Annotated in this window: 52 protein-coding genes and 3 tRNA genes (2 of these 55 cut by a window edge); 45 read left to right on the top strand and 10 right to left on the bottom strand. The window is 66.3% G+C overall.

The genetic code is table 11. The features are described 5' to 3' along the window. Positions 1 to 360: the 3' portion of a DUF3025 domain-containing protein gene (locus AC5P8Y_RS01885; protein ID WP_049403598.1), read on the top strand. Its footprint begins 477 nt before the window's first position; only the last 360 of its 837 coding nucleotides appear in the window; the start codon falls outside the window, past its left edge; the stop codon is at positions 358 to 360. A gap of 157 nt (positions 361 to 517) precedes the next feature. Here the strand turns inward: AC5P8Y_RS01885 and greB are convergent, their stop codons facing one another. Further along, positions 518 to 1024, bottom strand: coding sequence for a transcription elongation factor GreB (gene greB, locus AC5P8Y_RS01880; protein ID WP_012480898.1), 507 nt, complete (start codon positions 1022 to 1024; stop codon positions 518 to 520). A gap of 78 nt (positions 1025 to 1102) precedes the next feature. Beyond that, a complete protein-coding gene (locus AC5P8Y_RS01875) occupies positions 1103 to 2608 on the bottom strand; it encodes a helicase HerA-like domain-containing protein (protein WP_049403599.1) in 1506 nt (501 codons plus the stop codon). Between the two features lie 121 nt (positions 2609 to 2729). Here AC5P8Y_RS01875 and AC5P8Y_RS01870 point away from each other — a divergent pair, with 121 nt between their 5' ends. Together AC5P8Y_RS01870 and AC5P8Y_RS01865 are read left to right on the top strand one after the other, a co-directional pair. Then, entirely contained in the window at positions 2730 to 4334 is a 1605-nt protein-coding gene (locus AC5P8Y_RS01870; RefSeq protein WP_049403600.1) for a transglycosylase SLT domain-containing protein, read from the top strand. Between the two features lie 21 nt (positions 4335 to 4355). Continuing rightward, a complete protein-coding gene (locus AC5P8Y_RS01865; RefSeq protein WP_005410490.1) occupies positions 4356 to 4703 on the top strand; it encodes a ribonuclease E inhibitor RraB in 348 nt (115 codons plus the stop codon). Between the two features lie 91 nt (positions 4704 to 4794). On the opposite strand, the gene asd is transcribed toward AC5P8Y_RS01865, so the two are convergent. After that, on the bottom strand, positions 4795 to 5637 hold the full coding sequence (asd, locus tag AC5P8Y_RS01860) for an archaetidylserine decarboxylase (RefSeq protein ID WP_033834535.1): 843 nt from the start codon (positions 5635 to 5637) through the stop codon (positions 4795 to 4797). Further along, the gene (locus AC5P8Y_RS01855; protein WP_005410488.1) at positions 5634 to 6284 is read right to left on the bottom strand and encodes an SCO family protein; all 651 of its coding nucleotides are present in this window, start codon (positions 6282 to 6284) and stop codon (positions 5634 to 5636) included. Before AC5P8Y_RS01855 ends, asd begins: the two co-directional genes overlap by 4 nt. Positions 6285 to 6407: 123 nt before the next feature. Between AC5P8Y_RS01855 and prmB the strand changes: the two genes are divergently transcribed. The 8 genes from prmB (at position 6408) to AC5P8Y_RS01815 (ending at position 14643) form a co-directional block, all read left to right on the top strand. Beyond that, positions 6408 to 7337, top strand: a complete 930-nt coding sequence (gene prmB, locus AC5P8Y_RS01850; RefSeq protein WP_005410487.1) for a 50S ribosomal protein L3 N(5)-glutamine methyltransferase — start codon at positions 6408 to 6410, stop codon at positions 7335 to 7337. Then, positions 7334 to 8437: a chorismate synthase gene (gene aroC, locus AC5P8Y_RS01845; protein ID WP_033834534.1), complete on the top strand. Its 1104-nt coding sequence runs from the start codon at positions 7334 to 7336 to the stop codon at positions 8435 to 8437. The genes prmB and aroC overlap by 4 nt, the downstream gene beginning before the upstream one ends. Next, a complete protein-coding gene (locus tag AC5P8Y_RS01840) occupies positions 8430 to 9467 on the top strand; it encodes a 2-hydroxyacid dehydrogenase (protein ID WP_033834533.1) in 1038 nt (345 codons plus the stop codon). Before aroC ends, AC5P8Y_RS01840 begins: the two co-directional genes overlap by 8 nt. Before the next feature lie 91 nt (positions 9468 to 9558). After that, positions 9559 to 10587: an aspartate-semialdehyde dehydrogenase gene (locus AC5P8Y_RS01835; protein WP_005410484.1), complete on the top strand. Its 1029-nt coding sequence runs from the start codon at positions 9559 to 9561 to the stop codon at positions 10585 to 10587. A gap of 150 nt (positions 10588 to 10737) precedes the next feature. Next, entirely contained in the window at positions 10738 to 12798 is a 2061-nt protein-coding gene (locus tag AC5P8Y_RS01830) for a FimV/HubP family polar landmark protein (RefSeq protein ID WP_495201831.1), read from the top strand. Between the two features lie 26 nt (positions 12799 to 12824). Continuing rightward, entirely contained in the window at positions 12825 to 13187 is a 363-nt protein-coding gene (locus AC5P8Y_RS01825) for a VOC family protein (protein WP_005410482.1), read from the top strand. A gap of 32 nt (positions 13188 to 13219) precedes the next feature. After that, a complete protein-coding gene (gene truA / locus AC5P8Y_RS01820) occupies positions 13220 to 13990 on the top strand; it encodes a tRNA pseudouridine(38-40) synthase TruA (protein WP_012480891.1) in 771 nt (256 codons plus the stop codon). Then, the gene (locus AC5P8Y_RS01815; RefSeq protein ID WP_005410480.1) at positions 13987 to 14643 is read left to right on the top strand and encodes a phosphoribosylanthranilate isomerase; all 657 of its coding nucleotides are present in this window, start codon (positions 13987 to 13989) and stop codon (positions 14641 to 14643) included. The genes truA and AC5P8Y_RS01815 overlap by 4 nt, the downstream gene beginning before the upstream one ends. Positions 14644 to 14666: 23 nt before the next feature. Here the strand turns inward: AC5P8Y_RS01815 and AC5P8Y_RS01810 are convergent, their stop codons facing one another. Continuing rightward, positions 14667 to 15554, bottom strand: a complete 888-nt coding sequence (locus AC5P8Y_RS01810; RefSeq protein ID WP_033834847.1) for a LysR family transcriptional regulator — start codon at positions 15552 to 15554, stop codon at positions 14667 to 14669. A gap of 96 nt (positions 15555 to 15650) precedes the next feature. On the opposite strand from AC5P8Y_RS01810, the gene trpB reads away from it, so the two are divergent. From trpB to glmM, 5 genes are all read left to right on the top strand, one after another. After that, positions 15651 to 16868, top strand: coding sequence for a tryptophan synthase subunit beta (gene trpB, locus AC5P8Y_RS01805; RefSeq protein WP_005410476.1), 1218 nt, complete (start codon positions 15651 to 15653; stop codon positions 16866 to 16868). After that, entirely contained in the window at positions 16865 to 17545 is a 681-nt protein-coding gene (locus AC5P8Y_RS01800; protein ID WP_033834846.1) for a hypothetical protein, read from the top strand. The genes trpB and AC5P8Y_RS01800 overlap by 4 nt, the downstream gene beginning before the upstream one ends. A 1-nt stretch (position 17546) precedes the next feature. After that, positions 17547 to 18356 carry a tryptophan synthase subunit alpha gene (gene trpA / locus AC5P8Y_RS01795; protein WP_049397010.1) on the top strand — a complete coding sequence of 270 codons (810 nt, stop codon included), beginning with the start codon at positions 17547 to 17549 and terminating at the stop codon, positions 18354 to 18356. Between the two features lie 351 nt (positions 18357 to 18707). Next, positions 18708 to 19583 (top strand): acetyl-CoA carboxylase, carboxyltransferase subunit beta, encoded by an 876-nt coding sequence (gene accD / locus AC5P8Y_RS01790; RefSeq protein ID WP_033834844.1) that lies wholly within the window; start codon positions 18708 to 18710, stop codon positions 19581 to 19583. Further along, the gene (gene glmM / locus AC5P8Y_RS01785; protein WP_049403603.1) at positions 19583 to 20944 is read left to right on the top strand and encodes a phosphoglucosamine mutase; all 1362 of its coding nucleotides are present in this window, start codon (positions 19583 to 19585) and stop codon (positions 20942 to 20944) included. The genes accD and glmM overlap by 1 nt, the downstream gene beginning before the upstream one ends. Positions 20945 to 21112: 168 nt before the next feature. Here glmM and galE read toward each other — a convergent pair whose 3' ends face one another. The 4 genes from galE to AC5P8Y_RS01765 all read right to left on the bottom strand — a co-directional run bounded on the left by galE (position 21113) and on the right by AC5P8Y_RS01765 (position 26116). Further along, entirely contained in the window at positions 21113 to 22153 is a 1041-nt protein-coding gene (gene galE, locus AC5P8Y_RS01780; RefSeq protein ID WP_033834842.1) for a UDP-glucose 4-epimerase GalE, read from the bottom strand. Positions 22154 to 22221: 68 nt separating this feature from the next. Next, positions 22222 to 23079, bottom strand: coding sequence for a polysaccharide deacetylase family protein (locus tag AC5P8Y_RS01775; RefSeq protein ID WP_005410470.1), 858 nt, complete (start codon positions 23077 to 23079; stop codon positions 22222 to 22224). Continuing rightward, on the bottom strand, positions 23072 to 24217 hold the full coding sequence (locus AC5P8Y_RS01770) for a glycosyltransferase family 4 protein (protein WP_049403604.1): 1146 nt from the start codon (positions 24215 to 24217) through the stop codon (positions 23072 to 23074). Before AC5P8Y_RS01770 ends, AC5P8Y_RS01775 begins: the two co-directional genes overlap by 8 nt. An 18-nt stretch (positions 24218 to 24235) precedes the next feature. Next, positions 24236 to 26116 carry a DUF3413 domain-containing protein gene (locus AC5P8Y_RS01765; protein ID WP_111188163.1) on the bottom strand — a complete coding sequence of 627 codons (1881 nt, stop codon included), beginning with the start codon at positions 26114 to 26116 and terminating at the stop codon, positions 24236 to 24238. Positions 26117 to 26269: 153 nt separating this feature from the next. Between AC5P8Y_RS01765 and AC5P8Y_RS01760 the strand changes: the two genes are divergently transcribed. The 29 genes from AC5P8Y_RS01760 to AC5P8Y_RS01620 all read left to right on the top strand — a co-directional run bounded on the left by AC5P8Y_RS01760 (position 26270) and on the right by AC5P8Y_RS01620 (position 56162). Next, complete coding sequence (locus tag AC5P8Y_RS01760; RefSeq protein WP_005410467.1) at positions 26270 to 27247, top strand: isopenicillin N synthase family dioxygenase; 978 nt, start codon at positions 26270 to 26272, stop codon at positions 27245 to 27247. 780 nt (positions 27248 to 28027) lie between these two features. After that, entirely contained in the window at positions 28028 to 28783 is a 756-nt protein-coding gene (gene tpiA / locus AC5P8Y_RS01755) for a triose-phosphate isomerase (RefSeq protein ID WP_033835605.1), read from the top strand. Between the two features lie 31 nt (positions 28784 to 28814). Continuing rightward, positions 28815 to 29252 carry a preprotein translocase subunit SecG gene (gene secG / locus AC5P8Y_RS01750; RefSeq protein WP_005410465.1) on the top strand — a complete coding sequence of 146 codons (438 nt, stop codon included), beginning with the start codon at positions 28815 to 28817 and terminating at the stop codon, positions 29250 to 29252. Positions 29253 to 29303: 51 nt separating this feature from the next. Then, positions 29304 to 29388: transfer RNA gene (locus tag AC5P8Y_RS01745), tRNA-Leu, on the top strand. A 111-nt stretch (positions 29389 to 29499) separates the two neighbouring features. Beyond that, complete coding sequence (locus tag AC5P8Y_RS01740) at positions 29500 to 29856, top strand: NADH-quinone oxidoreductase subunit A (RefSeq protein WP_005414075.1); 357 nt, start codon at positions 29500 to 29502, stop codon at positions 29854 to 29856. Beyond that, a complete protein-coding gene (locus AC5P8Y_RS01735; RefSeq protein WP_005410463.1) occupies positions 29847 to 30401 on the top strand; it encodes a NuoB/complex I 20 kDa subunit family protein in 555 nt (184 codons plus the stop codon). The genes AC5P8Y_RS01740 and AC5P8Y_RS01735 overlap by 10 nt, the downstream gene beginning before the upstream one ends. 33 nt (positions 30402 to 30434) lie before the next feature. Further along, positions 30435 to 31184 carry an NADH-quinone oxidoreductase subunit C gene (locus AC5P8Y_RS01730; protein WP_049432096.1) on the top strand — a complete coding sequence of 250 codons (750 nt, stop codon included), beginning with the start codon at positions 30435 to 30437 and terminating at the stop codon, positions 31182 to 31184. Further along, positions 31181 to 32488 carry an NADH-quinone oxidoreductase subunit D gene (locus tag AC5P8Y_RS01725; protein WP_033835604.1) on the top strand — a complete coding sequence of 436 codons (1308 nt, stop codon included), beginning with the start codon at positions 31181 to 31183 and terminating at the stop codon, positions 32486 to 32488. Before AC5P8Y_RS01730 ends, AC5P8Y_RS01725 begins: the two co-directional genes overlap by 4 nt. 97 nt (positions 32489 to 32585) lie before the next feature. Next, on the top strand, positions 32586 to 33113 hold the full coding sequence (gene nuoE, locus AC5P8Y_RS01720) for an NADH-quinone oxidoreductase subunit NuoE (protein WP_005410460.1): 528 nt from the start codon (positions 32586 to 32588) through the stop codon (positions 33111 to 33113). A 4-nt stretch (positions 33114 to 33117) separates the two neighbouring features. Then, the gene (gene nuoF / locus AC5P8Y_RS01715) at positions 33118 to 34458 is read left to right on the top strand and encodes an NADH-quinone oxidoreductase subunit NuoF (protein ID WP_010486436.1); all 1341 of its coding nucleotides are present in this window, start codon (positions 33118 to 33120) and stop codon (positions 34456 to 34458) included. Next, a complete protein-coding gene (nuoG, locus tag AC5P8Y_RS01710; RefSeq protein WP_049453191.1) occupies positions 34455 to 36689 on the top strand; it encodes an NADH-quinone oxidoreductase subunit NuoG in 2235 nt (744 codons plus the stop codon). The genes nuoF and nuoG overlap by 4 nt, the downstream gene beginning before the upstream one ends. After that, a complete protein-coding gene (gene nuoH / locus AC5P8Y_RS01705) occupies positions 36686 to 37780 on the top strand; it encodes an NADH-quinone oxidoreductase subunit NuoH (protein WP_005417931.1) in 1095 nt (364 codons plus the stop codon). Before nuoG ends, nuoH begins: the two co-directional genes overlap by 4 nt. 3 nt (positions 37781 to 37783) lie before the next feature. Further along, entirely contained in the window at positions 37784 to 38272 is a 489-nt protein-coding gene (gene nuoI / locus AC5P8Y_RS01700) for an NADH-quinone oxidoreductase subunit NuoI (protein ID WP_005410456.1), read from the top strand. 9 nt (positions 38273 to 38281) lie between these two features. After that, positions 38282 to 38938 (top strand): NADH-quinone oxidoreductase subunit J, encoded by a 657-nt coding sequence (locus tag AC5P8Y_RS01695; protein ID WP_033835602.1) that lies wholly within the window; start codon positions 38282 to 38284, stop codon positions 38936 to 38938. Next, complete coding sequence (gene nuoK / locus AC5P8Y_RS01690) at positions 38935 to 39240, top strand: NADH-quinone oxidoreductase subunit NuoK (RefSeq protein WP_005410454.1); 306 nt, start codon at positions 38935 to 38937, stop codon at positions 39238 to 39240. Before AC5P8Y_RS01695 ends, nuoK begins: the two co-directional genes overlap by 4 nt. Positions 39241 to 39247: 7 nt before the next feature. Continuing rightward, entirely contained in the window at positions 39248 to 41401 is a 2154-nt protein-coding gene (nuoL, locus tag AC5P8Y_RS01685) for an NADH-quinone oxidoreductase subunit L (RefSeq protein ID WP_111188520.1), read from the top strand. 23 nt (positions 41402 to 41424) lie between these two features. Next, positions 41425 to 42933, top strand: a complete 1509-nt coding sequence (locus AC5P8Y_RS01680; protein ID WP_033835600.1) for an NADH-quinone oxidoreductase subunit M — start codon at positions 41425 to 41427, stop codon at positions 42931 to 42933. 15 nt (positions 42934 to 42948) lie between these two features. After that, positions 42949 to 44409, top strand: coding sequence for an NADH-quinone oxidoreductase subunit NuoN (gene nuoN, locus AC5P8Y_RS01675; protein ID WP_495201830.1), 1461 nt, complete (start codon positions 42949 to 42951; stop codon positions 44407 to 44409). A 129-nt stretch (positions 44410 to 44538) separates the two neighbouring features. Next, positions 44539 to 44615, top strand: a tRNA-Met gene (locus tag AC5P8Y_RS01670). Positions 44616 to 44697: 82 nt separating this feature from the next. Further along, positions 44698 to 44774, top strand: a tRNA-Met gene (locus tag AC5P8Y_RS01665). Between the two features lie 366 nt (positions 44775 to 45140). After that, entirely contained in the window at positions 45141 to 45731 is a 591-nt protein-coding gene (gene rimP / locus AC5P8Y_RS01660) for a ribosome maturation factor RimP (protein ID WP_005410450.1), read from the top strand. 4 nt (positions 45732 to 45735) lie between these two features. Then, positions 45736 to 47247, top strand: a complete 1512-nt coding sequence (gene nusA / locus AC5P8Y_RS01655; RefSeq protein WP_005410449.1) for a transcription termination factor NusA — start codon at positions 45736 to 45738, stop codon at positions 47245 to 47247. Between the two features lie 92 nt (positions 47248 to 47339). After that, positions 47340 to 49985: a translation initiation factor IF-2 gene (gene infB, locus AC5P8Y_RS01650; protein ID WP_049402312.1), complete on the top strand. Its 2646-nt coding sequence runs from the start codon at positions 47340 to 47342 to the stop codon at positions 49983 to 49985. 124 nt (positions 49986 to 50109) lie between these two features. Continuing rightward, on the top strand, positions 50110 to 50493 hold the full coding sequence (gene rbfA, locus AC5P8Y_RS01645; RefSeq protein WP_005410447.1) for a 30S ribosome-binding factor RbfA: 384 nt from the start codon (positions 50110 to 50112) through the stop codon (positions 50491 to 50493). Between the two features lie 107 nt (positions 50494 to 50600). Next, the gene (gene truB, locus AC5P8Y_RS01640; protein WP_111188519.1) at positions 50601 to 51509 is read left to right on the top strand and encodes a tRNA pseudouridine(55) synthase TruB; all 909 of its coding nucleotides are present in this window, start codon (positions 50601 to 50603) and stop codon (positions 51507 to 51509) included. A 171-nt stretch (positions 51510 to 51680) separates the two neighbouring features. Continuing rightward, the gene (rpsO, locus tag AC5P8Y_RS01635) at positions 51681 to 51941 is read left to right on the top strand and encodes a 30S ribosomal protein S15 (RefSeq protein WP_005410445.1); all 261 of its coding nucleotides are present in this window, start codon (positions 51681 to 51683) and stop codon (positions 51939 to 51941) included. A 151-nt stretch (positions 51942 to 52092) separates the two neighbouring features. Further along, positions 52093 to 54201, top strand: coding sequence for a polyribonucleotide nucleotidyltransferase (gene pnp / locus AC5P8Y_RS01630; protein ID WP_033835143.1), 2109 nt, complete (start codon positions 52093 to 52095; stop codon positions 54199 to 54201). 287 nt (positions 54202 to 54488) lie between these two features. Next, positions 54489 to 55679, top strand: a complete 1191-nt coding sequence (locus AC5P8Y_RS01625) for a glycoside hydrolase family 18 protein (RefSeq protein ID WP_049402313.1) — start codon at positions 54489 to 54491, stop codon at positions 55677 to 55679. Between the two features lie 90 nt (positions 55680 to 55769). Beyond that, positions 55770 to 56162, top strand: coding sequence for a VOC family protein (locus AC5P8Y_RS01620; RefSeq protein WP_005410442.1), 393 nt, complete (start codon positions 55770 to 55772; stop codon positions 56160 to 56162). A 129-nt stretch (positions 56163 to 56291) separates the two neighbouring features. On the opposite strand, the gene AC5P8Y_RS01615 is transcribed toward AC5P8Y_RS01620, so the two are convergent. Then, positions 56292 to 56754 carry the end of a PepSY-associated TM helix domain-containing protein gene (locus AC5P8Y_RS01615; protein ID WP_049402314.1) on the bottom strand. Its footprint extends 1097 nt past the window's final position, so only the last 463 of its 1560 coding nucleotides appear in the window; its start codon lies off the right edge, out of view — the gene reads right to left on this strand; it ends in the stop codon at positions 56292 to 56294.

The following is a 56754-nucleotide window of genomic DNA, read 5'->3' as shown; positions in this document are numbered from 1 at the left end:
TGGGACCGGCATGACTGGCCTGCATTGTTCGAGCCGTCATGCTGGCAGAGCGGTGACATCGCCATCGCTGTGGTGTTCGGGCATGCGCTGATGGAGCAGGCACTGCTGCCGGGGCGATTGCTGGTCGGCAAGTGCGTGGTGGTGCACGGCGAAGTCGATGATGCCTGCGTTGACGCAGTGACCGCGGCCATCGCCGAGGGCAGGGCAGTGACCGATCCCCTGCAGTTGCGTCCGCTGCCGCTGGCGGGAATCCCGGGCTGGCACCAAGGACAGGATGCCGCCTTCTATGCAGATGCCGCGTACTTCCGCCCGCTGCGGGCCGGCCGCCAGTACCCGCCGCCGTTGCACGGATCTATGTAGAGTCGACTGTCAGTCGACTGCTCTTCGTTCCGAGGTCGTGAACGCCCGACAGAAGGCTTCGGCGAGTCATCAACCGCGATGAGGAGCGCGGTGCGTTTACCGTCCGGCTGCGGAGGTTTGTGCCGCGCTTGGCGCGGTAGTCGACTGACAGTCGACGCTACAGCGGTTCGTATTCCACGCTGATCACCGCGAAGGTGAACTGGCCGCCGGGCAGTTCCACCGAAAATTCATCATCCAGCCGCTTCTTCAGCAGCGCACGCGCCAGGGGGGAATCGATGCTGATCCAACCCAGCCCAGCATCGGTCTCATCCGGCCCGACAATGCGATAGCGGCTGGTCTCACCGCTGTCCACGTTCTCCAGTTCCACCCATGCGCCAAAGAACACCGCCAGCGGATCGGTCGGCGTGGTATCGACCACGCGTAGCGATTCCAACCGCTTGGTCAGGTAGCGCACACGACGGTCGATCTCGCCCAGCTGCTTCTTGCGATAGGTGTACTCGGCGTTTTCCGAACGGTCGCCTTCCGCAGCGGCCGCGGCCAGTGCCTTCACCACCTCGGGGCGGCGCACACGCCATAGGTCATCCAGTTCGGCCTTCAGCCGGGCGTGGCCGGAGGCGGTGATCAGGGCGGTACTCTTTTCTGCAGGGGGACGCCAACGCGACATGTGGTGCGACTTCTTTTCAGGGGAACGATGGGGTCGGATCCTTTTGCAGGAAAGGGATCCGACCCCAGTAGTTGCAGATCAGCGCTTGCCGCCGAAGATGCCACCCAGGATGCCACGCACGATCTGGTTGCCCAGCTTGGTGCCGACGGTGCGCGTGGTCTGCTTGGCCATGGTCTCGATCATGCCCTGGCGGCGCTTGGTGCCGAAGATCGCATCCTTGATCGCCTGGCCGAAACCGCCTTCCTGCGCTTCGTCCTGCTCGCGACTACGCGCGGCCGGTGCCTGCGCCTGTTCGACAGTCTTCTGCGTACGCTGGGCCAGCAGTTCGGCGGCCGATTCACGGTTGATCGCGGTGTCGTAGCGGCTGCCGACCGGGCTGCCGGCACGCACCTGGGCACGCTCGGCCTCGGTGATCGGCCCCATCCGGCAGCGCGGCGGCGCGATCATCGTCTGCTGCACCGGCATCGGCACACCCTTGTCCTGCAGCGTGGACACCAGCGCTTCGCCGGTACCGAGCTGGCTGAGCACCTTGGCCACGTCCAGCTTCGGGTTCGGCACGAAGGTCTCGGCAGCAGTCTTCACTGCCTTCTGGTCGCGCGGGGTGAATGCACGCAGCGCATGCTGCACGCGGTTGCCGAGCTGGCCGAGGATGTTGCCCGGCACGTCATCAGGGAACTGCGAGCAGAAGTACACGCCCACGCCCTTGGAGCGGATCAGGCGCACCACCTGCTCGATGCGCTGCACCAGCGACGGCGGTGCATCGTCGAACAGCAGGTGCGCTTCGTCGAAGATGAAGACCAGCTTCGGCTTGTCCAGGTCGCCCACCTCCGGCAGCTGCTCGAACAGCTCCGACAGCAGCCACAACAGGAAGGTGGAATACAGCTTCGGCTTGAGCACCAGCTGGTCGGCGGCAAGGATGCCGATCATGCCGCGGCCGTCGTGATTGACCCGCATGATGTCGGCCAGTTCCAGGGCCGGCTCACCGAAGAAGTTCTCGCCGCCATCCTGCGCTAGGCGCAGCACCGACCGCTGGATCGCAGCGATGGACTGCGCGCTGACCAGGCCGTACTCGGTGGAGATGTCCTTGCGCTCCTCGGCCACCAGGCCGAGCAGCGCGCGCAGGTCGTCCATGTCCAGCAGCAGCAGGCCACGGTCGTCGGCCAGCTTGAACACGATGTCGAGCACGCCGGACTGGGTGTCGTTCAACTCGAGGATGCGCGCCAGCAGGGTCGGGCCCATCTCGCTGACCGTGGTGCGCACCGGGTGACCCAGCTTGCCGTACAGGTCCCAGAAAATGGTCGGGCTGGCGGCCGGTGCGTAGTCGGCCACGCCGATCTCGGCGGCGCGCTTGAGGAGGTTCTCGGCGCCGGTGCCGGGCACCGCCAGGCCGGACACATCGCCCTTCACATCGGCCAGGAACACCGGCACGCCCAGCCGCGAGAAGCCCTCGGCCAGGGTCATCAGGGTCACGGTCTTGCCGGTACCGGTGGCGCCGGCCACCAGGCCGTGGCGGTTGCCGAGTTTCGGCAGCAGGGTGACGGCCACATCGTCGGTGATGCCTTTGCCGAGCAGAATCGGATCCATGGTCCAGCCCTTGTGGTGAATAGCCAATGTTAACCGCCGGCGGTGACGGTCCGAAGGTCGGCTTGCCCGGACCTTGGCGGCGCCGCTACTCTGCCTGCCTGTTTCGCACACAGTGCCATCAATGCCCGTTCCTGTCCTGATTTCCCGCGGTTGGCCGCTGCTGGCCCTGGCCGGCCTGGTTTCCCTGGCGCCCGACGCCCATGCGCAGCGGGTTTCGGCCCGGGACAAGGTGAAGGTGGATGCGCTGCAGCAGCGCATGACCGTCGCCGAGAAGCGTTACAGCGATGCGCTGCTGCTGGTCGCCAATGCCGACCCCAAGGGCAGCAACGAAGCCGACGCCGCGCTGGAGGACATGGAAGATGTCCTCAACGACTGCGTGAAGCAGAAGGGCTGCCAGATGGGCACCCTGCTGGCCAGCTACAAGCGCCTGCTCAAGCACGACGCCGACGCGGCCGCCAGCGATGACGTGGCCGACGAGGGCGGTGATCGCCTGGAAGCCGACCCCGACCACATCGGCCCGCTTACCGCCGACGTACCGGAGGCCGCGCGCGCTGCCGCGCTGCTGAACGACAAGCGGCACGCCTTCGACAGCATGGTCGAATACAACCCGGCGGTGCAGGCCGGCATCCGCCGCTGGCTGACCGACATGCGCCCGGCGTTGCTGACCAGCTACGAGAACTACCAGAACCTGCGTGCGGTGATGTGGCCGGAGTGGGAGAAGCGTGGCCTGCCTGAAGCGCTGCTGTTCGGCATCATGGCCAAGGAGTCCAATGGCCGCGTGCATGCTTCATCGCGCGCTGGCGCCGCCGGGTTGATGCAGTTCATGCCGGCCACCGGCCGCCGCTTCGGCCTCGGCCCGGATGGCACCGGCTTTGACACCCGCTTCGATGCACGCAGTGCGGCCGAGGCCAGCGCCAGCTACCTCAACGAACGCCTGCGCGAACTGAACAACAACGTGGAAATGTCGGTGGCCGCCTACAATGGTGGCGAAGGCCGCGCCGCGCGCGTGTTCAAGCAGAGCGCCGGGCAGAGCTTCTGGACCGACAGCGTCTACAACCAGTTCCCCGGCGAGACCAAGGACTACGTGCCGATGGTGATCGCCGCGGCCTGGATCTTCCTGCACCCGCAGCAATACGGCGTGGAGTTCCCGAAGATCAGCGCGCAGCCGGCCACGCTGCGCCTGGCCAGGTCGACCACCATCTACGAACTGACCATCTGCCTGGGCAGCCACGGCACCCGCGATGGCTACATGCGCGCGCTGCGCAACCTCAACCCGCGCTATGAGGCCGATGGCTGGATCCCGGCCGGCACGCTGATCAATGCCACCACCCGCATCGCCGGCCTGTACCAGCGCAACTGCGTCAGTGGCCCGCGTGCCGACCTGGCCCGGACGCTGATCACCGCCGATCTGAACGCAGCAATCAAGCGCCCGGCCGCGACCAGCTACACCGGAAGCGTGGCCGTGGGCGGCGTGGTGCCGGTGGCCGATGCGGCCGCGTCCACCAGCGTGCCGACCACGCCGGTCGCTTCGGTGGCCACGCCGCGCCCGGCGGCGCGCCCGAAGCCGGTGCGCAGCCACAAGGTGGGCCGGGGTGAAACCCTGGGCGCCATCGCGGCCAAGTTCCAGTGCGACGTGCCCACCCTGGCCCGCGCCAATGGCCTGAAGGCCCCGGCCTACAGCCTGCGCCACGGCCAGACGCTGAAGCTGCAGGGCTGCGACAAGTAATCCCCCGACCCTGGAATCCGCATGGACCTCGAAGACACCCGCAACCTGTTCGCCAACCTCCGCGAAAACACCGACTGGGACATCACCGGCCCGTTGCTGTGGGGGTACTTCTTCGTGCACTCCACTGCCGAGCCGTTGCAGGCACTGGCGCAGCACCTGCAGGCGCAGGGTTACACCTTCGTGGAATTGTTCGAACAGGATCCGGAAGAGGGCGACGCGCCGTTCCACGTGCTGCATGTGGAGCGCGTGGAGATCCACGACGAAGCCTCGCTTGACCGCCGCAACCAGGAATTCGCAGCGCTGGCCGCGGAGAAGGGCGTGGAAGACTACGACGGCATGGACGTCGGTCCGGCCCCGTCCCTGCAGTAACGCGCGTACCGGTAGTGCCGGCCGCTGGCCGGCAATGCTCGACGCGTTGGATCAGCGGAGATGCCGGCCAGCGGCCGGCACTACCGAAGCCTCAGCGCAGCTTCGCCAGCGCCTGGCCCAGCTGCACCGGGCTTTCAGCGCCCAACTGCGGGGCGAAGTCAGCCACGCCCGGCGGCAGCAGCACGATCACGGTGGAGCCGTAGTTGAAGCGCGCCATCTCGGTAAAGCGCTCCAGCCTGATGCCCTGGCCGCGGTAGTCCTTGCGGGTGATGCGGTCGCCATAGTGCGGAATCTCCTCGCCGCTCCACACGGTTTCCACCCCGGACACCAGCAGCGCACCGACCATCACGCTGACCATCGGGCCGAAGCTGGTGTCGAAGTGGCAGACCAGGCGCTCGTTGCGGGCGAACAGGCGCGGTACGCCGTTCACTGCCGCCGGACCAACGCTGAACAGGCGCCCCGGCACGTGCACGGTCTCACGCAGGGTGCCGGTCCACGGCATGTGCACGCGGTGGTAATCGCGCGGCGACAGGTACACCGTGGCGTAGAGCCCATCGTTGTATGGCTTGGCGTCCTCGTCACTGCCCAGCAGTTCGGCAGCGGTGAACGACTGGCCCTTGGCCTGGAAGATGCGGCCGGCCTCGATCTTCCCCAGCTGGCTGATGCGGCCGTCGGCCGGCATCACCAGGCTGCGCGGATCGGCGTCAGCCACGCGCGCACCCGGCTTCAGCGCACGGGTGAAGAACTGGTTGAAGGTCGCATAGCTGCGCGGGTCCGGGTTGGCCGCTTCGTCCAGGTTGACGTTGAACTTGCGGGTGACCGTGTCGATCAGCCAGCGCGATACGCGCGGATCGTCCGAGTACGCCAGCGAACGCGCCATCGAGGACAGCAGGCGGTGTGGCAGGGCGTACGTCAGGGCGGTGGTGAGGCTCATGGGGCGGTTTTCTCGGTCAGCTTCTGCAGGTCGCGGGCAATGGCCGGCGCGTTGAACGGGGGGCGTACCAGGCCGGCAAGGCGGCCCTGCGGGTCGAGCACGGCCAGGCTGGCCGAATGCTCGACGGTGTAATCCTCGGGGTTCTCGTCGAAATGCTTGCCCGGCACCTTCTGGAACACGAAGCCCAACGAGGTGGCGAAGCGCTCCAGCGAGGGAACGTCAGCGGTGGCGGCCAGGGTGTCCTTGTGAAAACCGTGCACGTACTCGCCGAGGCGGGTGGCGCTGTCGCGGTCGGGGTCGACCGAGATGAACAACACGCGTGGGCGCAGGCTGTCGGGCAGGGCTTCCCACTGGTTCTGTGCGCCGGCCAGCTCGGCCAGGGTGGTCGGGCAGACGTCCGGGCAGAAGGTGAAGCCCAGGAATACCAGGGTCCAGTGGCCCTTCAGTTCGCCCGGGATCAGGCGGGTGCCGTCGGACTGGGCCAGGTTGAAGTCGGGCAGTTCGCGCGGCTGCGGGTACAGCGTGATCGCTTCGGTGGCCGGGGCATTGGCCGGCGGCTTCGGCGCGAACAGCTGCTGGGCGGCCAGCAGGCCGAGACCCGCCGCCAGGGCGATCAGCAGGATGATGCCGGCGTTGCGATTGAACATGGGGGCTCCCGCGCGAAGTGGGCCCCATCATACCGGCTGTGGCCCGAATCGTTTCCGCCGCAACGGATGCCGCCACGGGCGCCAGCCCCTATAATCGGGGGCCACTTTGCCCGCAGTACCGCCATGACCGCTGAAACGGCCGCCGAACTCCACACGATCATCGATCTGATCCGCTACGGCACCAGCCGTTTCAACGAAGCCGGACTGACCTTCGGGCACAGCTACGACAATGCGCTGGACGAGGCCACCCAGCTGGTGCTGCACAGCCTGCACCTGCCGCATGACCTCGGCCCGGCCTATGGCCAGGCGCGCCTGCTGCAGGCCGAGAAGCTGCGCGTGCTGGAGCTGTTCCAGCGTCGCATCGACGAACGCATCCCGGCTGCCTACCTGACCGGTGAGGCCTGGTTCGCCGGCCTGAGCTTCAAGAGCGACAAGCGCGCCCTGGTGCCGCGCTCGCCGATCGCCGAACTGATCGAATGCGGCTTCGAGCCGTGGCTGGCCGGCCGCGATGTCAGCCGTGCGCTGGACCTGTGCACCGGCTCGGGCTGCATCGCCATTGCCATGGGTCACTACTACCCGAACTGGGAAGTGGACGGCGTCGACCTGAGCGACGATGCACTGTCGCTGGCCGAAGAAAACAAGGAGCGCCTGCAGGCGCACAACGTCACCCTGCTCAAGTCGGACCTGTTCAACGGCCTGACCGGTCGCCACTACGACCTGATCGTCACCAATCCGCCGTACGTCACCAACGACGAGACCGATGCCCTGCCGCAGGAGTACTCCTACGAGCCGGAAATGGGCCTGCGTGCCGGCGACGACGGCCTGGACCTGGTGCTGAAGATCCTGCGCGACGCCCCGCTGCACCTGAGCGAGGACGGCCTGCTGATCTGCGAAGTGGGCGAATCCGAGCAGCACCTGATCAAGCTGCTGCCGGAAGTCGACTTCGCCTGGATCGAGTTCAAGGTCGGCCAGATGGGCATCTTCGCGGTCGAGTGCCGCGAGCTGATCGCCCACAGCGCGCGCATCACCGAACTGGCGGCGCAGCGCCCGTGAGCTCCAATTCGTTCGGCAAGCTGTTCACCGTCACCACGTTCGGCGAGTCGCACGGGCCGGCCATCGGCTGCGTGATCGATGGCTGCCCTCCGGGGCTGGCGCTGGACGCGGCCGAATTCGCCCACGACCTGCAGCGTCGCGCCACCGGCAAGAGCCGCCACACCTCGGCGCGTCGCGAGGCCGATGAGGTCGAGATCCTGTCCGGCGTATACGAGGGCCTGACCACCGGCACCCCGATCGCGCTGCTGATCCGCAACACCGACCAGCGCAGCAAGGACTACGCCAACATCGGCCAGCAGTTCCGGCCGGGTCATGCCGACTACAGCTACTGGCACAAGTACGGCATCCGTGACCCGCGTGGTGGCGGCCGTTCCTCGGCACGCGAGACCACCATGCGCGTTGCCGCCGGCGTGGTCGCCAAGAAGTGGCTGGCCGAGCGCTTCGGCGTGACCGTGCGTGGCTACCTGTCACAACTGGGCGACGTCACCCCGGCCGGTTTCGACTGGTCGGCGGTGGAAGACAATCCGTTCTTCTGGCCGCACGCCGAGCAGGTGCCCGAGCTGGAGGCGTACATGGATGCGCTGCGCAAGTCCGGTGACTCGGTCGGTGCGCGCGTGGACGTGGTCGCCGACAACGTGCCGCCGGGCTGGGGCGAGCCGATCTACGGCAAGCTCGATGGTGAACTGGCCGCTGCCCTGATGAGCATCAACGCAGTGAAGGGCGTTGAGATCGGCGATGGTTTTGCCAGTGCCGCGCAGAAGGGTACCGAGCACCGCGACCTGCTGACGCCGCAGGGCTTCGCCAGCAACCATGCCGGCGGCATCCTCGGTGGCATCTCCACCGGCCAGCCGGTAGTTGCGTCGATCGCCCTGAAGCCGACTTCCAGCCTGCGCCTGCCGGGCCCGTCGCTGGATACGGCCGGGAACGTGGTCGAGGTGGTCACCACCGGACGCCACGATCCTTGCGTCGGCATCCGCGCCACGCCGATCGCCGAGGCGATGGTGGCGATGGTGCTGATGGACCAGGCGCTGCGCCATCGCGCGCAGTGTGGCGATGTCGGCACGATCACCCCGCGCATTCCCGGGCAGATCGATGGCTGACACGCGGCCGACGGTGTGGGTGAGCCAGCCGCTGATCGAGGCGGCCATCGCGCCGTTGCGCGATCGCGTACAGCTGCGCAGCACCGACACCGTTACCGCTTGGACGCCCGCGCAGATCGCCGAACAGCTGGCCCGCGCCGACGGCGCGATCATCACCCTCAACGAGCGCATCGGTGCGGCCCAGGTGGCCGGCGCCGCGCAGCTGCAGGTGATCGCCAATGTCGGCGTCGGCTACAACAATCTGGATGTCGACGCGCTCAGTGCGGCCGGCATCCTCGCCAGTAACACGCCGGACGTCCTGACCGAGACCACCGCCGATCTCGGCTTCGCGTTGCTGATGGCCACTGCACGCCGGATCACCGAGTCCGAGCGCTGGCTGCGCGAAGGCCAGTGGCAGCAGTGGTCGTTCCAGACCATGCTGGGCGCGGATGTCCATGGCAGCACGCTGGGCATCCTCGGCATGGGCCGCATCGGCCAGAGCATCGCACGCCGCGGTGCACACGGGTTCGGCATGAAGGTGCTGTACCACAACCGTTCGCGGTTGCCGGCCGATACCGAGGCGGCGCTTGGCGCGACCTACGTGGACCTGGACACGCTGCTGGCGGAGTCCGACCACCTGGTCACGGTGCTGCCCTACACCCCGGCCTCGCATCACATCATCGATGCGGCGGCGCTGGCGAAGATGAAGCCGTCAGCCACCCTGGTGAACATCGCCCGCGGCGGCATTGTCGACGAACTGGCGTTGGCCGACGCGCTTGCCCGAGGCCGTCTGGCCGCTGCCGGCCTGGATGTCTACGAGGGTGAGCCGGCGGTGCGCCCCGAACTGCTGGCGCTGCGCAATGTCGTGCTCACGCCGCACATCGGCAGCGCCTCGCTGGCCACGCGCACGGCGATGGTACAGCTGGCCGTGGATAATCTGGTTGCCGGGCTCGGCCTGGACGGCGGCCCGTCGCGCATGCCGAGCGCGATCAACGCTGATGCGGCGATGGCCGCGCGCGTGACGCTGGGCAAAAAAACCGGGAAACGATAGGGAACCTCCGCGCGCCCCGCTTGAGGAGGTTCCCCGAACCCAGCTGTCGTGCGTGTTTCTTCCCCATTCCCGTTTTCGTGAGAGTTCCCCCATGAGCAATGCACAGCGCAGTTTCCACGTCGCCGTCGTCGGTGCCACCGGTGCGGTCGGCGAGACCATGTTGTCGATCCTGGCCGAGCGTGGTTTCCCGGTCGGTACCCTGAGCGTCCTGGCTTCCGAGCGTTCGGCCGGCGGCGAGATCGAATTCAACGGCCAGAAGGTCAAGGTGCAGGACCTGGCCACCTTTGATCCGAGCGGTGTCGAGATCGCGCTGTTCTCGGCCGGTGGCAGCGTGTCCAAGGAATACGCACCGAAGTTCGCCGCTGCCGGTGCGGTGGTGATCGACAACTCTTCGGCCTTCCGTTACGACGATGACGTGCCGCTGGTGGTGTCCGAGGTCAACCCGGAGCAGGTCGCCAACCGTCCGCGTGGCATCATCGCCAACCCGAACTGCTCGACCATGCAGATGCTGGTGGCACTGGCGCCGCTGCACCGCAAGTACGGCATCGAGCGCATCAACGTCTCCACCTACCAATCGGTGTCCGGCGGCGGCCGTTCGGCTACCGAGGAACTGGGCAAGCAGACCGGCCAACTGCTGAGCTTCCAGGAAATCGATCCGCAGCGCTTCCCGGTGCAGATCGCCTTCAACCTGATCCCGCACATCGACGACTTCCAGGACAATGGCTTCACCAAGGAAGAAATGAAGCTGATCTGGGAAACCCGCAAGATCCTCGGCGACGACAGCATCCTGGTGAACCCGACTGCGGTGCGCGTGCCGGTGTTCTACGGCCACTCCGAGTCGGTGGCGATCGAGACCCGCGACAAGGTCACCGTCGCCGAAGCGCGCGCGCTGCTGGAGCAGTCGCCGGGCATCGAAGTGGTGGATCGTCACGAAGCCGGTGGTTACCCAACCCCGGTCACCCACGCCTCGGGCACCGACGCGGTGTACGTCGGCCGCATCCGCGAGGACCTCTCGCACCCGCGCGGCCTGAACCTGTGGATCGTGTCGGACAACGTGCGCAAGGGCGCGGCGTTGAATGCCGTGCAGCTGGCCGAGCTGGTCGCCGCCGAGCAGCGCTGATTACAGCGGTTGCCTCACCGGTAGTGCCGGCCGCTGGCCGGCATTGCCGTGATCCTTGTGCCGGAGTGCACGCCGGCCAGCGGCCGGCACTACCTCAAGGGTCTTTCCGGTGGGTGCGGACCCCGGTCCGCACGCTTTATAGTGTCGCCCATGAATAAACGGGCCAGGGGCGCAAAGCGCCCGCTCCTCTATCTTTCCACCGCGCTGCTGGCCCTGGCCAGCAGTTCGGCACTCGCATTGGGCCTGGGAGACATCCGTGTCCTGTCCAAGTCGGGGCAGCCATTGCTGGCCGAAATCCCGGTGGTGTCGGCGGACCCGTCCGAACTGGAAAACCTGCGCGTGGCGCTGGCCTCGCCGGTCACCTTCGAACGCGTCGGCCTGCGACGGCCGACCGGGCTGGTCAGCGAGCTGCAGTTCGAGCTGACCCGCAATGCGCAGGGCAGGGCGGTGGTGCGCGTCACCTCGCAGGCCCCGGTGGAGACGCCATCGCTGAGCTTCCTGATCGAAGCTGACTGGGGCCAGGGCCGCCTGGTGCGCGAGTACTCCGCGCTGGTCGACGCGCCGTCCAGCGCGCTGGCCGTGGCCGAGCCGGAGATCGTCGCGCCGGCAGGCACGCTCTCCAATACCATCGTGCGCGAACCTGCACCGGCTTCGGCAACGGTGCCAGCGGCAGAGGCGCCCACTACGCCGCCACCTGCGGTGGCGCCTGCACCGGCACGCCCGCGTGCGGCCTCCGCGCCGGTCGCTGCACCGGCGGTCGATGGCAGCGTCACCGTGCAGCGCGGTCAGACCCTGTCGCAGATCGCCAGCGCGGTGGCGCGTGGCAACCAGGTCAGCCGCGACCGCGCGATGATCGCCCTGCTGCGCGCCAATCCCGAAGCCTTCATCCGTGGCAACGTCAATCTGCTCAAGCAGGGCGCGGTGCTGCGCATGCCGGGCAGCGATGCGCTTGCCGCTGTCGATGCCGCCGAGGCCGCCGCGCTGGTGCGCGAGCACGCCGCGCAATGGCGGCAGGCGCGCACCGTGCCGCAACCGGCGGGTGCGGTCGCGCCGGCCGCCAAGGCGGCAACCGCGAACGCTTCTTCCCCGGCTGCCGCCAACGGGGCACGACTTGAGATCGCTCCGGCGCTGGCGTCCGACGCCGCGCACGCGGGCACAACCACCGGCACCGCTGCCGGCAGCGAGGGTGACATGCTGGGCAACGAACAACTGCGACAGGCGCGTGAGGACATCGCCACCCGCGATGCCGAGATCGGTGAACTGAAGCAGCGCGTGGCTGATCTGGAGAAGCTGAAGGAGCAGCAGCAGTCGTTGATCGCGATGAAGGACAACGACCTGGCTGCCGCGCAGCAGCGCCTGGCACAGGCGCCGGGTTCCCGTGATGCGGCAACGCCGTGGTACTGGCTGGTGCTGCCGGTGCTGCTGTTGGCGGCGGGCGCGGCCTGGCTGCTGCGTCGTCGCAAGCCGTCGCCGCTGCCGCCGCTGCGTGAGGAAGACGATGCCGCCGGCCTGGCCGCTGCGGTGCCGGCAGGTGCGGCGCTGGATACGCTGGCCGAGCAGTCCTCGTGGTCGCCGGCTGTTGCCGACAATGGTCGCCAGGAACCGGCGATGCCTGCCTGGGCGACCGAAACCGAAGTACACGACGTGGTGGTCGCCGAACCCGTCGCCGAGCACGCGGTGCGGGCCGAATGGCAGGCCGAGACACTGCGCGATGAGGACGCGGTGGCATTGCCCGAAGCGGTGACCGATCTGCCGCGCTGGGACGATTCCGCAACCACCGGCGACGAGGTTGTCGTCGCCGAGCCGCTGCAGGACGAACGCGTTGTACCGCAGGCGCCGGCCGAAGTGGCGGTGCCGGACTACGCACTGCATGCCGAACAGCAGCCGCAGTTCCGCGGAGTGTTCGATCTGCCGGCTGACGCGCATGAGAACGAGGCTCCGGCGGATACCGTACATCCCGAGGCCATCGACAGCATCGACCATGGCAGCGTCGACGCTTCTTATTCCGACGATATCGCGCCGAGCGCGGCCGCGCCCGCCGGCGACGCGGGCTGGTCGCCGCGTGCCGGCCAGGAGCGCCTGGAACTGGCCATTGCCTACCTCGATCTGGGCGACGCGCAGACTGCGCGCACCCTGTTGCTGGAAGTCGCCGAAGGCGGTGACCTGCACAGCCAGGCCCAGGCCCGCGAACTGCTGGCCCGCCTGCCGTGACCGAACCTGCCGACAAGGATCCTGCCATGAGCCGCGAGCGTCGCATCGACTACGTTGAATTCGCTTCCAGCGACCCGGCCGCAAGCCGCGCCTTCTTCGAGAAGGTGTTCGGCTGGTCGTTCGTCGATTACGGCAGCGACTATACGGCGTTCGACGATGGCCGCCTGCAGGGCGGCTTCTTCCGCGGCCAGCCGCAGCGGGCCAGCGACAGCGGCGCACCGCTGCTGGTGCTGTATGCCGACGCACTGGCACCGGTCGAGGCCGCCGTGCGCGACGCCGGCGGCGAGATCGTGCGCCCGGTGTTTTCCTTCCCCGGTGGCAGCCGCTTCCAGTTCGTCGAGCCCGGTGGCAACGAACTGGCGGTCTGGTCCGAACGCGATCCGGCCTGAGCGCCGCCCCATACGCAATATCGAGGTAGCACATGCGTTACGCGCTTGGCGTCGAATACGACGGCAGCGATTTCAGGGGCTGGCAGAACCTGGGCGAGGGCGGTCCCAGCGTGCAGGCCAGCCTTGAGCAGGCCCTGTCGTCGGTGGCCGATACGCCGCTGCAGGTGGTCTGCGCCGGCCGCACCGATGCCGGCGTGCATGGCCAGTGCCAGGTCGTCCATTTCGATACCGACGTGGTGCGCGACCCGCGCGCCTGGATGCTGGGCACCACCACCCGCCTGCCGCGCTCGATCGCGGTGCGCTGGTGCGTGCCGGTGGCCGACGATTTCCACGCCCGCTTCTCGGCACGCGCGCGCCGCTACCGCTACCGCCTGCTCAATCGCGAGGTGAGGCCTGCGCTGGACCGGCAGACCCTCAGCTGGGAGCGCCGGGCGCTGGACGAGACGCTGATGCACGCCGCCGGCCAGGCCCTGATCGGCGAAAATGACTTCAGCGCGTTCCGCTCCGTGCAGTGCCAGGCGCTGCACGCGCGGCGTGAGCTGCAATCACTGCAGGTCAGCCGCCAGGGCGAAGTGATTGAAGTGGCCGTGCAGGGCAATGCATTCCTTCATCACATGGTCCGCAATATCGTCGGATCGTTGATCCTGGTGGGCAGCGGTGAAAAACCGGTGGAATGGATCGCCGAACTGCTGGCCGGGCGCGATCGCACCGTAGCCGGTCCCACCGCACCGCCGCAGGGCCTGGTGTTCCTTGGGCCCCTGTACCCCGACAACTGGCATCTGCCCGCCGAGGTCACGCTATGAGCCGCTCCTACTACCGCACGCGCATCAAGTTCTGTGGCATGACCCGTGCCGGCGATGTCCGCCTGGCCGGTGAGCTGGGCGTGGACGCAGTGGGTTTCATCTTTGCCCGCGAGAGCAGCCGCCGGGTTGCTCCAGCCGAAGCACGCGCGATGCGCCAGGCGATCGCGCCGATGGTCGATGTGGTGGCCCTGTTCCGCAACAACAGCAAGGAAGAGGTGCGCGAGGTGCTGCGCACGGTGCGGCCAACCCTGCTGCAGTTCCACGGCGAGGAAGACGAGAGCTTCTGCCGCAGCTTCAACATGCCCTACCTGAAGGCGATTGCCATGGGGGGCCGGGAAGAGGTCAATGCGCGGACGTTGCAGCTACGTTACCCCAGCGCGGCGGGGTTCCTGTTCGACAGCCATGCGCCGGGTGGCGGTGGCGGTACCGGCGTGGCCTTCGACTGGGGCCGTATCCCGACCGGCCTGCACCGGCCGTTCCTGCTGGCCGGTGGCCTGAACCCGGAAAACGTCTACGACGCTGTGCTTGCCACGCTTCCCTGGGGCGTGGACGTGTCCAGCGGCATCGAACTGGAGCCGGGCATCAAGGACGGCTACAGGATGCGCACCTTCGTCGAGGAAGTGCGCCGCGCCGACTGCACCGTGCTGGAGTAGGACCGGGAGGCTGCGGCGTCACGTTACCTGAGCTGGCCAGCGACCCAGCCCGCCAGGGCGTCGACGCGTGCGTCGGCCTGGCCATCCGGCCGCGCCAGCACCCAGAAGCCGCCGGTGGCGGTAAATCCCCACGGTGCGACCAGCCGGCCTGCGGCCAGGTCTTCGGCCACCAGCGGCTCCGGTGCGATCGCCGGGCCCAGCCCGGCTACCGCGGCTTCCAGCAGGTAGTACAGGTGCTCGAAGGCGGTGCCCAGCTGCAGCTTCGACACGTCCAGATCGTGCGCCTGTGCCCATGCCGGCCATGCCTGCGGCCGTGAGCTGGTGTGCAGCAGCGTCTCCTGCAACAGCGCCGACGGCGGTGCATGCCGCAGGCGCTGCGCGGCCGGATGCGATGGCGCCACCACCACGCCGACCCGTTCCGGCGCCAGCTCGCGTACCTGCCAACCTCGTGGCCACGGGCCCTGCGCCAGCAGCAGCACGGCGTCCAGCGCCGCCTGCGCTTCGGTGAAACTGCCATCCAGTGCCGACCACTGCAGGCGCACGCCGGGCAGGGCAGCCTGCAATGCTGGCAGTCGTGGAATCATCCATCGCGCCAGCACGCTGCCACTGCAGCCCAGTACCAGCGCCGGGGCTGCTGCCGGCCGCCGCAGTTCGCGCACGCAGTCTTCGATGCCGCTGAAGGCCTCGCTGCATGCTGCCTGCAGCCGCGTGCCCGCAGCGGTCAGGCGCAGGCCACGGCCGGCCCGCTGGAACAACGCCAGGCCAAGGTGATCCTCCAGCAGCTTCAACTGCCGGCTGACCGCGCCGTGGGTGACGTGCAGGTCCTGCGCGGCGCGCCCAACGCCGCCAAGGCGGGCCGTCGCTTCGAACGCGCGCAGCGCATTGAGGGGAGGCAGCAGGGAACGGCTCATGTGAGATTTCCTGACGATATGCGCCAGATAATATCCATTTTCCGGTCATGACCCGTGCGCTAGAGTATCCACCTGTCTGAACCACCGGTCGTATCCATGTCTGCCTCCCCCATTGCCGACTATCACGCCTTCCCGGATGCCCAGGGCCACTTCGGCCGCTATGGCGGCAGTTTCGTTGCCGAAACCCTGGTCGGCCCGCTGCAGGAACTGGCCCAGGCCTATGACCAGGCGCGCCAGGATCCCGCATTCCAGCTGGCCTATGACCGCGACCTGGCGCACTACGTGGGCCGGCCGAGCCCGATCTATCACGCCCAGCGCCTGAGCGATCACGTCGGTGGCGCGCAGATCCTGCTCAAGCGCGAGGACCTGAACCACACCGGCGCGCACAAGATCAACAACACCATCGGCCAGGCCTTGCTGGCCGCGCGGATGGGCAAGAAGCGCATCATTGCCGAGACCGGTGCCGGCCAGCATGGCGTGGCCAGTGCCACGGTTGCCGCGCGGCTGGGCCTGGAATGCGTGGTGTACATGGGCGCCACCGACATCGAGCGGCAGAAGATCAATGTTTACCGCATGAAGCTGCTGGGCGCGACGGTGGTGCCGGTCACTTCCGGCTCGGCCACCCTGAAGGACGCACTCAACGAAGCGATGCGCGACTGGGTGACCAACGTGCAGGACACCTTCTACATCATCGGCACCGTGGCCGGCCCGGATCCGTATCCGCGCATGGTCCGTGACTTCAATGCCATCGTCGGCCGCGAAGCGCGTGAGCAGATGCTGGCCGAATACGGCCGCCTGCCGGATGCGATCACCGCCTGCGTGGGCGGCGGCAGCAATGCGATCGGCCTGTTCCATGCCTTCCTCAACGACCGCCAGGTCGAGATCGTCGGCGCCGAAGCCGCCGGTGACGGCATCAACACCGGCCGCCACGCCGCTTCGATCGCTGCCGGTCGCCCCGGTGTGCTGCACGGCAACCGCACCTATGTGCTGTGTGACGACGACGGCCAGATCATCGAGACCCACTCGGTATCAGCCGGCCTGGACTATCCGGGCGTCGGCCCGGAGCACGCGTTCCTGGCCGATACCGGTCGCGCACGCTATCTGGGCATCACCGACGAGGAAGCGCTGCAGGCCTTCCACCTGCTGGCGCATACCGAGGGCATCCTGCCGGCACTGGAATCCAGCCATGCGCTGGCGCAGGCGATCAAGCTGGCGCGTGAGCGACCGCGTGACCAGATCGTGCTGTGCAATCTGTCCGGCCGTGGCGACAAGGACGTGCACACCATCGCTGCGCGCGAAGGGCTGGTGCTGTGAGCGCGCGGCTGCGGAACAGCGGGGTGCTTCTGCTGGTGCTGGGCCTGGCCGCGTGCCAGCCGCCGGAACCGCCAGTGCTTGCGCCGGCTGCCAAAGCCACCGCGCAGCCCGCACAGCAGCCGGCCGCCAACGATGACCTCGACCCGATGGCGCGTACGCCGATCGTCGATCCGCCGTCTGCGGAAGAGAGCAACGGCGACAACGCTCCCGCCGTCGCCTCGGTTGCACTGGACCATGCCGGCGAAGTGCTGGTTGGCCAGCACATGGGGGACCTGAAGTCACTGGGGCCCTGGAAGGCACAGGGCGCGAAAGAGTTCTTCGAAGGCGACTGCGAGTACTACGACGGCAGGGGGTTGCCGCCGGGCGTGTCGATGATGACCGACGACGACCGCGTGGTCCGATTTGATCTGAAGCCGGGCGACGACCCGGAGCTGCCGGTTGAACAGCCCGGTCCATTCGGCCTGCGCATCGGCATGACCCGTGCCCAGGCCATGGCGCAGTTCCCGAAGCCGCCGGTATCCAGCCCGCATGCCTACGACGGTGACCAGGGCGAGTACCTCACCTGGCAGGACCCGGGTTCGGACCTGGGCATCCGCCTGGAACTGTTTGAAGGGAAGGTCACCCGGATGTACTGGGGAACCAGCGATGCGATTGAACTGATTGAAGGATGTGCCTGAGATGCCTGTATCCCGACTCGATGCCTGTTTCCAGCGCCTGCGCGAGCAGCAGCGCAAGGCGCTGATTCCCTTCATCACTGCCGGTGATCCCTCGCTGGAGGCCACCGTGCCGGTCATGCACGCGCTGGTTGAGGCCGGTGCCGATGTGATCGAGCTGGGCGTGCCGTTCTCCGATCCCATGGCCGATGGCCCGACCATCCAGCGCAGCTCCGAGCGCGCGCTGGCACGGGGGGCTGGCAGCCGCTACGTCCTGCAGGCCGTGGCGCAGTTCCGCGAGCGCGACGCGCAGACCCCGGTGGTGCTGATGGGCTACCTCAACCCGGTGGAGATCCATGGCTACGCGGCCTTCGCCAAGGCCGCCGTCGACGCAGGCGTGGACGGCGTACTGCTGGTCGACCTGCCGCCGGAAGAAGCGGGTGAAGCGCAGCAGGCCTTCGATGCAGCCGGCCTGGCACTGGTCCTGCTGGCGTCGCCGACCACCAGCGAAGCGCGGGCCGACAAGCTGCTGGCGCTGGCCCGTGGCTACCTCTACTACGTCAGCTTTGCCGGTGTCACCGGCGCGTCCGAACGTCTGGACAGCGATGCCGCCAGTGCCCGCCTGCAGGCCCTGCGCGCGCGCGCTTCAGTGCCGGTGGTTGCTGGCTTCGGCATCAAGGACGCCGCCAGTGCGGCGGCGATGGCGCGCCAGGCCGATGGCGTGGTGGTCGGCAGTGCATTGGTGGCGGTGCTGGCCGAAGCGGGCTCGGCTGAAGAGGCCGCGCAGCGTGCTGGAGCCTTCCTGGCCCCGCTGCGGCAGGCGCTGGACGCGTAACGGTCGTGCCGGCCGCTGGCCGGCATCTGCCTGACGGCCACATGCAGTGCTGCCGGCCAGCGGCCGGCACTACCCATGGGTCTGCACGTAAGGGGCTGACGGCCAGCGGCCGGCACTACCCATGGGTCTGCACGTAAGGGGCTGACGGCCAGCGGCCGGCACTACCCATGGGTCTGCACGTAGGGGGCTGCCGGCCAGCGGCCGGCATGACCCAGCACCTAAACGTACGTCCCAGCATGGTTTTTTCCGGCGGCTCCGTGCCCGGCAAGGGGGTGCACGGGCAGGGAAAGCGGAGCTAGACTGTCCGCCTTTGCGGCCCTCGGGCCGCCCTGAACGGAAGTGTCCTCCCGCATGAGTTGGCTCAGCAAGTTGATGCCGTCCGGCATCCGCACCGACAACACCCCCAGCAAGAAGCGCAGTGTCCCCGAGGGCCTGTGGGAAAAGTGCAGCAACTGCGGCAGCGCGTTGTACCGTCCGGAACTGGAAGAGAACCTGGAGGTCTGCCCGAAGTGCGGCCACCACATGGCGATTCGCGCGCGCGCGCGCCTGGCCGCCCTGTTCGACGCCGACAGCACTACCGAGATCGGTGCGCGCCTGGGGCCGACCGACCTGCTCAAGTTCAAGGACCAGAAGAAGTACAGCGAGCGCATCAAGATCGCGCAGAAGAACACGGGTGAGTACGACGCGCTGATCGCCATGCGCGGTCTGCTCAAGGGCCGTGCACTGGTGGCCTCGTCGTTCGACTTCGCCTTCATGGGCGGCTCGATGGGCTCGGTGGTGGGTGAGCGTTTCGCGCTGGCCGCCGAAACCGCAGTCGAGATCGGTGCCCCCTACGTGTGCTTCTCGCAGAGTGGCGGCGCGCGCATGCAGGAAGGCCTGTTCTCGCTGATGCAGATGGCCAAGACCTCGGCCGCACTGGGCAAGCTGCGTGAAGCGGGCCTGCCGTACATCTCGGTGCTGACCCACCCGACCACCGGTGGCGTGTCGGCCTCGTTCGCGATGCTGGGCGACATCAACATCGCCGAGCCGCAGGCGCTGATCGGCTTTGCGGGTCCGCGCGTGATCGAGCAGACCGTGCGCGAGAAGCTGCCGGAAGGCTTCCAGCGTTCGGAGTTCCTGCTGGAACATGGTGCCATTGACCAGATCTGTGACCGCCGCGAGATGCGCGACCGCCTGTCCGATCTGCTGGCAATGCTGGGCCGTCAGCCGGCCCCGGAGATGGCTTGATGGGAGGCCGCAAGTACTTCGGTACTGACGGCATCCGTGGGCGGGTCGGCCAAGGCGTGATCTCGGCCGATTTCGTGCTGCGCCTGGGCAACGCCCTGGGCCGTGTCCTGGTCGCCCAGCGCGGCCAGGACGGGCGCCGGCCGATCGTGGTGATCGGCAAGGACACCCGCATTTCCGGCTACATGTTCGAAGCGGCGCTGGAGGCCGGCCTGGTCGCTGCCGGCGCCGACGTACAGCTGCTGGGGCCGATGCCGACCCCGGCGGTGGCGTTCCTGACCCGCACGCTGGGCGTGGACGCCGGCATCGTCATCAGCGCTTCGCACAACCCGCATTACGACAACGGCATCAAGTTCTTCTCCGCCCAGGGCGAGAAGCTCGACGACGCCACCGAACTGGCCCTGGAAGCGGCGCTGGACGTTCCGTTCACCACCGCCGAATCGGAGAAGCTGGGCAAGGCTTCGCGCGCGCGCGAAGCGGTCGGCCGCTACATCGAGTTCTGCAAGGCCAGCGTGCCGCGCGCGTTCGACCTGCGTGGCGTGCGCCTGGTGCTGGATTGCGCGCACGGTGCCACCTACCAGATCGCACCGCTGCTGTTCCGCGAACTTGGCGCCGAGGTGATCGGCATCGGTGCCGAGCCCAACGGCGTCAACATCAACGCCGGTGTGGGTTCCACCCATATCGACAACCTGGCGGCCAAAGTCCGCGAGACCCGCGCCGATCTCGGCATCGCCTTCGATGGTGATGGCGACCGAGTGCTGATGGCCGACGACCAGGGCAACCCGGTCGACGGCGATGACCTGCTGTACATCCTGGCCCGCGCCTGGAAGGACGAAGGCCGCCTGCACGGCCCGGTGGTCGGCACGCTGATGAGCAACTACGGCGTGGAGAGAGCTTTCGCCGATCTGCAGATCCCGTTCGTGCGCAGCAACGTTGGTGATCGATACGTGCACCAGGCGCTGGTCGAAGGCGGGGGCGTGCTTGGCGGTGAGGCCTCAGGCCACCTGCTGTGCCTGGACCGGGCGACCACCGGCGACGGTATTGTCAGTGCCCTGCAGGTACTGGTGGCACTGCGCAACGGCGGCCAGACCCTGCGCCAGGCGCTGAAGGGTTTGGAGCGGGTGCCGCAGAAAACGGTCAACGTGCGGTTGGGCAATGTCTCGGCCAAGGCCACGGTGCAGGCCGCCAGTGTGCAGGCCGCGCTGGCGGCCGCGCAGCAGTCGGTGGCCGGCCGCGGTCGCGCGTTCCTGCGCCCGTCGGGTACCGAGCCGGTGGTGCGGGTTACCGTCGAAGCCGATGACGCCACGCTGATGCAGGAGACACTCGATCGCTTGTCCGCTGCGGTGCGCGAAGCCGCTGCCTGAGCAGCGTGGCAATCCCGCGTGTTGCACCCGACATGGCCGCGTATGCGGCCATGTTTTTTTCTGGGAGGGGGACTCAACCGTGCGCGACCCGCGATCGCGTTCAGCTGCGGCTGCGCACCTTGTGACGCGTCGTGTACGGGCGTTTCCGACCGCTGGGTCCTGCCCGCATCAGCGCGCGGGCAGGTGCTCTGGCATTGCACCTTGTGCGGCGCGTGACATCGCCCGCTGCCACTTCCAGGTGTCCCGGCACATGTCGGTGAGATCGTGACGCGCCTTCCAGCCCAGCTCGCGCAGCGCCAGCGAGGCATCGGCGAAGCTGACCGCGATGTCGCCATCGCGCCGCGGTACGATGCGGAACGGAACCCGCACGCCGGTGGTGAGTTCGAAGGCCTGGATCAGTTCCAGCACGCTGTGGCCCTGGCCGGTGCCAAGGTTGAGGGTGATGCTGCGCCGCTGGTCGCGAAGGAACTGCAGGGCCAGCACGTGGGCGCTGGCGACGTCCTGCACATGGATGTAGTCGCGCACGCCGGTACCATCATGGGTCGGATAGTCGTCCCCGAAGACCTGGACCTCCGGCAGCAGCCCGGCGGCGACCTGCGCGATGTAGGGCATCAGGTTGCTAGGCGTGCCATGCGGAAGCTCGCCGATCAGCGCGCTGGCGTGGGCGCCGACCGGGTTGAAGTAGCGCAGCGTCGCGATATGCAGGTCCTGGCCCGTTGCTGCCAGGTCGGCAAGCAGCTGCTCGACCACCAGCTTGGTGCGCCCATAGGGCGTCATCGCACAGGTTGAAGCGGTCTCGGCCACCGGGCAGTGGTCCTGGTTGCCGTACACCGTTGCCGAAGAGCTGAAGACCAGCAACTGCACGCCTGCATCCTGCATGGCACCGAGCAGGGCAATCGAACCGCTGATGTTGCTGTCGAAGTACTGCAGTGGAATCTTCTGGGACTCGCCCACGGACTTGAGCGCTGCGAAGTGCAATACGGCATCGATCGCGTGCTCCTGCATCAAGGCGGCCATGCGCGGCCGGTCCCGGATGTCAGCCTGCACGAACACCGGTGCCGTGCCGGTGATCCGTCCGATGCGCTCGACCACGCTGGCGTCGCTGTTGCACAGCGAGTCCACGATGACCACGCCGTGCCCCTGCTGCTGCAGCTCCACGCAGGCATGCGAGCCGATGTAGCCAGCACCGCCGGTCACCAGTACGTTCATTGCCTTCACTGTTCCTTGGAGTCCATTCGAAAACCGGGTGTTGCCGCGATCAAGATGAACGTGGCCTCCTACGGGCCAGGCACCATCTTCTTCTGCCGCGCCTTGAAGCCGTTGAAGATCGGCGCGATCAACGGGTTGTAGCTCCATGCGATGCGCTTGCGCAGCCAGCTGGCCGGCCGGTTGCGGATCGCGAAGCGATAGATCCGCTCCGGATCGCCGCCAATCACGTTGCGGCCGAAGGGATGGGTGGTGTGCAGGTAGCGGAAGCCCTGTTCGCGTGCCACTTCGATGTAGTCATCGTCGAAGTCACCATAGGGCCAGCACAGCGTATCGGAGACTTCGCCGAGCTTCTCCAGCAGCGTCTGCTTCGCCATGGCCAGGTCGCCGCTGATGCCTTCGCGGCGCTGCGCACGGTCCAGGTCATCGCGCTTGAGCCAACGGGTGTGGCTGTGGGTATGGCAGTGGACCTCGAACGTGCCGGCTTCGATTGCCGCACGCGCTTCGCTCCAGCGCATCATCACTTCGTCGCTGCGGCCCTGCTTGTAGATCAGGTCCTCGCAGGCGCGATGTTCCGGCGTGGCCGGCAGCTCGGCGCCTTCGATGCCTGCATGCGGGCGGATCGGACCTTCGTGCATCCAGCCGGTGACCACGAACACCACCGCATGCATGCCGTATTTCTGCAGGATCGGATGGGCGTAGACCCAGTTGTCCAGGTAGCCGTCGTCGAACGTGATCACGATCGATTTGCGCGGCACCGGCTTCCCGGCGAGAAAGCCGGCGTACTGGTCCAGCGTCAGCGAGGTCCAGCCGGTCCGTGCGAGCCAGGCGATCTGGCTCTCGAAGTTCTCCGGGGATACGGTGATCATTCCCGGCGAGTTGCTGACATGGTGGTGCATCAGCACCGGTACGGTTCTGGCGTTAGCCATGACCCAGCTCCTTCAACCATTGGAGGTAGTAGTTTTCAGTGGCCTCTCCGTGGCCTGCCGCGCTGAACTGCTTGGCGCTGCGGATCCAGTCCCAACCGGCGCGGCCCATCTGCCGGCGACGTTCCTGATCATCCACCAGCAGCCGCAACGCACCAGTGAGGGCGGCGTCATCACCCAGCCGGGTGAGGATGGCATTGCTGCCTTCCACCAGCATTTCAGGCACGCCGCCAACGCGATGCGAGACGATCGGCAGTGCCGCCTGCGCCGCCTCGAGGAACACGGTCCCCGAGGCTTCCTTGTGGGTGGCCAGGGCGAAGATGTCGAAACCGGCCATCAGCCGGTGTGCGTCGCTGCGGAAGCCGAGCAGGTGCACCTGGCGCTCCAGCCCGAGTTCGCTGCGCAGGGCCTGCAGGCGGCCCATGACCGGCTCGCCGTCGCCGACCACGGCCAGGTGCAGGTCGGGATTGGTCTTGCATAGTGGCGCCATGGCGCGCAGCAGCTCGGCATGGCCCTTGGGCCCGCGCAGCACGGCCACGCAGCCGACCACGATGTCGCGCTCGGCGAAACCGAGTTCGGCGCGGACCTGTGCGCGGGTGGCCTGCAGGTTCTCCCAGGGATCGCCCTGCTCGGTCATGCCCCAGCGCGGTGGCGTCGCCATGGGGGGCACGATGCCGATGTGCTCGGCGGCAATGCCGCGGTCGACCAGCAGCCGCTTGACGAAATCGCTGACGGTGATGATCCGGTGCGGAAGACCGGTATAGGTCAGCAACGAATTGACCGGACTCATCAGGTGGCGCGAGCGCACCACCAGTGGCGTGCCGCCCAGGCGTGCGCCGGCCGCGGCGATCAGTGCGTCGCGGCGGCTGGTGGTGTTGACCACGTCGTAGCGTTCGCGGCGTACCAGGCGTGACACCGACCAGATGCCGCGCAGCAGCCGTGCCAGGCCGCCCATGCGCAGGGTATGCACGGTGAAGCCATCGTCGCGCGCGAGCTGGGCCAGGCGGGCATCGGGCTGGCACAGCAGCGACACCTGGTGCCCACGCGCACGCATCACCTGCATGTGGCGGAAGATGTAGATCTCCTGGCCGCCCATTCCCCGGGCAGCTTCGGTATGCAGGATCCGCAGCGAGCGTTTCATGGAATCCATCCTCTGTGGTCAGCGGTTGCGGAAGCGGGTCAGCGCTTCCCATGCGGTACGGACGGCGCCGGCATCCGGTGCCTGGCGCGGCAGCGGGCGGTAGTGCCGGTCGAGCGCGGTGGCGTTGCCGAACTTGTCGAACACGTAGATGGCATCGCCATGGCGGACGGCGCATTGTGACCAGCTTTCCACCACCAGTGCGCGCTCGCCTGCGGGTTCGGCCAGCAGATCCTGGCCGGTGCTGAAGTCGCTCAGTGCGTTCTCGCAGCCCAGGGCGTGGCGCATCAACGTCGGCACCCAGTCCTCATGTGAACTGGTGCGTGTCTCATGGCCGCTGGGCTGGCCGGGCCAGTGCAGCACGAACGGTACCTGCAGCTGGTAGTCGGAGAAGTTGCCGTTGTGGCCCCAGTAGTTCAGCTTCAGGTCGTTGAACTCCTCGGCGTGGTCGCCGGTGACCAGGACGATGGTGTTCTGATCCAGGCCCTGCGCGCGCAGATCGTCCAGCAGGGTGCCGACGAGGCTGTCGGCGTAATGCACGGCGGTCCGGTAACGGTTCAGTTCCGGGGCCGGGTCGTGGTCCGGACCGAACCTGAGAAAGTCGATTTCCTGCGCCATCGGGGTCGCCAGCGGCGGGTAGCCTGCGGGCATGTGGTAGGGCGCATGGGTGGAATCGAGGAAGACGAAGCCGAACCACGGCGTGTGCGCTGCCTGGCTTGCACGGATGTCCTTCTGAAGCGAGGCCACGATGCTGCTGTCACGGCCTTCCGAACCCAGACCGGGCGGGCCCTGGTGCAGCTGGTCGCGGACGTCCGCAAATGCAGTGCGGTCGAATTCCGGGCTGTACATCGGCGCGCTGCCGTACAGATGCAGGTCGTACCCCTGCTGGCCCAGCACCTTGAACAGCTGTGAGCCGCGCTGTTCGTCAAGCATGCTTTGCCAGTAGCCGCCCGGCAGGCCGTAGAGCAGGCCGAACAGGCCATAGCGGGTGGCGTTGCCCGTGCTGAAATGGCGGTCGTAGACACGAGCGGAGGCCGCCAGTGCCGAGGTGTTCGGCATGATCTGCGGAGTAAGCGCATCGTGGCGCAGCGATTCCAGCACGACCATCAGTACATTGGGCCGCTGTGGGCTCTGGCAGCGCAGTGGCTGCAGCGGATACAGCAGCTGCGCATGGCGAGGATCGGGCAGGCCGACCTGCTGTTCACTGACCACGCCCAGCCTGCGCATGAAGCTCTTGGCGGTGATCGGCTGGGCCCAGGGCAGGTAGTTCCACTGGGCAATCACGTCACGGTCGCCGCGTGCGTCGTAGTAGGCGGTGGCCACCTGGCCGCTCGCCATCAGCAGGGCGACCACCGCCCAGGCCTGCAGCACCCTGCGCCGGCGGGGCGCGGCCGGCAGCAGCTTCCAGCACGCCCAGGCCAGGATGCCCTCGGCGGTGAAAATGGCCGCCACCAGCAGGCCGACCTGCACCCAGGTCTTCCACGACAACGCAACCTGGTCCTGCAGGGCGCCGCCGAACACCATGTTCAGGACCATGGCATTGAGGTGGAAGCGGTACAGAGTGAACACCTTGGCGTCGACCAGCAGCAGGCACAACCACAAGCCCTGCAGCAGTACCGCACTGATGCTCAGCGTGCGCGCGCTGCGCGGCCACAGGCCCAGCAGCAGTGGCAGCGCGCCGGCCAGCGCGCCGAAGGCGAGCAGGTGCCCGGGCAGGGCAATCGCGAGATAGGCCAGGCCCTGGTGGCCGCCCGGGTTGTCGTACAGCGGCACGTTGCCGAGGGTGATCATCGTCGCCAGCAGCGCATTGCCCAGGACGAACAGGGACCACCACGCAAGCCGGCGCCAGCGAAGGGCAGGGCCCGCAGAGGGAAGGGCGATGGCGGCTGGGGCGTCGGGCATGGTGCGTGGGGTCGGGGAGGCGCGGTCGGGGCTTGCGCTGCCAACGTGATGGATTCGTTAAATTATGCGCAGGTCGCGCATTGTATCGATTTGTTTCCGAGGATCGAGTAGCGTCCGCCGGGTGATCTGTCACAATGTTCAGGCGGGCCATGAATGCGCAGGCCCCCCAGACCCAATGACAAGCCAGGAATTGCTGTGAGCCAGATCCCCACCCTCGACATCACCCGTTTCGACAGCGACCGCGAGGCCTTCGTGGCCGAGCTGGGCGCGGCCTACCGCCAATGGGGATTCGCGGGCATCCGCAACCACGGCATTCCGCAGGCCGACATCGACGCGGCCTACGATGCCTTCAAGGCCTTCTTCGCCCTGCCGGAAGAGGTCAAGCGCAAGTACCACGTGGCCGGCAGCGGCGGCGCCCGCGGCTATACCCCGTTCGGCGTGGAAACCGCCAAGGGCTCCAAGCACTTCGACCTGAAGGAGTTCTGGCACATCGGTCGTGAAATCGCCGACGACTCCAAGTACCGCGACGTGATGGCACCGAACCTGTGGCCGACCGAGGTCGAGGGCTTCCGTGAGCGCGGCTACGGCCTGTACCAGGCGCTGGACAACCTGGGTTCGCGCGTGCTGTCCGCGCTGGCCCTGCACATCGGCCTGCCGGAAGACTTCTTCGCCGACAAGACCAACTTCGGCAACTCGATCCTGCGCCCGATCCACTACCCGCCGATCACCACCGACGACATCCCGAACGTGCGTGCCGGCGCGCATGGCGACATCAACTTCATCACCCTGCTGGTCGGCGCCAGCGCCGCGGGCCTGGAGGTGCAGTCGCATGAGGGCGAGTGGGTGCCGTTCACCTCGGACGCGGACACCATCGTGGTCAACATCGGCGACATGCTGCAGCGCCTGACCAACCATGTGTACCCGTCGACGATCCATCGCGTGGTCAACCCCCCGGGCGAGCTGGCCCGCCAGCCGCGTTACTCGGTGCCGTTCTTCCTGCACCCGAACCCGGATTTCCTGATCGACGTGCTGCCCTCGTGCATCACCCCGGAGAATCCGAGCCGGTACCCGGAGCCGATCACCGCCCACGGCTTCCTCGAGGAGCGCCTGCGCGAGATCAAGCTGAAGTAAAGAAAAGTGAGGCCGCCGAAAGGCGGCCTTTGTCTTTGCAGGGTTGCACCCTGCACCCGCGGTAGTGCCGGCCGCTGGCCGGCAAGTCCAAAGCCAAAGCGGCTCTGGGTTTCTGCGTGTTGGGCGGGGCGGTGTGGGTTGGCAGGACACGCCGTGAACCCCCAGACCGGCCCAGCCGCTGGCGGCTGTGCGTTCGGGCGCTTGCGAAGCAGTGCTTCGCAAGCAAAGCGCCCTCACCCCTGGGGGCTCGATGGCGCCATCCATGGCGCCAACGGTCCTGCCAACCCACACCTCCCCGCCTTCGACAGTTTCCCGGTGACGGTGGGTAAATCGCGATTCCCGGTGGGTGTCGACCTTGGTCGACGCGGTAGATCCACGCCATGCGTGGATGAGATATCTCTGTTCGAAGTGGGGTAGGGGTTGGTCCAGCCAGCAGCAACCCGGAATGCAGCTTTTGCCTTTGCTCTTGCTCTTCTTTTTTCTTTCCGTGGCGGGCGGAACCGCCGGACTGTGTCAGAGGCCGGGCGGGTGGGGATGGCGGGGGTGTCCGCGGCATGGATGCCGCGACCAAGCCCTCAGGGACGGGTTTACGGCGACCCCCGGCATCCCCACCCGCCCGGCCAAGCTCACCAATCCAACCGGTGATACGCGACCGAACCCGCCCCCCGTCACGAGGGGCTGCGCCGTTGGCTGAAAATCCATGTAACCGCTTACAAGGAAACGGATTTTTGCCGCAGCAGGTATCATGACCGGCTGACTTCATACAGGAGCCACCCGCTCATGCGCCGCAAGATCGTCGCCGGAAACTGGAAGCTGCATGGCAGCCGTCAATTCGCCAATGAACTGCTGGGGCAGGTGGCTGCCGGGCTGCCGCTGGAGGGGGTGGACGTGGTGATCCTGCCGCCGCTGCCGTACCTGGGGGAGCTGGTCGAGGACTTCGGCGAGACCGGCCTGGCCTTTGGCGCGCAGGACGTGAGCAGCAACGAGAAGGGCGCCTACACCGGCGAGGTCTGCGCGGCCATGCTGGTCGAGGTCGGGGCCCGCTATGGCCTGGTCGGCCATTCCGAGCGCCGCCAGTACCACCACGAGAGCAGCGAGCTGGTCGCGCGCAAGTTCGCCGCCGCCCAGCACGCCGGCCTGGTGCCGGTGCTGTGCGTGGGCGAGACCCTGGAACAGCGCGAGGCCGGGCAGACCGAAGCGGTCATCGCCAGCCAGCTGGCACCGGTGCTGGAGCTGGTCGGCGCGGCCGGTTTCGCCCGGGCCGTGGTCGCCTATGAGCCGGTCTGGGCCATCGGTACCGGCCGTACCGCCACCAAGGAGCAGGCACAGCAGGTGCACGCGTTCATCCGTGGCCAAGTCGCGCGTATCGATGCTAGAATCGCTGATTCACTGCCCATTGTTTACGGCGGTAGCGTGAAGCCCGACAATGCCGGGGAACTGTTCGCGCAGCCGGATGTCGATGGTGGGCTGGTCGGCGGCGCCTCCCTGGTGGCCGCGGACTTCCTGGCCATCGCAAGGGCGGCGGCCGCGAACTAATCCTAGAAGTATTGTCCGAGGGCGGTTTCCAATGCTGATGTTGATCCTCAATGTCGTCTACGTGCTGGTCGCTGTGGCCATGATCGCGCTGATCCTGATGCAGCGTGGCTCGGGTGCGGCGGCGGGTTCGGGCTTTGGTGCCGGCGCCTCGGGTACGGTGTTCGGTGCGCGTGGCGCCTCGAACTTCCTGTCCAAGTCGACCAAGTGGCTGGCCGTCGTGTTCTTCGGCATCAGCCTCTTCATGGCCTGGTATGCCGGTCATGGCAGTCGTCCGGCGGCCGACCAGGATCTGGGCTTGATGTCCGCTCCGGCGGCGGTCGCTCCGGCGGCTCCGGCAGGCGAATTGCCGGCCGTTCCGAAGGCTGATGCGGTCCCGGCCGCCCCGGTTCCGGCCGCGAATGTGCCGGCTCAGGCGGAATCTTCGGTTTCTGGTGAAGAAAAGCCTTCGGAAGGCTCCCAGAAACACTGAAGCCGGTTACAATACGCGGCGCATCGGGAAGATAGTCTGATGTGATCGTTTGCCCAGGTGGCGGAATTGGTAGACGCACTACCTTGAGGTGGTAGCGACTTAGGTCGTAGGGGTTCGAGTCCCCTCTTGGGCACCATTTGTAAGTAAAGCGGGTTCACCTGGCGCGCAAGGCGCCAGGTAGATTCCCGTCCACTCCCCCATGCCAAAGCGCCTGCAGGCGCAGCGGCAGAGGCAAGAGAGAATCGCTGTGCTGGCCGAATATTTGCCGTCTCTGCTGTTTCTGATCGTTGCCACCGGTATCGGCATTACGCTGATGCTGGTTGGTCGATTCCTCGGTCCCCGCCGCCCCGATCTGGAAAAGCTGTCGCCGTACGAGTGCGGCTTCGAGGCCTTCGAAGACGCGCGCATGAAGTTCGACGTGCGCTACTACCTGATCGCGATCCAGTTCATCGTCTTCGACCTGGAAATCATCTTCATCGTGCCGTGGACCCAGGTCTTCATGGAGCTGGGCGCGCGTTCGCTCGTCACCATGGGTCTGTTCGTCGGCATGCTGTTCCTCGGTTTCATTTACGTCTGGAAGAAGGGAGCGCTGGAATGGGAGTGATTCAGACTCTCGATGGCCTCATGAACAACCCCACGCCGGAAGGCCGGGTTGATGACATCCTGCGGCCGGAAGGCGACAACCCGCTGCTAGAAAAGGGCTTCGTCACCACCAGCGTCGATGCACTGCTGAACTGGGCGCGCACCGGCTCGATGTGGCCGATGACCTTCGGTCTGGCCTGCTGCGCGGTCGAGATGATGCACGCCGGCGCCGCGCGCCTGGACCTTGACCGCTACGGCGTGGTGTTCCGCCCGTCGCCGCGCCAGTCCGACGTGATGATCGTGGCCGGTACCCTGGTCAACAAGATGGCCCCGGCGCTGCGCAAGGTCTACGACCAGATGCCGGACCCGAAGTGGGTCATCTCGATGGGTAGCTGCGCCAATGGTGGCGGCTATTACCACTACTCCTATTCTGTCGTGCGCGGCTGTGATCGCGTGGTGCCGGTGGACGTCTACGTCCCGGGTTGCCCGCCGACCGCCGAGGCGCTGGTGTACGGGATCCTGCAGCTGCAGAAGAAGATCTGGCGTACACAGACCATCGCCCGCTGACCCCTTCACCTGACAAGAGCGCGCCAAGCCCCCATGGCAGAGCAAGCATCCTTCATCGACCGACTCTCCGCACGTTTCGCTGGTGCGAAGGTCATCGTGGTCGAACCCCGCGGCGAAGTGACGCTGGAAGTGCCTGCCGCCGAGTGGCAAGCCACCGCCCTGGCGCTGCGTGACGAGTTTGGTTTCGAGCAGGCCGTGGATCTCTGCGGCGTCGATTACCTGGGTTATGGCTCCGACGAATGGGACACCGCCGACGTGTCCTCGCAGGGCTTCAGCCGTGGCGTCGAAGGCAAGGCCCAGGGCCGTTTCGCGTGGGGTGAGTTCCCCACCGAGGAGAACGGTGCCGACGGTGCCCGCCCGCAGCACATGCCGACCCAGCGTTTCGCCGTGGTCGCCCAGCTGCGCTCATACCAGCACAACCTGATGATGCACCTGCGCTGCTTCGCCCCTGACGAAGCACTGCCGGTGGTGTCCTCGCTGACCGGCATCTGGCCGGGCCTGAACTGGTTCGAGCGCGAAGCGTTCGACCTGTACGGCGTGATCTTCGAAGGCCACCCGGACCTGCGCCGGATCCTGACCGACTACGGTTTCGTCGGCCATCCGTTCCGCAAGGACTTCCCGCTGATCGGCAATGTCGAAGTCCGCTACGACGAAGAAAAGAAGCGCGTGATCTACGAACCGGTCACCTCGGTGGAGCCGCGTGTCGGCGTGCCGCGCGTGATCCGCGACGACGCCCGTCTGCAGACCGCAGAAGGTGAGCGCGCGCAGGAGGCAGTGAAGTGAGCCACGTACACCAGGCCGGCGAAGCATTCGCCAGCAACGCCGCTGAAAGCCGGCAGGAAATCCGCAACTACACCATGAACTTCGGCCCGCAGCATCCGGCCGCTCACGGTGTGTTGCGCCTGATCCTGGAAATGGACGGCGAAACCATCATGCGCGCCGACCCGCACGTGGGTCTGCTGCACCGTGGTACCGAAAAGCTGGCCGAGTCCAAGCCGTTCAACCAGTCGATCGGTTACATGGATCGCCTGGATTACGTGTCGATGATGTGCAACGAGCACGCCTACGTGCGCGCGATCGAGACCCTGATGGGCATCGAGGCGCCGGAGCGTGCGCAGTACATCCGCACCATGTACGACGAGATCACCCGCATCCTCAACCACCTGATGTGGCTGGGCTCCAACGCGCTCGACCTGGGTGCGATGGCGGTGATGCTGTACGCCTTCCGCGAGCGCGAAGAGCTGATGGACTGCTATGAAGCAGTCTCCGGCGCACGCATGCACGCGGCGTACTACCGTCCGGGCGGTGTCTACCGCGACCTGCCGGACCACATGCCAAAGTACAAGGAGTCGCGCTGGCACAAGGGCAAGGCGCTGAAGCAGCTCAATGCTTCGCGCGAGGGCTCGCTGCTGGACTTCCTGGAGAACTTCACCGTCGAGTTCCCCAAGCGCATCGACGAATACGAAACCCTGCTGACCGACAACCGTATCTGGAAGCAGCGTACCGTCGGCATCGGCGTGGTGACGCCGGAACTGGCGCACCAGTGGGGCATGACCGGCGTGATGCTGCGTGGCTCGGGCGTCGCCTGGGACCTGCGCAAGAAGCGCCCGTACGCCAAGTACGATGCCGTCGATTTCGACATCCCGCTGGGCAAGGAAGGCGACTGCTACGACCGCTACCTGGTCCGCGTTGCCGAAATGCGCGAGTCCAACCGCATCATCAAGCAATGCGTGGCATGGCTGAAGGCCAACCCCGGCCCGGTCATGGTCAAGAACTTCAAGGTCGCTCCGCCCAGGCGCGAGGACATGAAGGACGACATGGAAGCGCTGATCCACCACTTCAAGCTGTTCAGCGAAGGCTACTGCGTGCCGGCCGGCGAGACCTACTCGGCGGTGGAAGCCCCGAAGGGCGAGTTCGGCTGCTACCTGGTCTCCGATGGCGCCAACAAGCCGTTCCGCGTGCACCTGCGTGCGCCGGGCTTCGCCCACCTGTCCTCGATCGATTCGGTCGTGCGCGGCCACATGCTGGCCGACGTGGTGGCGATGATCGGTACCTACGACCTGGTGTTCGGCGAGGTTGACCGGTAATGCCGTCCGCCACGCCAACGCCCGCTGCAGGCAGCCGGCGCAAGCCGGCGCCGCAGTTTCTGGAATTTCACGTTATGCATTTCGCTGAGGTCGGCCGATGAAGGCGACAGGTAATTTCGAGGCGGCGCGCGACGTCGACCCGATGGTGGTGCTGAGCGACAAGACCCGCGCTCACATCGATCACTGGCTGTCCAAGTTCCCGCCGGACCGCAAGCGCTCTGCCGTGCTGCAGGGCCTGCATGCGGCCCAAGAGCAGAACCAGGGCTGGCTGACCGACGAGCTGATCGCCGGCGTGGCCAAGTACCTCGACCTGCCGCCGGTGTGGGCCTACGAGGTCGCCAGCTTCTACTCGATGTTCGAGACCGAGAAGGTGGGCCGCAACAACGTGGCCATCTGCACCAACATCAGCTGCTGGCTCAATGGCGCCGAGGACATCGTCCGCCATTGCGAGAAGAAGCTGGGCATCAAGCACGGTGAATCGACCCCGGACGGCCGCGTCTACCTCAAGCGCGAGGAAGAGTGCCTGGCCGGCTGCGGTGGCGCGCCGATGATGGTCATCAACGGTCACTACCATGAGCGTCTGACCCTGGAAAAGGTCGACGAGCTGCTGGACGGGCTGGAGTAAGGGCATGGCACATCACCACGAATCCAAGGGTCCGGTCGGTCCCGCGCCGCTGCCGCACCAGGTGGTCTACACCACCCTGCATTACGACACCCCGTGGTCGTACGAAAGCTACCTGAAGACCGGTGGCTACGCCGCCCTGCGCAAGATCCTCGAAGAGAAGATCCCGCCGGAGCAGGTCATCGAGATGGTCAAGGCCTCGGGCCTGCGCGGCCGCGGTGGCGCAGGCTTCCCGACCGGCCTGAAGTGGTCCTTCATGCCCAAGGGCAACATGCAGAAGTACATCCTCTGCAACTCGGACGAATCCGAGCCGGGCACCTGCAAGGACCGCGACATCCTGCGCTACAACCCGCATTCGGTGGTGGAAGGCATGGCGATCGCCTGCTACGCCACCGGTTCGACCGTGGGTTACAACTACCTGCGCGGTGAGTTCCACCACGAGCCGTTCGAGCACTTCGAGCAGGCCCTGGCCGACGCCTATGCGAACGGCTGGCTGGGCAAGAACATCCTCGGCAGTGGCGTGGACATCGACATCTACGGCGCGCTGGGCGCCGGCGCGTACATCTGCGGCGAAGAAACCGCGCTGATGGAATCGCTGGAGGGCAAGAAGGGCCAGCCGCGCTACAAGCCGCCGTTCCCGGCCAATTTCGGCCTGTATGGCAAGCCGTCGACGATCAACAACACCGAAACCTATGGTTCGGTGCCGGCGATCATCCGCAACGGTCCGGAGTGGTTCAAGGGCCTGAGCCTGACCGCCAACGGCGGTCCTAAGTGCTTCTCGGTGTCCGGCTGCGTGCAGAATGGCGGCAACTTCGAAGTGCCGCTCGGCACCAAATTCCACGACCTGCTGGAAATGGCCGGTGGCCTGCGTCCGGGCCGCACGCTGAAGGGCGCGATCCCGGGCGGCGTGTCGATGCCGGTGCTGACCGCGGCCGAGCTGAAGGACCTGCCGATGGACTACGACACCATCCGCGCGCTGGGCTCCGGCCTGGGTTCGGGTGCGATCGTGGTGCTGGACGACAGCGTCTGCTGCGTCAAGTTCGCCTGCCGTATCAGCCAGTTCTTCCACAAGGAATCCTGTGGCCAGTGCACCCCGTGCCGCGAGGGCACCGGCTGGATGCACCGCGTGCTGGAGCGCATCGTCGCCGGCAAGGCCACGATGGAAGACCTGCACCAGCTGAAGGCGGTGGCCGGCCAGATCGAAGGCCACACCATCTGTGCGTTCGGTGAAGCGGCTGCATGGCCCATCCAGGGCTTCCTGCGCCAGTTCTGGGACGAATTCGAGTACTACATCGTCAACGGTCATTCGATGGTTGACGGCAAGAAGGTGGAGGCAGCCGCCGCATGAGCGCGCAACCCGTAAACCCGAACGTGCCACCGGATCACGTGACCATCGAAATCGATGGCAAGTCCCTGGTCGTGCCCAAGGGTTCGATGATCATCCAGGCGGCCGACAAGGCCGGCATTTCGATTCCGCGCTTCTGCTACCACGAGAAGCTGCCGATCGCCGCCAACTGCCGCATGTGCCTGGTGGACGTGGAAAAGTCGCCGAAGCCGGCGCCGGCCTGCGCCACTCCGGTGATGGATGGCATGAAGGTCGCCACCCGCAGCGAGAAGGCACTGAAGTTCCAGCGCTCGGTGATGGAGTTCCTGCTCATCAACCACCCGCTGGACTGCCCGATCTGCGACCAAGGCGGCGAGTGCGAACTGCAGGACGTCTCGCTGGGCTATGGCCGTTCGGTCAGCCGCTTCAACGAGCGCAAGCGCGTGGTCCCGGACGAGGACATGGGCCCGCTGGTCGCCACCGAGATGACCCGCTGCATCCAGTGCACCCGCTGCGTCCGCTTCACCGCCGACGTCGCCGGTACCTACGAACTGGGTGGCATGTACCGCGGTGAGAACCTGCAGATCGGTACCTTCGACGGCAAGCCGCTGACCACCGAACTGTCCGGCAATGTCGTCGACGTCTGCCCGGTCGGCGCACTGACCAACAAGGTGTTCCAGTTCCGCGCCCGCCCGTGGGAACTGACCGCGCGCGAATCGCTGGGCTACCACGACGCGATGGGTTCGAACCTGTTCCTGCACGTGCGTCGCGGCGAAGTGCTGCGCACCGTGCCGCGCGACAACGAAGCGGTGAACGAGTGCTGGCTGTCCGACCGTGACCGCTACTCGCACCAGGGCCTGTACAGCGAAGACCGTGCGGTCAAGCCGCTGCGCAAGGTCAATGGCGAGTGGAAGGAAGTGAGCTGGGCCGAAGGCCTGGCCGCGGCCGCCGAGATCCTCAAGGCCAACCAGGGCGACAACCTGGGCGTGCTGGTGCATCCGTCCACCTCGAACGAGGAAGGCGCGCTGCTGGCCCGCCTGGCCAAGGGCCTGGGCTCGAGCAATATCGACCACCGCATCAACAACCGTGATTTCTCCGACGCTGCAACCGCCGAAGTGTTCGGCCTGCCGCTGGCCGAAATCGAAGGTGCCGATCGCATCGTCGTTCTGGGCAGCAACATCCGCCACGAACTGCCGCTGCTGCACGCCCGCCTGCGCAAGGCGCAGACCACCAAGGGCGCGAAGATCCACGTCGTCAATCCGGTCGACTTCGACTTCGCCTTCAGTATTGCCGGCAAGCAGATCGTTGCACCGTCGAAGTTCGTCGACGCGCTGGCCAACGCCGAGCTGCGTTCGGCGGTGCAGGGCGGCAACAACACCGTGCTGATCGTCGGTGGCATCGCCGAAAACCACCCGCAGGCTGCCGCCATCCGCGCCGCCGCGCGTGACTTCGCCGCCGCCACCGGTGCCAAGCTGTGCCGCATCCCGCAGGGCGCCAACGCCGTGGGCCTGACCCGCGCCGGCGTGCTGCCGGCCGGCAAGGACGTCGCCGCGATGCTGGCGCAGCCGCGCCAGGCCTACGTGGTGTACGGCCTGGAGCCGGGCCTGGATTTCGCCGATGCACCTGCCGCGCGCAAGGCGCTGGCCGGTGCCCAGGTGGTGGCCTTCAGCCAGTTCGCCTGTGCCTCGACCCGCGACGTCGCCGACGTGATCCTGCCGATCGGTGCGCTGCCGGAAATCGACGCCACCCTGACCAACCTCGATGGTCGCGAGCAGTCGGCCCGTGCCGGCGGCAAGCTGCCGGGCGAGGCCCGTGAAGGCTGGCGCGTGCTGCGCGCCCTGGGCGGCGACATGGCGCTGACCGGTTTCGACTTCACCGACCTTGCCGGCCTGCGTGCCAGCCTGGCCCCGGTGTCGGTCACCGTTGCCGCTTCGGCGCAGCCGGTGGTTGCCGGCGAAGGCCTGGAAGTGGCTTCGACCGCCGCGATCTACCGCACCGATGCGGTGGTCCGTCGCGCCCCGGCGCTGCAGTCGCATCCGCTCAACAACGCCCCGCGCATCGTGCTGAACGCTGAAGATGCCGCTCGCCTGCAGCTGCAGGAAGGGCAGATGGCCAAGGTCGGCACCGATGCCGGCAAGGCCACCCTGCCGGTGGTGGTCGACGCCCGCGTCGCTGCGGGTTCGGTCTGGATTGAATCGGGCCACGGCGCGACCGCGCCGCTGGGTGCCGCTCGCGTAACGGTGGTGGCTGCATGAACGAATTGCTGTTGAACGCGGTCGACCCGCTGCACCAGTGGCTGCTGGGCCTCGGTGACATCGGCGCGCTGATCTGGATCATCCTGAAGATCCTGGTGATCGCCGTTCCGGTGATCATCTCGGTGGCCTTCTACGTGGTCTGGGAACGCAAGCTGATCGGCTGGATGCACGTCCGCCACGGCCCGATGTACGTGGGCATGGGCATCTTCCAGGCCTTCGCCGACGTCTTCAAGCTGCTGTTCAAGGAAGTGGTCCAGCCGAGCAGCGCCAACAAGGCGATCTATCTGCTGGCCCCGCTGATCACCCTGGCCCCGGCCTTCGCGGCCTGGTCGGTGGTGCCCTTCGATTCGCAGATCGTGCTGTCCAATGCCAACGCCGGCCTGCTGTACCTGCTGGCGATGACCTCGCTGGGCATCTACGGCATCATCCTGGCCGGTTGGGCATCGAACTCGAAGTACGCGTTCCTGGGTGCCATGCGCGCCTCGGCGCAGATGATCAGCTACGAAATCGCCATGGGCTTCGCCCTGGTCGGCGTGATGATCGCCTCGGGCAGCCTGAACCTGAGCAACATCGTCGCTGCGCAGGCCGGCAGTTCCGGCTTCTTCGACTGGTTCCTGCTGCCGCTGTTCCCGCTGTTCGTCATCTACTGGGTGTCGGGCGTGGCTGAAACCAACCGCGCGCCGTTCGACGTGGTGGAAGGCGAATCGGAAATCGTTGCCGGCCACATGGTCGAGTACTCCGGCGGTGCGTTCGCCCTGTTCTTCTTGGCCGAATACGCGAACATGATCCTGATCAGCTTCCTGATCTCGATCTTCTTCCTCGGCGGCTGGCTGAGCCCGGTCCAGGGCTGGCTTGATCTGGGTAACGTCTCGCCGCTGGTCGACTGGATCTGGAAGGGCGGTGCACCGTGGCTGTTCGTCAAGGTGTTCTTCTTCGCCAGTGCCTACATCTGGTTCCGTGCCAGCTTCCCGCGCTTCCGCTATGACCAGATCATGCGCCTGGGCTGGAAGGTCTTCATCCCGCTGGCCATTCTGTGGATCGCGGTTACCGCCGTCATGGTGTTCTTCGGCGTGATTCAAAAGGGCGTCTAAGTGATGAACAGGATTACCCATTACTTCAAGAGCCTGCTGCTGCTCGAACTGCTGGCCGGCCTCTGGCTGACGCTGAAGTACAGCTTCAAGCCGAAGTACACGATGATGTACCCGATGGAGAAGTTCCCGCAGTCGCCGCGCTTCCGTGGCCTGCACGCCCTGCGCCGTTATCCCAACGGCGAAGAGCGCTGCATTGCCTGCAAGCTGTGTGAAGCGGTGTGCCCGGCGCTGGCCATCACCATCGACTCGGCCAAGCGCGAGGACGGCACCCGCCGCACCACCCGCTACGACATCGACCTGTTCAAGTGCATCTTCTGCGGCTTCTGCGAAGAAAGCTGCCCGGTGGACTCGATCGTCGAAACCCACATCCTCGAGTACCACTTCGAGAACCGTGGCGAAAACATCGTTACCAAGCCGCAGCTGCTGGCCCTTGGCGATCGTCTCGAAAACGAGATCGCCGAGCGTCGTGCCGCCGATGCCGCTTACCGCTGAGGTCGAGAGATGGATTGGGTAAATATCGCTTTCTGGGTGTTCGCCATCGCGGCAACGGTTTCGGCCGGTGCGGTGATCAGCGTGCGCAACCCGGTGCATGCAGTGCTGTGCCTGGTGCTGACCTTCTTCTCCATTGCCTGCGTGTGGCTGCTGGTGGGCGCCGAGTTCCTCGGCGTGGCGCTGGTGCTGGTCTACGTCGGCGCGGTGATGGTGCTGTTCCTGTTCGTGGTGATGATGCTGGACATCGACCCCAGCAAGATGCGTGAAGGCTGGGTGCGTTACCTGCCGGTCGGCCTGATCGTGGCAGTGGCGATGCTGGTGCAGATGCTGATCCTGATCGGCGTGAAGGGCAGGGCGGTCGCTCCGTTCCCGGCCGACAACGCCGCTGCGGTCGCTGCCGACAGCTCCAACGTCACCTGGCTGGCGCGCACGCTGTTCACCGAATACCTGCTGCCGTTCGAGTTCGCCGCCGTCATCCTGACCGTGGCCGTGGTCGCCGCCGTGATGCTGACCCTGCGTCGCCGTACCGGCGTGAAGAGCCAGAACCCGGGTGAGCAGACCATGGTCAAGGCCGGCCAGCGCCTGCGCATGGTCAAGATGGGCGCCGAAGCACCGGTCGTGCACAGCAACAGCAAGCCGGCCACCGGCGAGGAGACCCAGCCGTGATTACCCTTGGCCACATGCTTGCGCTTGGCGCGGTGCTGTTCGCCATCAGCCTGGCCGGCATCTTCCTCAACCGGAAGAACGTCATCGTCCTGCTGATGTCGATCGAGCTGATGCTGCTTTCGGTGAACATCAATTTCGTCGGCTTCTCGCGTCAGCTGGGCGATCCGTCCGGCCAGCTGTTCGTGTTCTTCATCCTGACCGTCGCCGCCGCGGAAGCCGCCATCGGCCTGGCGATCCTGGTGACCCTGTTCCGTACCCGCCGCACGATCAATGTCGGCGAAGTCGATTCGTTGAAGGGCTGATCCACAGATGGAAATCACTCTCTCCAAGAGTCTGTTGATCGCAGTGGTGCTTGCACCGCTGTTCGGCAGCATCATCGCCGGCCTGTTCGGTCGCCAGGTCAAGCGCTTCGGCGCGCAGACCATCACCATCCTCGGCGTCGCGGCAGCCTGCGGCCTGTCGATGTACACGTTCTACCAGCTGATGTGGGGCGGCGCGCAGCCGTTCAACCAGAACATCTACACGTTCTTCGAAGTCGGCCAGTATTCGGCGCACGTCGGCTTCATGGTCGACAAGCTGACCGCGATGATGATGGTGGTGGTGACCTTCGTGTCGCTGCTGGTCCACATCTACACGATCGGCTACATGCAGGACGACCCGGGCTACCAGCGGTTCTTCAGCTACATCTCGCTGTTCACCTTCTCGATGCTCACCCTGGTGATGAGCAACAACTTCCTGCAGCTGTTCTTCGGCTGGGAAGCGGTGGGCCTGGTGTCGTACCTGCTGATCGGCTTCTGGTTCAAGCGCCCGACCGCGATCTTCGCCAACATGAAGGCGTTCCTGGTCAACCGCGTCGGTGACTTCGGCTTCCTGCTGGGCATCGCTGGCGTGCTGTGGGTGTTCGGCACCCTGGACTACTCGCAGGTGTTCTCGCAGGCCGGCATGCTGGCTGACCCGCGCGCCCAGCTGCAGATCTGGGACGGCACGATCCTGGGCATGCAGCTGCTGAACGAACCGGTGATCTGGTCGATCGCCACCGTCATCTGCATCTGCCTGTTCATCGGCGCCATGGGCAAGTCGGCCCAGGTCCCGCTGCACGTGTGGCTGCCGGACTCGATGGAAGGCCCGACCCCGATCTCGGCACTGATCCACGCCGCGACGATGGTGACCGCCGGTATCTTCATGGTCACCCGCATGTCGCCGCTGTTCGAGCTGTCGCAGACGGCGCTGAACTTCGTGCTGTTCATCGGTGCCACCACCGCGTTCTTCACCGGCCTGATCGGCATCGTGCAGAACGACATCAAGCGCGTCGTCGCGTACTCCACGCTGTCGCAGCTGGGCTACATGACCGTCGCCCTGGGCGTGTCGGCCTACTCGGCCGCCGTGTTCCACCTGATGACCCACGCCTTCTTCAAGGCCCTGCTGTTCCTGGGCGCCGGCTCGGTCATCATCGCGATGCACCACGAGCAGGACATGCGCAAGATGGGCGGCCTGCGCAAGTACATGCCGATCACCTTCATCACCATGTGGATCGGTACGCTGGCCCTGGTTGGTACGCCGTTCTTCTCCGGCTTCTACTCGAAGGACACCATCATCGAGGCGGCCGAGATCCACGCCCACATGCAGAACAGCTGGGTGGCCACCTATGGCTACTGGGCCGTGCTGGGTGGCGTGCTGGTGACCAGCTTCTACAGCTTCCGTCTGCTGTTCATGACCTTCCACGGCAAGGAGCGTTTCCGCGACGCGCACGACGATCATGGCCACGGCCATGACGATCACCACGCCGCCGATGCCCACCATGGCGATGCCCATGACGACCACGGCCACGGTCCGCATGAACCGCATGAAACCCCGTGGGTGGTGACCCTGCCGCTGATCCTGCTGGCCATCCCGTCGATCGCCATTGGTTTCTTCAGCATCGGTCCGATGCTGCACGGCACCGACTGGGCCGGCCACCATGCGCACGAGGCGATCAAGGGCCAGGCACAGACGTTCTTCACCGGCATCGTCGACTTCTACGATCCGGCCAAGAACACCGTCGCGTTCCTGGGTGAAGAGTTCCATGGCCCGGTGGCGTTCGCGCTGCACGGCATGATGCTGCCGCCGTTCTGGCTGACCCTGGCGGGCTTCCTGCTGGCTGCGCTGTTCTACCTGTGGAAGCCGGACCTCTCGGGCAAGGCGCGCAAGACCTTCGCCCCGATCGTCTCGGTGCTGGAAAACAAGTACGGCTTCGACAAGCTGTGGATCGATGGCTTTGCCGGTGGCAGCGTCAAGCTGGGCAAGGTCTCGCGCTGGATCGACAGCAACATCGTCGACGGCGTGGTCAATCTTTCGGCACGTGTTGTGGACGTTGCAGCCGGCGTGCTGCGTCGTACCCAATCCGGTTTCCTCTATCACTACGCCTTCGCGATGATCATCGGCCTGATTGCCCTGCTGGGCGTGCTGATGCATTACCTGCGTTGATGACCTGTACGGAATAAGAAGACGTGTCGAACTGGCCTCTACTCAGTGTCCTCATCTGGCTGCCGATCATCGGTGGCGCCCTGATCCTTGCGATCCGTGATGCACAGACTGCCCGCTGGGCGTCGCTGGGCGTCGCGGTGCTCACCTTCGTTGCAAGCCTCTCGCTGCTGGGCGGCTACAACGCGGGCATCGACGGCCTGCAGTTCGTCGAGACCCATGCCTGGATCCCGGCGTACAAGATCGGCTACAACCTGGGCGTGGACGGCATTGCCGTGGCGCTGATCCTGCTGACCACCCTAGTCAGCGTGCTTGCCCTGATCGGCGCCTGGAGCGCCATCGACAAGCGCGTCAACCAGTACGTGGCGGCCTTCCTGATCCTGGAAGGCGTCACCGTCGGCATCTTCGCCGCGACGGACGCGATGCTGTTCTACGTGTTCTTCGAAGCCATGCTGATCCCGATGTTCCTGATCATCGGTGTCTGGGGTGGCCCGCGCCGCATCTACGCAGCACTGAAGTTCTTCCTGTACACCTTCCTCGGCTCGGTGCTGATGCTGGTGGCGCTGATCTACCTGTACATGAAGGGCGGCAGCTTCCAGCTGGCCGACCTGTACGCGCTGCCGCTGTCGGCCAAGGAACAGACCTGGATCTTCTTTGCCTTCCTGATCGCCTTCGCGGTCAAGGTGCCGATGTTCCCGGTCCACACCTGGCTGCCGGACGCCCACGTGGAAGCGCCGACCGCCGGTTCGGTGATCCTGGCCGCCATCGCCCTGAAGATCGGTGGCTACGGCTTCCTGCGCTTCAACCTGCCGATCGTCCCGGACGCGTCGCAGGAATGGGCCTGGCTGGTGATCGCGCTGTCGCTGATCGCGGTGATCTACGTCGGCCTGGTCGCCCTGGTGCAGGACGACATGAAGAAGCTGATCGCCTATTCGTCGATCGCGCACATGGGCTTCGTCACCCTGGGCACCTTCATCGCCCTGTGGCTGGTGCGTGAAGCCGGCAACGCCGATGCTGCCCGCCTGGGCCTGCAGGGCGCCATGGTGCAGATGATCTCGCACGGCTTCGTGTCCGGTGCGATGTTCTCCTGTGTCGGCGTGCTGTACGACCGCATGCACAGCCGCCGCATCGCCGATTACGGCGGCGTGGTCAACGTGATGCCGTGGTTCGCCACCTTCGCCATGCTGTTCTTCATGGCCAATGCGGGCCTGCCGGGCACCAGCGGTTTCGTCGGCGAGTTCATGGTCATCCTGTCGGCCTTCCAGCGTAATCCGTGGATCGCACTGGGCGCGGCCACCACCCTGATCATCGGCGCCGCCTACACCCTGTGGCTGTACAAGCGCATCTTCTTCGGCGAAGTGGCCAACAGCCACGTGGCCGAACTGAAGGACATCAACGGCCGCGAATGGCTGGTGCTGGGCGTGTTCGCCATCGGCGTGCTGGCCCTGGGCATCTACCCCAAGCCGCTGACCGACCTGATGGAGCCCTCGATCGCGAAGCTGGCGATGCAGATCGCATCCAGCAAGCTGCTGTAATTCCAGGATTTGATGATGACCACCTCGCCGCTGCTGCCATTGACCGCCGCTGACCTGCCACCGCTCGCTCCCGAGCTGGTGCTGATCGGCAGCGCCTTCGCCCTGATGATCCTCGACCTGTTCGTCAGCAACCGGAACAAGATCGTCACCCACCTGTTCTCGCTCGCTGCGCTGGCCGTGGTGCTGTTCATGCTGGCCACCGGCGTGGGCGGGCAGGGCGAGGTCTTCCATGGCATGTTCGTGCGCGATACTGCCGCGGACGTGATGAAGACCGGGATCGTGCTGCTCAGCGGCCTGACCCTGGTCTACGGCTGGCGCTACCTGCGTGACCGCAACCTGTTCCAGGGCGAGATCCCGGTGCTGATCCTGTTCGGCACCGCCGGCATGATGATCCTGGTCTCGGCCGGCAGCCTGCTGATGGTCTACCTGGGCCTGGAGCTGCTGGCGCTGTGCTCCTACGCACTGGTTGCCAGCAACCGTGAGAACGGTCTGGCCTCGGAAGCAGCGATGAAGTACATCGTGCTGGGTTCGCTGGCCTCGGGCCTGCTGCTGTACGGCATGTCTCTGATCTACGGCGCCACCGGCAGCCTGCACCTGGACGTCATCCGTGACGCCATCCCGCACTCGGAAGAGCGCGTGCTGCTGATCACCGGTGCGGTGTTCATGATCGCCGGCGTCGCCTTCAAGCTGGGCGCCGCACCGTTCCACATGTGGCTGCCGGACGTGTACCAGGGTGCCCCGGCACCGATCGCACTGTTCATCAGCTCGGCGCCGAAGCTGGCCGCCTTCGGCATGGCCTACCGCCTGCTGGAAATGGGCGTGGGTCCGCTGTCGACTGAACTGCAGCTGCTGATCGCCGGCCTGGCCGCGGTCTCGCTGGTCATCGGCAACCTGATGGCCATCGCGCAGAGCAACCTCAAGCGCATGCTGGCGTTCTCCACCGTCTCGCACATCGGCTTCCTGCTGATGGGTATCGCCGGTGGTGGCGCGCAGGGCTATGCCGCCGCGCTGTTCTACGCACTGGCCTACGCCATCATGTCCACCGCCGCCTTCGGCGCGATCATCGCGCTGTCGCGTGCCGGTTTCGAAGCCGAGAACATCGAGGACTTCAAGGGCCTCAATGCCCGCAACTCGTGGATGGCCGGCCTGGTGCTGTGCATCATGGCGTCGCTGGCCGGCATTCCGCCGTTCCTGGGCTTCTGGACCAAGCTGGCGGTGCTGGGCGCGGCCGTCAACGGGGGCCTGCTGTGGCTGGCCATCCTCGGCGTGCTGTGTGCCGTGGTCGGCTGCTTCTACTACCTGCGCGTCATCAAGGTCATGTACTTCGATGAGCCGGTGGGCGAGGCCATGCCGCGCAGCAACGACCGCGTGCTGGGCCTGGTGCTGGGCGTGAACGCGCTGGCGCTGCTGGCGCTGGGCCTGGCCTGGAACCCGATCATGGTCTGGTGCCAGCAGGCATTTGCGCATCTTGCATAAAAGTTGACACAAAGCTGCGCGATTCGTGTAATATGCGCAGCCTGAGTTGTCACTGCAGCGGTTCAGCCAGAACATCGTTGCGGTCGCCCTCCTCGAAAGAGAGCAGGGCAGCAGTTCAAACACTACCGGTGCGGGGTGGAGCAGTCTGGCAGCTCGTCGGGCTCATAACCCGAAGGTCGCAGGTTCAAATCCTGCCCCCGCTACCAACTTCAGATCGGCGCCAACCGGTTTGATGAATGAGGGAAAGCTTGCATTTTTTGGAGCCAACGCTCATAATTCCGCTTCTGATGCGGGGTGGAGCAGTCTGGCAGCTCGTCGGGCTCATAACCCGAAGGTCGCAGGTTCAAATCCTGCCCCCGCTACCAAGTAAAGAGATCGCCTTCGAAGTCCTGCTTCGAAGGCGTTTTTCTTTGGGTGGCTGCGTCGTTTCTGCGTGATCGGGGTCAGCTCCCTTTTCCGCGGGAAAGGGATCTGACCCCGGGCCCGCACCTTGCACCAGCGCGGTGCAGCCGCTATCATCAGCGGCCTAGCAGTACCCCTGAAGGCGGCCTCCCGGCGGGAGTCCGGACCCGGAAGGAGGGCCGCAACCGGCAGGCACTGCAGGTTGCAACCGGAATCCAGTCACCGGAGTCTTTCCGGAAAAGGGGCCCAGCGGGCCCTTTGTCGTTTCCGGGGCGTCATGTTTTCACGCCGGCCAAGGCCGGCACCCAACCAAGAGATCAAGGCAGGCTGTGAGCGACAAGGCAACCGACATCGCGAATCTGCTCGCCCCGACCGTTGTGTCGCTGGGCCTGGAGCTGCTGGGCGTTGAGTATCTGCCGGCCCCCGGCGGTGCGACCCTGCGCCTTTACATCGACGTGCCGCTGGCTGAACAGCCCGAGCGCATCATCAATGTCGACGACTGCGAGCGGGTCAGCCGCGAAGTGTCGGCGCAGCTGGACGTCGAAGACCCGATCAGCGGCAATTACACGCTGGAAGTGTCCTCGCCGGGCGTGGATCGCCCGCTGTTCAACCTGGAGCAGTTCGCTCGCCACCAGGGTGAATCGGCCAAGGTCACGCTGAAGCTGCCGCAGGACAACCGTCGTCGCCTGCAGGGCCGTATCGAAGCGACCGACGAGGCCGCAGGCACCATCACCTTCATCGTCGACAAGACCGAAGTGGTGGTGTCGGCCGACAACATCGACAAGGCACGGATCATGCCCGACTGGGTGGCGCTGGGGCTGGCCCCGAGCAAGCCGACCGGTCCGGCGCCGAAGCGTCCGAAGCCGAACACGAATTCTTCTTCCAACGAGCCGGCGGCAAAGAAGCCGCGCGCGGAGTGAGCCAATGAGCAAGGAACTGTTGCTGGTAGTCGACGCGGTCGCCAACGAGAAGGGCGTGCCGCGTGAAGTGATCTTCGATGCCATCGAGGCCGCCCTGGCCTCGGCAGCGAAGAAGCGCTATCCCGACGAGGAAGTGCTGACCCGCGTGGTCATCGACCACAAGGATGGCAGCTACGAAACCTTCCGCCGCTGGGAAGTGGTGGCCGACGACGTGGTCATGGAATCGCCGGACCGCCAGATCCGCCTGATGGACGCCGTCGACGAGGCCGAAGGCGTGGACGTCGGCGACTACATCGAAGAGCAGATCGAGAACCCGGACTTCGGCCGCATCGCCGCCCAGGCCGCCAAGCAGGTCATCGTCCAGCGTGTGCGCGAAGCCGAGCGCCAGCAGGTCGTGGATGCGTGGAAGGATCGCGTCGGCGAACTGATCACCGGTGTGGTCAAGCGCGCCGAGCGCGGCAACATCTATGTCGACCTCGGTGGCAATGCCGAAGGCTTCATTCCGAAGGACAAGGGCATTCCGCGCGACGTGCTGCGCGCCGGTGACCGCGTGCGCGGCTACCTGGCCGAAGTCCGTTCGGAACCCCGTGGCCCGCAGCTGTTCATCAGCCGCGCCGCCCCGGAATTCATGATCGAGTTGTTCAAGCTGGAAGTGCCGGAAGTCGGCCAGGGCCTGGTGGAAATCAAGGCCTGCGCACGTGATCCGGGCGACCGCGCCAAGATCGCCGTGCTCGCCCACGACCAGCGCACCGATCCGATCGGTGCCTGCATCGGCATGCGCGGTTCGCGCGTGCAGGCCGTGTCCAACGAGCTCAATGGCGAGCGAGTGGACATCGTGCTGTGGAACGACAACCCCGCCAACTTCGTCATCAACGCGATGGCGCCGGCCGAAGTGCAGTCGATCATCGTCGATGAAGACAAGCACTCGATGGACCTGGCCGTTGCCGAAGATCGCCTGGCCCAGGCGATCGGCAAGGGCGGCCAGAACGTGCGCCTGGCCAGCCGCCTGACCGGCTGGCAGCTCAACGTGATGACCCAGGACCAGGTCACCGCCAAGTCGGAGGCCGAGCAGGCTTCGGCCCGCCAGCTGTTCATGGACAAGCTGGAAGTGGACGAGGAAATCGCCGGCATCCTGGTCAGCGAAGGCTTCGGCACCGTCGAGGAAATCGCATATGTCCCGGTCGGCGAACTGCTGGCCGTGGAAGGTTTCGACGAAGACATCGTCGAAGAGCTGCGCGCTCGTGCCCGCGATGCGCTGCTCAATGAGGCCCTGGCAGTCGAAGAAGGCCTTGAAGACGGCCAGCCGGCGCAGGACCTGCTGTCCCTGAAGGGCATGGACGAAGCCACCGCATATGCGCTGGCCGGCCACGGCGTGCGTACCAGCGAGGACCTGTCCGACCTGGCCGCCGACGAGGTCATGGACTTCGGCATCGAAGGACTGGATCAGGCGCGCGCCGCTGCGCTGATCCTGGCCGCCCGTGCCGAAGAGATCGCCCGACTGGAACGCGGCGAATGAGCCGGCAATGAACAGGGCCCTGAGCCGCTCAGGGCGTAGAATCCGCGCCACCTCCAGATGCGGGGGGGCGCCCACAAGATCATAGGATCCGAATGTCGCAGCAAACCACCATCCGCAAGCTTGCCGAACTGGTCAACACGCCGGTCGAAAAACTGCTGGAACAGCTGGCCGGTGCCGGCATGAAGTTCAGCGGTCCCGACCAGGTCGTGACCAGCTCCGAGAAGGTGAAGCTCCTGGGCTTCCTTCGTCGTTCGCACGGCAAGCCCGAGCAGGCCCCGGAAGAGAGCGATCAGTCTGCAAAGAAGATCACGCTCAACCGCCGGAAGCAGCAGGAAGTGACGGTCAATTCCGGTCGCAGCAAGACGACCGTGAATGTCGAGGTGCGCCAGAAGCGCACCTACGTCAAGGATGGTGCGCGCGCCATGACGCCGGACGAAGAGCGCGCCGACATCCTGCGCAAGCTGGAAGAGTCGCGCGCCCGCAACCTCGCCGAACAGCAGGCCCTGGCCGAGAAGGATCGTCTGCGCGACGAAGCCATCGTCCGTGCCCGTGAGGAAGAGATTGCGGCCAAGGAACGCGCAGAGGCCGAGAAGAAGGCTGCCGAGGAAGCTGCGGCCGCCGCCAAGGCTGCCGAGGCACTGGCGGCCACCAAGCCCAAGCGCGCTCCGATCGATGAAACCGCGCCGCGTCCGCCGCGCACGCCGGCCGCCGCTCCGGCTGCGCCGCGCAGTGCGCCGCCGCCGCCGCGCAACGACGACCGCAACAACCGCAGCGCGTCGCGCAACGAGCGTGGCCCGGGCGACCGTTTCGCCGGCCAAATGCACCTGTCGGCTGCCGACCGTGCGCGTCGTGGCAACAGCAACAACAGCAACACCCGTGGTCGGCCGGGTGGCCGTAACCAGGCCGGTGGCCGTCGCGACATGTCGCGCGGTGGCAACAATGCCGGCCCGCACGCCTTCGAGCGTCCGACCGCGCCGGTGGTGCGTGAAGTGGCGATCGGCGACACGATCACCGTGGCCGACCTGGCGCAGAAGCTCGCGCTGAAGGGCGGCGAGGTGGTCAAGGCGCTGTTCAAGATGGGCGTGATGGCCACCATCACCCAGTCCATCGACCACGACACCGCCGCGCTGGTGACCGAAGAACTCGGCCACAAGGCGATCCGTGCCAACGACAACGACGCCGAGGACGCACTGCTGGCCTCGACCGGTGAAAACCAGGGCGAAGCCACCCAGCGTCCACCGGTGGTCACCATCATGGGCCACGTCGATCACGGCAAGACCTCGCTGCTGGATTACATCCGCCGCACCAAGGTCGCCACCGGCGAAGCCGGCGGCATCACCCAGCACATCGGTGCCTACCACGTGGATACGCCGAAGGGCGTGATCAGCTTCCTGGATACCCCGGGCCATGCTGCCTTCACCTCGATGCGTGCCCGCGGCGCCAAGCTGACCGATATCGTGGTGCTGGTCGTGGCCGCCGATGACGGCGTCATGCCGCAGACCAAGGAAGCGATCCAGCACGCCCGTTCGGCGGGTGTGCCGCTGATCGTGGCGATCAACAAGATCGACAAGTCCGACGCCGACCCGATGCGGGTCAAGAACGAACTGCTGTCCGAGCAGGTCGTGGCCGAAGATTTCGGTGGTGACACCCAGATGGTGGAGATCTCGGCCAAGACCGGCCTGGGCATCGACGATCTGCTGGACGCCATCTCGATCCAGGCCGAACTGCTGGAACTGAAGGCCGTCGACGAAGGCCGCGCCTCGGGCGTGGTGATCGAATCGTCGCTGGACAAGGGCCGCGGCCCGGTCGCTACGGTGCTGGTGCAGCAGGGCCGCCTGAAGAAGGGCGACTACCTGGTGTGCGGCATCCAGTACGGCCGCGTGCGTGCACTGTTCGATGAAACCGGCAAGCAGCCGGAATTCGCCGGCCCGTCCATCCCGGTGCAGGTCCTGGGCCTGTCCGGCGTGCCGGAAGCCGGTGACGACTTCGTGGTGGTCGAGGACGAGCGCCTGGCCAAGGACGTTGCCCAGCAGCGTGAGACCAAGCGCCGTGAATCGCGCCTGGTCGCCACCGCCGGCAGCCGCATGGAAGACATCATGGCGACCCTGGGCAAGGGCGAGGGCCAGCAGGTCCTCAACCTGGTCATCAAGGCCGACGTGCAGGGTTCGGTGCAGGCCCTCAGCCAGGCGCTGGTGGCGCTGTCCAACGAAGACATCCGCATCAACGTGATCCACTCCGGCGTGGGCGGCATCACCGAATCGGACGCCAACTCGGCGGCCGCTTCGAAGGCCACCGTCATCGGCTTCAACGTGCGTGCGGATGCTTCGGCCCGTCGCATCATCGAATCCAACGGCGTGGACCTGCGCTACTTCTCGATCATCTATGACGTGATCGATCAGGTGAAGCAGGTGGCCTCCGGTCTGCTGGGCGTGGAGATCCGCGAAGAGATCATCGGTATCGCCGAGGTCCGCGACGTGTTCCGCAGCTCCAAGCTGGGCGCCGTTGCCGGCTCGATGGTCATCGAGGGCGTGGTCAGGCGCAACAAGCCGATCCGCGTGCTGCGCGACAGCGTGGTGATCTTCGAGGGCGAGCTGGAATCGCTGCGTCGCTTCAAGGAGAACGTCGAGGAAGTCCGCAACGGTACCGAGTGCGGTATCGCGGTGAAGGCTTACAACGACGTCAAGCCGGGTGACCAGATCGAGTGCTTCGAGCGTATCGAAGTGCCGCGCACCCTGTAATGCTGCACTGGACCGGCCCTCACGGGTCGGTCCGCCCCCTGGTGGGGCCCGACCTTGGTCGGGCCGCTCCTCCTGGTAGGACCCGACCTTGGTCGGGTCACATTCAAATCGAGAGCCCGACCGCGTGCCCAAGACTTTCCATCGAACCGACCGTGTCTCCGCCCAGTTGCGCCGTGAACTCGGCACCCTGGTGCACAACGCCGTGCGCGAGCATGGGTTGCCCTCGGTGAGCGTGTCCGACGTGGAAATCACCCGCGACATGGCCCATGCCAAGGTGTTCGTCACCGCGCTGATGCCGGAACGTTCGGCCGAAGCCGTGGCCGGCCTGAAGGAGCTGGGCTACCGCCTGCGCATGGACCTGGCACGCGCGATGAAGCTGCGCCACGTGCCGGAGCTGCATTTCCACTACGACGACTCGGTCGACCGTGGTGAGCACATCGACAACATCCTGCGCGACCTGCCCGATACGCTGGCCGCGGAGAAGCGTCGCGAGAGCGACGAAGAATAACCGCGTGGCGCCGGGCATGCCCGGCGTTGTTGCATTCCGGCTGCGCGATGTCTGATGCAGACCGCGCTGCGGCAGTCGAGCATGGCTCGACCCTACAAAATTCTGCCATGACCCGAATTCAGTTCCGCCGCCTGGATGGCATCCTGCTGCTCGACAAGTCGACCGGCATGAGTTCCAACGCCGCCCTGCAGGTAGCCCGCCGCCTGTTCCGCGCCGAGAAAGGGGGGCACACCGGCAGCCTTGACCCGCTGGCCACCGGCCTGCTGCCGCTGTGCTTCGGCGAGGCAACCAAGATCGCCGGCCTGCTGCTCGGCTCGGCCAAGGCCTACGACGCCGAGATCGTGCTGGGCCAGACCACCGATACTGACGATGCCGAAGGCCAGGTGCTGCTGCAGCGCCCGGTGCCGGCCATCAGTGCCGAAGCGCTGCAGGCCGCACTGGCGGGGCTGACCGGCAACATCCGCCAGCGTGCCCCGATCTATTCGGCGCTGAAGCAGGGCGGTGAGCCGCTGTATGTGAAGGCCCGCCGCGGCGATGTCATCGAAGCGCCCGAACGCGAGGTGCAGGTACATGCCATCGAGGTGCTGGAGCAGCAGCCGGAACGGTTGCGGCTGCGCGTGACCTGCGGCTCCGGCACCTACATCCGCAGCCTGGCCCGCGACCTGGGCGAGACGCTGGGCTGTGGTGCCCACATCAGCGCACTGCGCCGGCTCTGGGTCGAGCCGTTCCGTGAGCCGGTAATGGTCACCCTGGACCAGCTGCGGGCGATGGTCGAGGCGGGTGACGAGGCGGGCATGGACGCGCTGCTGCTGCCGCTGGCGGCCGGCCTGGCCGAGTACCCGCGGGTCGACCTGGATGCCGACCAGGCCCGCCGCTTCTGCGTCGGCCAGCGCCAGCGCGATCTGTCCTGGCCGCGTGGCCTGGTGGCGGTGTTTGGTCCGGACGACGCTGTCCAGGGCCTGGGCCAGGTCGACGAAAGCGGCCTGCTGGCCCCGCAGCGTCGTTTCAACCTCTGACGGGCCCGGGCGGTTCAGCCCCGGTCCTTGTCCCGGAAGCCCCCGACCGTTACAATTTCGCGGCCGTTTTCCGGCAGCCTGCCTGGCGCAGGTTTCATCCTCGTAGTCCACGGCGAGCCTGGCGGTGCGCGAAGCGCGTTCCTGCCGGCCACGCATCACAGAGAAAAAGAAATGTCGATCGACACCCAGAAGGTCATTGAAGACAACAAGCGCAGCTCGGCTGACACCGGCTCCCCGGAAGTCCAGGTTGCGCTGCTGACCGCCCGCATCGAACTGCTGACCGGCCACTTCAAGACCCACAAGAAGGACCACCACAGCCGCCGCGGCCTGCTGCAGATGGTCAACCGCCGTCGCAGCCTGCTCGACTACCTGAAGAAGAAGGACGTCGAGCGCTACAAGGCCCTGATCGAGAAGCTTGGCCTGCGTCGCTAAGCAACGAATCCCCCGCGGCGCAGCGATGCGCCGCGGTTTTGTTTTGTAGTACCGCAATCCCCGATTCAGGCCGGAACGATCCGGCCACCCGCTGGCGGCAAGGGTCGCCGACGGTCCAAATTCGCAGACAGCATCCCCAAGGACACCCTCCGTGGCAAAAATCACCAAAACCTTCCAGTACGGCAAGCACACCGTCACGCTTGAGACCGGCGAAGTCGCCCGTCAGGCCAGCGGCGCCGTCATCGTCAAGATGGACGACACCGTACTGCTGGTCACCGCCGTCGCCGCCAAGAGCGCGCGCGAAGGCCAGGACTTCTTCCCGCTGACCGTCGATTATCAGGAAAAGTTCTACGCCGGCGGCCGTATCCCGGGTGGTTTCTTCAAGCGTGAAGGCCGTGCGACCGAGAAGGAAACCCTGATCTCGCGTCTGATCGACCGTCCGATCCGTCCGCTGTTCCCGGAAGACTACAAGAACGAAGTGCAGATCATCGCCACGGTCATGTCGTTGAACCCGGACGTGGACGGCGACATCCCGGCCCTGATCGGTGCCTCCGCTGCCCTGGCCCTGGCCGGCACCCCGTTCATGGGTCCGATCGGCGCTGCCAAGGTCGGTTACAAGAACGGCGAGTACATCCTGAACCCGACCGTCAGCGAACTGGCTGACTCGCAGCTGGAACTGGTCGTCGCCGGTACCTCCAACGCCGTGCTGATGGTTGAATCCGAAGCCGCGCTGCTGTCCGAAGAAGTGATGCTGGGCGCCGTGACCTTCGGTCACCGCGAAATGCAGAAGGTCATCAACGCGATCAACGAGCTGACCGTCGAAGCCGGCACCAAGCCGTCGACCTGGGAAGCCCCGGCCAAGAACGACGCGCTGATCTCCGCCCTGAAGGAAGCCATCGGCCCGCGCCTGGGCGAAGCCTTCCAGGTGCGTGACAAGCTGCAGCGCCGCGACGCCATCTCGGCAATCAAGAAGGACGTGTTCGAAACCCTGGCTGGCCGCGTGGCCGCCGAAGGCTGGAACCCGGCCGAGCTGTCGAAGGAATTCGGCGAGCTGGAATACCGCACCATGCGTGACTCGGTGCTGGACACCAAGGTCCGTATCGACGGCCGTGCGCTGGACACCGTCCGCCCGATCGCCGTGAAGACCGGTGTGCTGCCGCGTACCCACGGTTCCTCGCTGTTCACCCGTGGCGAAACCCAGGCCATCGTGACCATCACCCTGGGCACCGCCCGTGACGGCCAGGTCATCGACGCCGTTGCCGGTGAGTACAAGGAAAACTTCCTGTTCCACTACAACTTCCCCCCGTTCTCGGTGGGTGAGTGCGGTCGCATGATGGGCCCGAAGCGCCGCGAAATCGGCCACGGTCGCCTGGCCAAGCGCGGCGTGCTGGCTGTCATGCCGTCGCTGGAAGCCTTCCCGTACACCATCCGCGTCGTCTCGGAAATCACCGAGTCGAACGGTTCCTCGTCGATGGCCTCGGTCTGCGGCTCGTCGCTGGCCCTGATGGACGCCGGCGTGCCGGTGAAGGCTCCGGTGGCCGGTATCGCCATGGGTCTGGTCAAGGAAGGCGAGCGCTTCGTCGTCCTGTCCGACATCCTGGGTGACGAAGATCACCTGGGCGACATGGACTTCAAGGTCGCCGGTACCGCTGAGGGCATTTCCGCCCTGCAGATGGACATCAAGATCGAAGGCATCACCGAAGAGATCATGAAGCAGGCCCTGCAGCAGGCCAAGGCTGGCCGTCTGCACATCCTGGGCGAAATGGCCCACGGCCTGACCGCTCCGCGTGAAGAGCTGTCGGACTACGCGCCGCGCCTGCTGACCATCAAGATCCACCCGGACAAGATCCGCGAAGTGATCGGCAAGGGTGGTTCGACCATCCAGGCCATCACCAAGGAAACCGGCACCCAGATCGACATCCAGGACGACGGCACCATCGTCATCGCTTCGGTCAACGCCATCGCTGCGCAGGCCGCCAAGGCCCGCATCGAGCAGATCACCTCGGACGTCGAACCGGGCCGCATCTATGAAGGCAAGGTCGCCAAGATCATGGACTTCGGTGCGTTCGTCACCATCCTGCCGGGCAAGGACGGTCTGGTCCACGTGTCGCAGATCTCCAGCGATCGCGTCGAGAAGGTCGGCGACGTGCTGAAGGAAGGCGATGTGGTCAAGGTCAAGGTGCTGGAAGTCGACAAGCAGGGCCGTATCCGCCTGTCGATGAAGGCCGTGGAAGAAGGCGGCGCCGCCAGCGCCGAGTAATCGACCTCCGGTCAATTACGGTAGGTGTCAACCTTGGTTGACACGCTTCTGGAATCGCTGAATTGAAAAAGCGGGCTTCGGCCCGCTTTTTCTTTGCCTCGCTGTTATGAAGAACCGCGCACCCAGGTCGTTGAATGTCCTGCCGCGGTGCACGAGAGGCGCTACGCAGCCATCGTTCTGTCGCGGTTGCGCGGATCGCACCTGTCCACTGGACGACATGCCGCGACAACCATCCCGCAGCTCCATCCGTTTGCTAACGTGGCTGCGCCTTCGAACCGGGAGATCCCATGTTCCGCCAGACCGTGGCCGTCCTTGCCGTGCTGATTGCCGGCGCCCTGCCCATTGCCTTGCATGCCGCGCCCGCACAGCCGCCGATCTTCGGTGCCTACTACCCCGGCGGCTCGGCCGAGCGCTACCCGGTGTCGAGCATTCCGGCCGAGCGCCTCACCCACCTGTTCTACGCGTTCTCCACCATCGAGGACGGCCGCTGCACGGTCGGCGCCGAAGCGCCGAAGAATTTTGCTGCGCTGGCCGAGCTGAAGAAGGCGCACCCGCATCTGCGCACGCTGATCTCAATTGGTGGATGGGGCGCAGGTGGATTCTCCGATGCAGCGCTGACCGAGGCCAGCCGCAAGCGCCTGGTCGACTCGTGCATGGCGCTGTTTTTCGACCGCCATGCCGGCAGCTTCGATGGCGTGGACATCGACTGGGAGTTCCCGGTCAGTGGCGGACCGAACGAGCTGGCGCACCGCCCGCAGGATCGTGCCAACCTGACCCGGCTCGCGCAGGCGTTCCGCGTGGCACTCGACGCGCACGGGCGCAAGGAGCGACAGCCGATGCTGCTGACCGCCGCTCTGGCCGCCGGTCGCCTGCAGACCGATGGCCCCTACGATCCAGCAGCGAGCTACGACCTGCCGGCGTTGGCCAAGGTGTTCGATTTCATCAACCTGATGAGCTACGACATGGGCACCGGTTTCTCGGCGGTGTCGACCTTCAATGCGCCGCTGCATGAAGTGCCGGCCGATCCGCTGGCCCCGGAGCTGCGGCGCTGGAACAACGTGGCCGGCGCGGTGCAGTACTACCGCGAGCACGGCGTGCCGGCCGAGAAGCTGGTGCTGGGCGTACCCTTCTACGGGCGCGGCTTCAAGGTCACCGGCGATGCAGCGGATGGGCTGTACCAGTCCTACAGTGCGCCGGCCGATGCCGGCGACTGGCGGGTGATCAAGGCGCGCTATCTCGATCAGCCGGGTTGGACGAAACACTGGCAGCCGCAGGCGCAGAGCCCGTGGCTGTACAGCGCCGGGCAGAAGATCTTCATCAGCTATGAAGACCCGCGCTCGATCGGCCTGCGTGCGCAGTTCGCCCGTGAGCAGGGCCTGGCCGGGGTGTTCATGTGGGAGCTGACCGGCGACGACGAACAGGCCAGCCTGCTCAACGCCATGCTGGGCCCCTGGCAGAAGGCGCGCATCGGCGATTGAGCTGCATCAGGCAATGCCCGGCGCAATGCCGCAATGCCACTGGCCCAACCCCGCACAGCATCGCCACGCCCGCAGCGTTACGCTGCGGGCATGATCCATCTTGAACGCCTGGACCACCTGGTCCTCACCGTCGCCGACATCGACCGCAGCTGTGATTTCTACCAGCGCGTGCTCGGCATGCAGGTCGTGCGCTTCGGCGCGGGTCGTACCGCGTTGCAGTTCGGCCAGCAGAAGATCAATCTGCATGCGGCCAGTGCTCCACTGCAGCCGCATGCGCTGCGGCCCACGCCGGGCAGTGCCGACCTGTGCCTGGTCACGCGCATGGCGACAGTCGATGTGCTGTCCCACCTGCAGGCGCAGTCCGTTGCAGTGGAGGAGGGGCCGGTTGCACGCACCGGCGCGCTGGGGCCGATCGAATCGGTGTATTTCCGCGACCCGGATGGCAACCTGATCGAAGTGAGTCGTTACCCCGGCGAGGCATGATCCTGCTTGGGTAGCGTCGAGCTTGCTCGACGGTGCTTGGCGCGAAATCAACAGCTGTCGAGCAAGCTCGACGCTACAGGGGGCGTTGCGCGCAATGGTAGTTAGCGCCGGGGCATGCCCGGCGAAGGCTCAGTTGGCCCAGACGCTGTTGGGATCGCCGTTGCGGGCGCGGCGCTGGCTGGCCACTGCCAGGCGGGCGAAGCCGAAGGCCATGGCCAGCGCGATGGCGTCGACCCAGAACAGCGGCCAGTGGCCACGCGCGGCGGCGCGCCAGAGCCAGTCACCATTGAGTGCGCCGTGCAGCACCGGTACCAGCGCGGTACTGATCGCCGCCCCCCACAGCAACTCGCGTGCGGCCTGCGCCGGGCGTCGCAGCGCGGCCCACAGCGCACAGGCCGCCCAACTGCCGAAGCAGGCCCAGCGGATGCCGCGATCGACCGCCGTCGGCGCCAGCCGCTCCAGCACCAGCGCGGTGACGAACGCGACCGAGATCGCCACGCACAGGCCGATGCACACGCCGACCGTCGCCCGCGCCATGTTCACCCCGGCGCGCGGCTGCTGCGGCTGGCGACGCTTGCGCCGCGACTCGATC

The organism is Stenotrophomonas sp. YJH_SMC_12-1, assembly GCF_059370935.1.
The sequence above is the reverse complement of the archived record's forward strand: the minus strand, read 5'-3'. Positions and strand labels throughout refer to the sequence as shown.

What these genes read in the sequence shown, in the direction of transcription:
- trpB (WP_005410476.1), top strand. Translation starts at nt 15,651, where the DNA reads ATGTCTGCCTCCCCCATTGCCGACTATCACGCCTTCCCGGATGCCCAG.
- AC5P8Y_RS01730 (WP_049432096.1), top strand. Translation starts at nt 30,435, where the DNA reads ATGGCAGAGCAAGCATCCTTCATCGACCGACTCTCCGCACGTTTCGCT.
- accD (WP_033834844.1), top strand. Translation starts at nt 18,708, where the DNA reads ATGAGTTGGCTCAGCAAGTTGATGCCGTCCGGCATCCGCACCGACAAC.
- secG (WP_005410465.1), top strand. Translation starts at nt 28,815, where the DNA reads ATGCTGATGTTGATCCTCAATGTCGTCTACGTGCTGGTCGCTGTGGCC.
- nuoI (WP_005410456.1), top strand. Translation starts at nt 37,784, where the DNA reads ATGAACAGGATTACCCATTACTTCAAGAGCCTGCTGCTGCTCGAACTG.
- infB (WP_049402312.1), top strand. Translation starts at nt 47,340, where the DNA reads ATGTCGCAGCAAACCACCATCCGCAAGCTTGCCGAACTGGTCAACACG.
- trpA (WP_049397010.1), top strand. Translation starts at nt 17,547, where the DNA reads ATGCCTGTATCCCGACTCGATGCCTGTTTCCAGCGCCTGCGCGAGCAG.
- nuoF (WP_010486436.1), top strand. Translation starts at nt 33,118, where the DNA reads ATGGCACATCACCACGAATCCAAGGGTCCGGTCGGTCCCGCGCCGCTG.
- AC5P8Y_RS01735 (WP_005410463.1), top strand. Translation starts at nt 29,847, where the DNA reads ATGGGAGTGATTCAGACTCTCGATGGCCTCATGAACAACCCCACGCCG.
- tpiA (WP_033835605.1), top strand. Translation starts at nt 28,028, where the DNA reads ATGCGCCGCAAGATCGTCGCCGGAAACTGGAAGCTGCATGGCAGCCGT.
- AC5P8Y_RS01695 (WP_033835602.1), top strand. Translation starts at nt 38,282, where the DNA reads ATGGATTGGGTAAATATCGCTTTCTGGGTGTTCGCCATCGCGGCAACG.
- AC5P8Y_RS01840 (WP_033834533.1), top strand. Translation starts at nt 8,430, where the DNA reads ATGGCTGACACGCGGCCGACGGTGTGGGTGAGCCAGCCGCTGATCGAG.
- AC5P8Y_RS01775 (WP_005410470.1), bottom strand. Translation starts at nt 23,079, where the DNA reads ATGGCTAACGCCAGAACCGTACCGGTGCTGATGCACCACCATGTCAGC.
- nuoL (WP_111188520.1), top strand. Translation starts at nt 39,248, where the DNA reads ATGGAAATCACTCTCTCCAAGAGTCTGTTGATCGCAGTGGTGCTTGCA.
- galE (WP_033834842.1), bottom strand. Translation starts at nt 22,153, where the DNA reads ATGAACGTACTGGTGACCGGCGGTGCTGGCTACATCGGCTCGCATGCC.
- AC5P8Y_RS01770 (WP_049403604.1), bottom strand. Translation starts at nt 24,217, where the DNA reads ATGAAACGCTCGCTGCGGATCCTGCATACCGAAGCTGCCCGGGGAATG.
- AC5P8Y_RS01810 (WP_033834847.1), bottom strand. Translation starts at nt 15,554, where the DNA reads ATGAGCCGTTCCCTGCTGCCTCCCCTCAATGCGCTGCGCGCGTTCGAA.
- glmM (WP_049403603.1), top strand. Translation starts at nt 19,583, where the DNA reads ATGGGAGGCCGCAAGTACTTCGGTACTGACGGCATCCGTGGGCGGGTC.
- AC5P8Y_RS01620 (WP_005410442.1), top strand. Translation starts at nt 55,770, where the DNA reads ATGATCCATCTTGAACGCCTGGACCACCTGGTCCTCACCGTCGCCGAC.
- prmB (WP_005410487.1), top strand. Translation starts at nt 6,408, where the DNA reads ATGACCGCTGAAACGGCCGCCGAACTCCACACGATCATCGATCTGATC.
- nuoG (WP_049453191.1), top strand. Translation starts at nt 34,455, where the DNA reads ATGAGCGCGCAACCCGTAAACCCGAACGTGCCACCGGATCACGTGACC.
- AC5P8Y_RS01830 (WP_495201831.1), top strand. Translation starts at nt 10,738, where the DNA reads ATGAATAAACGGGCCAGGGGCGCAAAGCGCCCGCTCCTCTATCTTTCC.
- rpsO (WP_005410445.1), top strand. Translation starts at nt 51,681, where the DNA reads ATGTCGATCGACACCCAGAAGGTCATTGAAGACAACAAGCGCAGCTCG.
- truB (WP_111188519.1), top strand. Translation starts at nt 50,601, where the DNA reads ATGACCCGAATTCAGTTCCGCCGCCTGGATGGCATCCTGCTGCTCGAC.
- AC5P8Y_RS01625 (WP_049402313.1), top strand. Translation starts at nt 54,489, where the DNA reads ATGTTCCGCCAGACCGTGGCCGTCCTTGCCGTGCTGATTGCCGGCGCC.
- AC5P8Y_RS01865 (WP_005410490.1), top strand. Translation starts at nt 4,356, where the DNA reads ATGGACCTCGAAGACACCCGCAACCTGTTCGCCAACCTCCGCGAAAAC.
- nuoE (WP_005410460.1), top strand. Translation starts at nt 32,586, where the DNA reads ATGAAGGCGACAGGTAATTTCGAGGCGGCGCGCGACGTCGACCCGATG.
- greB (WP_012480898.1), bottom strand. Translation starts at nt 1,024, where the DNA reads ATGTCGCGTTGGCGTCCCCCTGCAGAAAAGAGTACCGCCCTGATCACC.
- nuoH (WP_005417931.1), top strand. Translation starts at nt 36,686, where the DNA reads ATGAACGAATTGCTGTTGAACGCGGTCGACCCGCTGCACCAGTGGCTG.
- AC5P8Y_RS01855 (WP_005410488.1), bottom strand. Translation starts at nt 6,284, where the DNA reads ATGTTCAATCGCAACGCCGGCATCATCCTGCTGATCGCCCTGGCGGCG.
- AC5P8Y_RS01875 (WP_049403599.1), bottom strand. Translation starts at nt 2,608, where the DNA reads ATGGATCCGATTCTGCTCGGCAAAGGCATCACCGACGATGTGGCCGTC.
- AC5P8Y_RS01760 (WP_005410467.1), top strand. Translation starts at nt 26,270, where the DNA reads ATGCGCAGGCCCCCCAGACCCAATGACAAGCCAGGAATTGCTGTGAGC.
- AC5P8Y_RS01815 (WP_005410480.1), top strand. Translation starts at nt 13,987, where the DNA reads ATGAGCCGCTCCTACTACCGCACGCGCATCAAGTTCTGTGGCATGACC.
- AC5P8Y_RS01870 (WP_049403600.1), top strand. Translation starts at nt 2,730, where the DNA reads ATGCCCGTTCCTGTCCTGATTTCCCGCGGTTGGCCGCTGCTGGCCCTG.
- asd (WP_033834535.1), bottom strand. Translation starts at nt 5,637, where the DNA reads ATGAGCCTCACCACCGCCCTGACGTACGCCCTGCCACACCGCCTGCTG.
- AC5P8Y_RS01765 (WP_111188163.1), bottom strand. Translation starts at nt 26,116, where the DNA reads ATGCCCGACGCCCCAGCCGCCATCGCCCTTCCCTCTGCGGGCCCTGCC.
- AC5P8Y_RS01835 (WP_005410484.1), top strand. Translation starts at nt 9,559, where the DNA reads ATGAGCAATGCACAGCGCAGTTTCCACGTCGCCGTCGTCGGTGCCACC.
- truA (WP_012480891.1), top strand. Translation starts at nt 13,220, where the DNA reads ATGCGTTACGCGCTTGGCGTCGAATACGACGGCAGCGATTTCAGGGGC.
- AC5P8Y_RS01825 (WP_005410482.1), top strand. Translation starts at nt 12,825, where the DNA reads ATGAGCCGCGAGCGTCGCATCGACTACGTTGAATTCGCTTCCAGCGAC.
- nusA (WP_005410449.1), top strand. Translation starts at nt 45,736, where the DNA reads ATGAGCAAGGAACTGTTGCTGGTAGTCGACGCGGTCGCCAACGAGAAG.
- nuoN (WP_495201830.1), top strand. Translation starts at nt 42,949, where the DNA reads ATGACCACCTCGCCGCTGCTGCCATTGACCGCCGCTGACCTGCCACCG.